This is a genomic window from Bradyrhizobium sp. McL0616 (assembly GCF_049993385.1).
GTDB lineage: Bacteria > Pseudomonadota > Alphaproteobacteria > Rhizobiales > Xanthobacteraceae > Bradyrhizobium.
In genome coordinates, this window is the sequence record NZ_CP188255.1 from 2,312,473 (window position 1) to 2,369,249 (window position 56,777).

Consider the following 56,777-nt stretch of genomic DNA (forward strand, 5'->3'; position numbering starts at 1 on the left):
CACTTAGGCGGTGCTTCTCAAGCCAGTCCCGCTGCTCTATGGTGCCGCCAGCCGAACGGAGGAAACCAATGAAGAACACGATTGCCAGGCTCGCCGGCGCGTTGCTCGCGCTGACGCTCACCACCGGTCTTGCCGCGGCGCAAAGCAAGGTGACTGTCGCGATCGGCGGCGGGGCCTGCCTGTGCTATTTGCCGACGGTGCTGGCCAAGCAGCTCGGCGAATACGACAAGGCCGGCCTCAATGTCGAACTGGTCGACCTCAAGGGCGGCTCGGACGCGCTCAAGGCCGTGCTCGGCGGCAGCGCCGATGTCGTCTCCGGCTATTTCGACCATTGCGTCAATCTGGCCGCCAAGAAGCAGGAGCTTCAAGCCTTCGTGGTCTATGACCGCTATCCCGGCCTCGTGCTGGTGGTCTCGCCCTCGCACACCAACGAAATCAAGTCGATCAAGGATCTCGCCGGCAAGAAGGTCGGCGTCAGCGCGCCCGGCTCTTCCACCGACTTCTTCCTGAAGTATCTGCTGAAGAAGAACGGAGTTGATCCCGCCAGCACCGCCGTGATCGGCGTCGGCCTCGGCGCCACCGCTGTCGCCGCGATGGAGCAGGGGCAGATCGACGCGGCCGTGATGCTCGACCCCTCCGTCACCGTGCTCCAGGGCAGCCATGCGGACCTGCGCATCCTCAGCGACACCCGCACGCAAAAGGACACGCTCGAGACGTTCGGCGGCGAATATCCGGGCGGCGCGCTGTACTCGACCGCGGCCTGGGTCAATGGCCACGAGAAGGAAGTGCAGGCGCTCACCAATGCGATCCTGGGCACGCTCGCGTGGATCCATTCGCATTCGCCCGAGGAGGTGATGGCGAAGATGCCGGAGGAGATGGTCGGCAAGAACAAGGACCTCTATCTCGCCGCGCTGAAGAACACGATCCCGATGTTCTCCGAGACCGGCAAGATGGATCCGAAGGGCGCGGACGCCGTGCTAGCGGTGTTCAGCGTCGGTTCGCCGGAGGTGGCGAGCGCCAAGATCGACGTCAGCAAGACCTTTACCAACAAATACGTCGAACAGGCGAAGAAGACCACTGGGATGAACGCCAAATAGCTGACGCGATCTCGAAGTAATCAGGCGTCATGACCTCATCGACCATTCATCGCGTCACGACGCTTGATCTTGCCGTTCGCCCGGTCGTCTGGCCGTTTGCGGAAGAGCGCCGCGCCGAGATCGAGGCGTATTTCGCCGAGAAGCAGCGCGAGCGGCCAAAGATCTGGAACGGCCGAATCCTGCTCGGGCGCGATGCCGTCTTCACGGACGGCCATCTCGCCGCGACCTATTTCGAGACCGACTTCGCAAGCTTCCTTGCCTGGCGCGACTGGGGCTTTCCCGATCCTGCCGTGTTCAACGGTTTCGGCATGGGCGCGCTACGTACCTCCGACGGAGCGTTCGTGATGGGCGAGATGGCCCACCACACCGTCAATGGGGGACGCATCTATTTCCCCTCGGGCACGCCCGACCTCGACGACGTCAGGGACGGCACGCTCGACATTCCCGGCAGCGTTGTCCGCGAGATCGAGGAGGAGACCGGCTTGATCCCTGCCGATTACGCGGCGGAGGCGGAATGGCACTGCGTCGTCACCGGCCAGGCGATTGCGATGATGCAGATTCTCAACCTGGACATGCCGGGTGAGGTGGCGCGCGCCCGGATCGAAGCCAATCTGGCTGACCAGGCCGAGCCTGAGCTGTCGGCCATCCATCTCGTGCGCGGAATGGATGATGTGACGCCGACCATGCCGCGATTTGTCACTGCCTTCATCGCGCAGCAGTTCGCTTCGAGGTGACGCGCGAGGCTTGACATCGCTTCGCTCAGCCCATGTGATGGGCGAAAAAGCAAAAGCAACAGAATTGCAATGCACAATCGTCCAGGGAGGTTTAGATGCGCCTGCGCATGGCTGCCCGCTTGGTCCATGGGCTGTTGATCGCGATTGCGGCGATGGGCTTGGCGATGTCCGCCAAGGCTCAAGAGAAGGCTCAAGACAAGAAAATCAAGATCGGCGTGATTTTCGACCTGACCGGCCCGCTCGCGGGCGGCGGCTCCGAGCTCGAATATCTCGGCACCAAGATCATCCTCGACCATTTCAGCAAGACCGGCGTCGAGGGCTACAAGGTCGAGGCGGTCTATGCCGACGCGCAGAGCAAGCCCGACATCGCCATCAACGAATCCGTCCGCCTGCTCGAGCAGGAGAAGGTCGACATGGTGCTCGGCTTCTTCTCCTCGGCGCAATGCGTGCCGGTTGCAGCGCGCGTCGAGCAGCTCAAGAAGTTCATGTGGATGACGACCTGCATCTCGTCGTCTGTGTTCGCCGACAAGAACTACAAATACGTGTTCCGCCCGCAGGCGAGCGGCGACCAGTTCGGCATGATGACGATGGATTTCATCGCCCAGAACGCCAAGGAGAAGTTCGGCAAGGAGCCGGCTGACCTGCGTGTCGCCATCATTCACGAGGACGGCGCCTATGGCGTCGACGTCTCCAAGGGCAACGAGGCCGGCGCCAGGAAGGCAGGCTTCAACGTCGTGCTGAAGGAAGGCTATTCGGCGACCGCGCCCGATCTGTCCGCACTGGTGACCAAGCTGAAGCGCGCCAAGCCGGACGTGATCTTCCACACCGGCTACAATCCCGACATCACGCTGTTGTTGCGCCAGGCCCGCGAGCAGGGCCTGAAGTTCGGCGCGCTGATGGGGCATGGCGCGGGCTACGGTGTCTACGAGAAGCTGAAGGAGGGCATGGGCGCGGACGCCACCTATCTCTTCGATACCGATCCGATCTCGATCTGGCTCGCCAACCAGAAGACCATGGATCCGAAGCTGTCGCCCGTGATCAAGATGGTTGGTGAGGAGTTCGACAAGATCAGGCCCGGCGTTGCGATCCGCTCGGCCCATGTCGGCATCGGCGCGTCCAACACCTACGTGTTCATGAATGACGTGCTGCCGCGCGCGATCAAAAAGTATGGTGGCGTCGATCCCGACGCGCTGCGCAAGGCCGCGCTCGACACCGACATCCCCGAGGGTGGCACCATGCTCGGCTTCGGCGTCAAGTTCTACGGCGAGGGCACGCCGATGGCGGGACAGAACGAGCGCTCGTTCCCGGTCGTGATCCAGTATATCGACGACAAATCCTCGGTGGTGTGGCCGAAGAGCCAGGCGCAGCGCGAGGCCGTGCTGCCGCTGCCGAAAGGCACCACCTACAGCAACCAGTAGCGGCGGAGCGGGGCAGTGCTGGAGGTCAGCGGGTTGGTGAAGCGTTTTGGCGGCTTCACCGCCGTCAACAGCGTGTCGTTCAAGGTCGAGCAGGGTGAGATCCTCGGCTTGATCGGCCCTAACGGTTCGGGCAAGAGCACGATCTTCAACATGCTCTCCGGCACGCTCTCGCCGAGCTCCGGCTCGATCCTGTTCGCAGGGACTGAGATCGCGGGCCTTGCACCGCATCGGATCATCAACAGCGGCATCGGGCGCACCTTCCAGATTCCGCGGCCGTTTCGCCGCCTGACCATTTTCGAGAACGTCGCACTCGCCGGCTTCTACGGCCAGGGGCGGCACAGCCGGGTCAAAGCGGAGGAAGCCGCCGAGCGCTCGCTTGCGATGGTCGGCCTGCCGACCGATCGTCATGCCAGCGTCGATGGCCTCGGCGCAGCCGGCCTGAAAAAGCTCGAACTTGCGAAAGCCCTCGCCACCGCGCCAAAGCTGCTGCTCGCCGACGAGAGCCTCGGCGGTCTCGACGAGGCCGAGATGGACCAGGCCGCCGACATGCTGCGCAATATCCGCGACGAGCTCGGCATCACCATCATCTGGGTCGAGCACATCATGGGCGTGCTGATGCGCGTGGTCGATCGTGTCATGGTGCTCGACCACGGTGAGAAGATCTCGGAGGGGCTGCCGAGCGCGGTTGCGGGCGATCCGCGCGTGATCGAGGTCTATCTCGGCACCGATGCCGAGACCACGCAGGCCGCGGCCGCCGAAGCGCGCCGCCGCGCGGGAGGCTAGACGATGCTGGAGCTTCGATCGGTCAGCGCCGGCTACGGCACCTTCCAGGCGCTGTTCGACGTCAATCTCGACGTGAAGGCCGGCGAAGCCGTCGGCGTCATCGGTCCGAACGGCGCCGGCAAGACCACGCTGATGCGCGTCATCTCCGGCCTGATCCGTCCCTCGCGCGGGTCGATCAGCATGGAGGCCGTCGATGTCGTGGCGACGCCGGCGCACAAGATCGTCAGCCTCGGGATCGCGCACGTGCCGGAGAACCGGCGGCTGTTTCCGCAGCTCTCGGTCGACGACAATCTCAAGATGGGCGCCTTCATGAAGGAAGCGCGCTCCCACTATGCCGAGCGGCTGGAGGTCGTGTTCGACCTGTTTCCACGGCTGAAGGAGCGTCGCCACCAGATGGCCGGCACCATGTCCGGCGGCGAGCAGCAGATGTGCGCGATCGGCCGCGCGCTGATGTCCAATCCAAAGCTGCTGCTCTTGGATGAACCTTCCGCGGGGCTGGCGCCGGTCGTGGTGCAGCAGGTGTTCGAACTGGTGAAGCGGATCCGCGCGCGCGGTCTGACGGTGCTGATTGTCGAGCAGAACGTGCAGCAGGTGCTGCGTGTGGTCGACCGCGCCTATCTGATCGAGGCCGGCACGATACGGGCATCGGGCACTTCGGCGGAGATGCTGGCGAGCGACACGGTCAAGGAAGCTTATCTCGGGGTGTGAAGGGGGCGGGCGAGGGCATGCAGGGATTCCTGGATATTTTCGACATCTATCTGCTGGAGGCCGTGATCAACGGCATCCTGCTCGGCGGCGTGCTGGCGCTGCTCGCGCTCGGGCTCAATCTGATCTTCGGCGTCATCGACGTCACCTGGATCTGCTACGCCGAGCTCGTGATGATCGGCATGTACGCCATGTATTTCCTGGTTCAGTACTACGGCATCAGCTACTTCATCGCCGCGCCGCTCACCATCCTGCTCGTCGCGATCCTCGGCGCTCTTTTGCATTACCTCGTGATCGCGCCGCTGCTGACCGCACCGCCGATCAACCAGCTGCTTGCGACCGGCGGCGTGCTGTTCGTGCTCCAGAGCTTTGCCACCGTCGCCTTCGGCATCGACTTTCGCAATCTCGGCATCCGCCTGCCGGTGCTCGCCTTCGGCGAGATGAATTTCAGTTACGCGCGACTGTTATCGTTCGCAGCCGCGCTGGTCGGCATGGTCGCGGTCTACCTCTTCATGACCCGCACCTTCACCGGCACGGCGATCCGCGCCATCTCCCAGGACCGGCAGATCATGGCGCTGATGGGTGTCGACACGAGGAAAATCTATCTCATCACGTCCGCGATCGGCGGCGGGCTGGCCGGGCTCGCCGCCTGCCTGCTTGTGCTGCAATACGACGTGCATCCCTTCGTCGGCCTTTCGTTCGGACCGATCACCTTCCTGATCTGCGTGCTCGGCGGACTCGGTAATTTCATCGGCGGCTTTATCGCCGCCTTCGTGTTCGCCGAGATCATCTCGCTCGGCGGCCTGTTCTCGGACCTCGAATGGGGCTATGTGCTCGCGTTCGCCTTCTTCATCGTCATGATGTTCATCCGGCCCGCGGGCCTGCTCGCGAGGCGCCGATGATGGGGCAGGGCCGGCTCGTGGCGTGGGCGGTGGGTCTGGCGGCGTTGATCGCGCTGCCGTTCGTCTATCGCGATCCCTATCATCTGCACATCCTGGTGCTGATCCTGATCTGGTCGTTCGCCTACACGTCCTGGTCGATGATGGGACGGTTCGGCCTGGTTTCGCTCGGCCATGGCGGCTTCATGGGGATCGGTGCCTATGTCACCGTGCTGCTCTGGAACCACCTCGGCTTGTCGCCCTGGATCGGCATTCCCGTCGGCATGGTCGCGGCCGGCGTGCTGGCGCTGATCGTCGGCTATCCCTGCTTCCGCTTCCGCATCACCGGGCACTATTTCGTGCTGGTGACGCTCGCGCTCTCCGGCATCGTGCTCCAAATCATCACCGCGACGCGCGACTACACCGGCGGCTCGCTCGGCTATACGCCGAACCGCGCTTCGGGCAGCAAGTTGCTGGCGCTGCAATTCGACGACAAGACGACCTGGTATTTGATCGCGCTCGCGGTCTGGCTCGGGGGCATCATCATCTGGCACCTGGTCGACCGCAGCATGAGCCGCTATGCGCTGGAGGCGATCTCGGAGGATGAGGACGCCGCGGCTGCGGCCGGCGTCAACGTCACCGCGGAGAAGTTGAAGATCACGCTGATCAGCGCTTTGATGACGGCCTTGGCCGGCGCGATCTACGGCCAGTACCAGATGTTCATCACGCCCGACACCGTCAGCGGCATCGCGGTGTCGCTCCAGATGGTGTTCGCGGCGATCGTCGGCGGCCTGTTCGTCTCGCTTGGCCCGACCGTCGGCGCGGTCATCACCATTCTGCTCGCGGAAACCTTGCGCATCGGCTTCGGCACCAAGGCGGTCGGCTGGGACAACCTCGTCTACGGCGTGCTGCTGGTGCTTTTCATCATATTCCTTCCCAAGGGCATCCTTGGTAGCGTGCTCGACCGATTGAAGCCGCAACGCAAGGTGCCCCGCGCCCATGAGCAAGAAGCCGTCCAAATCGCTCGCCCAGGAACTTGACCGCTACATCACGCCATTCCGGCACGACGGTTCCGGCGAGTTCCATCTGAAAGCGTACAAGACCGACGAGAAGGGCGGCCTCGACAAGGAGAAGGCGCAGGAGATCCTCGACGCCAACAAGAAACGGCTGATCGCGTTCCAGGAGAAGCTCTATGCCCAGGACCGCTGGTCGGTCCTGATCGTGCTGCAGGGCATGGATGCCGGCGGCAAGGATTCCGCGATCAAGGCGATCTTCGAGGGCATCAACCCGCAGGGCTGCGAGGTCCATGCCTTCAAGCAGCCCAGCACCAAGGAGCTCGATCACGACTTTCTCTGGCGTCACGTGATCGCGCTGCCGGAGCGCGGCCATATCGGCATCTTCAACCGCTCCCATTACGAGGAATGCCTGGTGACACGGGTGCACCCGGAGATCCTCGCCAAGGAGAAGCTGCCGCAAAAGCTCGTCACCAAGAACATCTGGAAGGAGCGGTTCGAGGACATCTGCTCATTCGAGCGCTATCTCTGCCGCAACGGCACCGTCGTGCTGAAGTTCTTCCTCAACCTCTCCAGAGAGGAGCAGCGCGAGCGCTTCCTCGACCGGCTGGAGGATCCGGCCAAGCAGTGGAAATTCTCCATGGACGACATCAAGGAGCGTGCGCTGTGGCCGCGCTATCAGGCGGTCTATCAGGACATCGTGCGCCACACGGCGACGTCCCATGCGCCGTGGCATGTCGTGCCGGCCGACCACAAATGGTTCGCACGCGTCGTGATCGGCTCGGTGATCGTCGCCGAACTCGAAAAGCTGGATCTGCGTTTCCCCCGCGCCGACAAGGCCTCGCTGGCGGAGTTCGGGAACGTGCGCGAGGCGCTGGAGCGCGAAGGGAAGGGGAGCAAGAAGCGAGCGAAGTGACAATCAACAGGCGGCAGAGCCCGCGCGCCGGCTGTCACCGACAAGAATCGCGAAAACAACCCCATGCACAGTAGCCGACGATAGCGGAATCAAGCACTTGACGGCCGGCGCGATATCATTCGGATTTGAAGAATCCGTTTGATCCGTCGGGCAAAACAGGGGCATGATGTCACCATCGCGAAAGTCGACCCTCAATAGCCGCGGCCCCACCAGTAGCAGAAGCGCTCGACATTGGCGGGAAGGCCGGCTTCGTAGTTGGCCCACTTCTCGTATTTCGGCAGCTTCACGTCCTTCATCGCGGTGTCGAAGCATTTGCCGGCATCGGCCGCCTTCTTCACCTCGGCGGACAGATCCTCCATGTAGGCGATGTCGTCCTCGACATCCTTCTTGGTGCCGAGCCGGCCGCCGGCGTTGGGGTGACCCGGGATCATCCGCTCCCAATCGAGGGAGGCGAGCTTCTTCAGCGAGGCGATGTATTCCAGCGGCGAGGCATTGTCCGGGATGTTGCGGAACTGCACCGACTCGATCGGCGCGAAGTCGACGACGAAGACCAGTTTTTCCTTCGGCAGCCGCATCACCAGCGAATTGTCGGAATGGTTGCGGCCGACATAATCGAGCTCCAGCGTGGTGCCGCCGAGGGTGATGGTCTTCTTCTCGTCGACCACCTGGTCGGGCATCACAATGTCGGCCAAGAGCGAATTCTGTTTCTTCAGCTCGAGCAGCCGCTCCCTGGTCCGTCGGTGGGCGATGAAGGTGGCGCCAAGATCCTTGAACGGCTGGCCGCCGGCGATGTGATCGTAGTGGTGATGGCTGTAGATGACGTATTTGATCGGCTTGTCGGTGACGGCCTTGATCGCGTCGATATAGGGCTTTGCCGGACGCAAGTAAGAGATCGGATCGGTCGCGATCACGCCCTGCGGCGTCACCACGAACATCGACTGATGCCCGCCATAGCGGAAGATGTAGACGTTCTCGGTGCCGTCGACCTTCCTGGTCGAGGTCTGCGGCGGAGATTGCGCGAACGCTGATCCGGTCACGAGGGCCGCGAGAACGGCGATGCAAAATGATGCTTTCATCTCTCTGGCTTTCTGGAAAAGGACGGAGTGCGGGAGAGGCGAATACTCCCTTCGACACAAACGCTGTGGAGAGGGATTTATTCCGCTGTCTCACGCAGCCAATCTGTCGCGGAACCGAGTCGAGCGCGTCCGCAAATGTGATCCTCAGGCCTTTGATCCCGCTTGACAGTTTTATGTCACGGGAGGACCATCCAAACGGTCGCAAACAAGCGACGCGTATCGTCCACATCGAGAGCAAGGGGAGGTCTATGACACCACCTCCGCAGAGCCAGCCGCGTTGAGTGCGATGGAGCTCATTCGGACTATCGCATAGCGGCAAAACCGCGAACGGCACGCCGGGTCAAGGTCTAGAGGGCTGCATCAGTGTGGCATAGCCCCTACCTGCCCGGCGCTGTGCGTTTTGCGCCGCCCACGCAAACTACGCTTTCTTCTGCACGCCGAAGAGATCATCGAGCCATCGATAGTAGACCGGCTGCTTGTCGTGCAGCGTGGCGCGGTCGTTGGGCGGCCGGTCGACGTTGCCCCGGAGATAGAGACTTCCCGTTACGGCAAAGAACTCCTGCACGTTCTTCAGCACACAGGCGTCCGGCGGATAAAGCTCGTTCTGCCTGGCGATGTCGTAGAAGTGCAGCAAATCCGGATTCTGCATCGCGCCGGGCAGGATGCGGAAGTGATAGGCGTGCAACTGCTCGTGCAGCAGCACCGGCTTCCCCGGCGCAACGACCGCAGCGTCAACCGTGACGCCATCGACCTTGGACGAGAAATGTCCGCCGCCATCGCCCTGTCCGGGCTTGACCGAGACGGGCTGGCTTTTGAAGAAGGTCATGATCTCGGGCTTGGCGCCGCAGTCGACGACGATGTCGATCTGATGCTTCAGCGAGGCCACGATCTCCTTGAGGTTCGGCAGCCCCTGCGCGGCGCTGGTGTCGACGGCGATGCCGCGATAACTGAAGGTCGCTCCGCTCTGCGCGGCCGCGGACGGTGTGCCAAGCAAAGCGGCGGCTCCCGTGAGCACAAGCCGGCGCCGGTCGAACAGTGTCATGCGAAGTCCCCAAAATCCCGCGGTTATGTCGCATGCTTTTGCGACATTGGCCATGGCGCGGTTCCATCATGCCTGTGTTGCAGCAAATGCCAAAGGAAATGCCAAGAGATGGTCGCCTCATCGGCAAACTTCCGACACAGGACGCGGGCGAATAACACCATCCGACATGACGCATGCGCTTTGCACGCTCACGATTTCAATTCCGCCAGGGCGCATCTGTTTTTTCCAAGGAATCCTCGTGTCGCATAAGCTTGCCCCCGCGCTTCTCGCTGCTCTCTTCCTCGCAATCTCATCCTTCTCCGGCGCCCGCGCCGAGCCGCCGCCGCAGGCGGCGAACAATGCCGCCGCACTGTCGCCGGATGAAGCGAAGCGCGCGCTGGAAACGCTGCAGGATGATCAGAAGCGCGTACAGATGATCAATACCCTGCGCGCGATCGCGACAGCGTCGGGTCAGCAGCAGCCCGCGCCACAGACCCTCGAGCCGAAATCGCCGATTCCGCTCTCGGCCGACGGCCTCGGCGAGCAGCTTCTGCTCACAGTGTCGGAGCAGATCGGCGATATCTCGCGGGAGGTCGCCGACGCGGCGCGGACGCTCACGCATTTTCCGGCGTTCTATTACTGGATCGTGCGGACCGCGAATGATCCCGACGCCTATAATCTGCTCATCGAGATCGCCTGGAAGCTCACGCTGGTGTTCGGCTGCGCCCTTTCGGCGGAGTGGGTGATCTTCCGCCTGATCCGCGGTCCCGTTGCGTTCCTCGAAGGACGGGTGCCGCAGACTGCGCGCCTGCCGGCGGGGGTGCTGCCCATTGCCGATCCGCCGTCATCGGTGGCTGATGTCACCCCTTCGCCGGAACTGCACAAGCGCCGCCACAGCCTCGCTCGTGTCTGGCAATTGTTGCTGCGGCTGCCCTTCGTGCTCGGGCGTTTGGTGCTCGAATTGCTGCCGGTGCTCGTCTTCGTTGGTGCCGCAACCGCATTGCTCGGTACAGAGATCGGCGATCCCGCCACCGTCCGCCTCGTGATCCTCGCCGTCGTCAACGCCTATGTCTTCTCCCGCGGGCTCATCTGTTTCGTGCGTGCGCTGGCCGGGCCGTTCGGCCTGTTTCCGGTTCGTGCCGAGACCGCGGCCTATATCGAAATCTGGGCGCGCCGCATCGTCGGCGTCGGCGTGTCCGGCATTGCCTTTGCCAATGTCGCGCTGCTGCTCGGCCTGCATCGCGCCGGCTATGCCGCGCTGCTGCGCATGGTGATGCTGATCGTGCATCTCTTCGTCGTCGTCATTATCCTGCAATGCCGCCGCCAAGTCGCGGACGCCATTCGTGCGCCTGCAGACCGGCAGGGGATTGCGGCGCGCCTGCGCGGCCGCATCGCCGGTGGCTGGCATTATCTCGCCATCGCGCTCGATCTCGCACTGTGGGCGGTCTGGGCGCTGAACATTCGCAACGGCTATTCGCTGCTGCTGCAATATTTCGTCGGCACCATCGCAGTCGTGTTGATCACGCGCGTCACCACCATGGTGGCGCTGAGCCTGATCGACCGCGGCTTCCGCATCAATCCGGAGATCCTCCAGCGCTTTCCGGGATTGGAGATCCGCGCCAATCGTTATCTGCCGCTGCTGCGCAAAATTGTCTCGGGCGTGATCGGCTTCATCGGCTTCGTGGCTGTGCTCGAGGTCTGGGGCGTCGACGCCCTCGTCTGGTTCTATGGAGGTCAGATCGGCAGCCGGCTGATCTCGGCGGCGGCGACGATCGGCCTCGCCGTGTTCATTGCCGCAGCGGTCTGGGAAGCCAGCAATGCGCTGCTGGATCGCCAGATCAACACGCTGTCGCGGGACGGACATTACGCCCGCGCCGCGCGCCTGCGCACCTTCCAGCCGATGCTGCGGACCGCGCTGCTCTGCGTGATTGCGACCGTCGTCGGCCTCACGGCGCTGAGCGAGATCGGCGTCAATGTCGCGCCGCTGCTGGCAGGTGCCGGCATCGTCGGCATTGCCATCGGCTTCGGCTCGCAGAAGCTGGTGCAGGATCTCATCACCGGCCTGTTCCTGCTGCTTGAGAACACGGTCCAGGTTGGCGATACCGTCAGCGTGTCCGGTCTCACCGGTGTGGTCGAGAACGTCTCGATCCGCACCATCCGCTTGCGCGCCGGCGACGGCGCCGTGCACATCGTGCCGTTCAGCGCGGTGACGACCATCACCAATGCCAGCCGCGGCGCCGGCAACGCCTCCGTCAGCGTCAACGTCGCCTACAAGGAAGACACCGACCGCGCGGGGCAGATCCTCAAGGACATCGTCGACGACATGCGCCGCGAGCCGGAGCTCCGTGGGCTGATCCGCGGCGATCTCGAGCTCTGGGGCATCGACAAGGTCGACGGCGCGATGGTGTCGATCGTCGGCCAGATCCGCTGCACCGAGGCCGGCCGCTGGCCCGTCCAGCGCGAGTTCAACCGCCGCATGAAACAGCGTTTCCAGCAGAACGGCATCGAGGTCGCATCTGCCACCCAGACCATCCTGATGCATGTCGCGCCGCCGGCCGATGTGGCCACCAACCTCACGCCGCGGCGGGCGGCCGGGTAGCGACCCTACAAACTTCCAGCTTGCCTCCGCTCACCCGACAGCGTTCACTCCGGCTCCAGTCCGCTGATGACATGCGGGCGACAAAAACGGTGGGAAGAGAATGATGCGGGGGCTGTGGGCCGGATTGCGCGGTCATGTAATCGTCATTTGTGCGTTGATCGTATCCGCGGTGTGGACCGCTCCGGCCGGAGCACAGTCCTTTCCGTCGCGTCCCATCACCCTGGTGGTTCCGTTCGCGGCGGGCGGGCCGACTGATACGCTGGCGCGAATCCTGTCGGAACGGATCGCAGCCGAACTGCATGCGACGGTCGTGGTCGAGAACGTCGCAGGCGCCTCCGGCAGCATCGCCGGTGCCCGCGTCGCGCGGGCGGCCGCGGACGGCACGACCATCACCATCGGCCATTGGGGCACGCATGTGCTCAACGGCGCCATCTTCAAGCTTCCTTACGACGTGATCGCCGATTTCGAGCCGGTTGCCTTGGTCGCGATGGGGACGCAGCTCATCGTCGGCCGGAAATCGCTCGAGGCCAATAATCTGAAGGAGCTGATCGCGTGGCTGAAGGCCAATCCCGGCAAGACGACTGCGGGGACCGCCGGGGCCGGCACCGGCGCGCATGTCGCCGGCGTCTTCTTCAAGGAGAAGACCGGCACCGATTTCCAGTTCGTGCCCTATCGCGGCGCGGGGCCTGCGATGATCGATCTCGTGGCCGGCCAGATCGACATCATGTTCGACCAGGCCTCGAACTCGCTGGCGCAATACAAGAACGGGGCGATCAAGGCCTTCGCGGTGACGTCGCCGACGCGGCTCGCCTCCGCGCCCGACGTCCCGACCGTCGACGAGGCGGGCCTGCCTGGTCTCTACATCTCCTACTGGCACGGCATCTGGGCACCGAAGAACACGCCGAAGGAGATTGTCGCAAAGCTCAACGCGGCCATCGTTGCCGCGCTTGCCGATCCGTCCGTGAAGCAGCGCTTTGCCGAACTGGGGCAGGAGATACCCTCGCCGGACCAGCAATCGCCCGCAGCGCTCGCGGCCTTCCAGAAGGCCGAGACCGAGAAATGGTGGCCGATCGTGAAGGCCGCCGACATCAAGGCGGAATAGCGTCGCGGCGTTAACTTTTGCGTCGCGTAGGTTGCAGCGTCTCGCGAAAATCTCGCTGCGGTGCGAGATCACAATCGCTGCGCCAGGGGCAACGTCCTTGATCTCAGGTGAGCGCTGACCGACAATGTTTGCCCTTCAATAAGAAACTCCCTGGGGGAATTCGTGAATAGACCTGCTCGGGTCAGCGCCCAACCGACATCGTCCGATCCCGCTCACGGCATGACGCTGCTGCGCGATCCCTTGCTCAACAAGGGCACTGCCTTCACGGAAGCGGAGCGCGCCGCGCTCGGCTTGCGCGGCCTGTTGCCGCCTTGCGTGCTGACGATGGAGACGCAGGTCGAGCGCGTGCTCACCAATCTGCGCACGTTGCCGACCGATCTGGAAAAATTCATCGCGCTGAACGCGCTGCACGACCGCAACGAAGCGCTGTTCTTCCGCGTCGTCGTCGACAATATCGACGAGATCCAGCCGATCATCTACACGCCGACGGTCGGGCTCGCCTGCCAGAAATACGGCCTGATCTACCAGCGGCCGCGCGGCATGTTCATCTCCTCGCGCGACCGCGGCCAGATCGCGGACATTCTGAAGAACTGGCCCAATCCCGCAAAACTCATCGTCGTGACCGACGGCGAGCGCATCCTTGGTCTCGGCGATCTCGGCGCCAACGGCATGGGCATTCCGGTCGGAAAGCTCTCGCTCTATTCGGCCTGTGCCGGTGTTCATCCCGAGCATTGCCTGCCGATCGTGCTCGACGTCGGCACCAACAACGAAGAGCTGTTGAACGATCCCTATTATCTCGGCCTGCGCGAGCGCCGCCTCACGGGCGAGGCTTACGACAGCTTCGTCGACGAATTCATGGTCGCCGCGCGCAAGACGTTTCCGGGCGTGCTGATCCAGTTCGAGGATTTCGCCAACCATTCGGCGTTCAAGCTGCTGCACAAATATCGCGACGAGGCCTGCGTCTTCAACGACGACATCCAGGGCACCGCGGCGGTGGCGCTCGCCGGCCTGTTCTCGGCGCTGCGTGTCTCTGGCGGCAAGCTCAGGGATCAGAGGATCCTGTTCCTGGGCGCGGGCGAGGCAGCAACCGGTATCGCGGATCTCGTGGTCTCCGCCATGATGGCGGAGGGCGCCACCGAGGCCGAGGCGCTTCGGCGCAACTGGCTGGTGGATTCCCGCGGCCTCGTGGTCAGCGGCCGGGATAGCCTGTCCGGCCACAAGCTTCGCTATGCGCATACCGACCAGGCGCCGATTGCCGAGTTCCTCACCGCGATCAAGACGCTGAAGCCGACGGCAATCATCGGCGTCGCTGCCGTCGGCGGCGCCTTCACGCCCGAGGTGCTCAAGGCGATGGCCGGGCTGAACGAACATCCGATCGTGTTTGCGCTGTCCAACCCGACCTCGAAGGCCGAGTGCTCGGCGGAGGATGCCTATCGCTATACCGAGGGCCGCGCGCTGTTCGCCTGCGGCAGCCCCTATGACCCGGTGACGCTGAACGGCCGCACCTTCGTGCCGCGGCAGGGCAACAACTCCTACATCTTCCCCGGCGTCGGCCTCGGCGTCATCGCCAGCGGATCGCGGCTGGTCACGGACGAGATGTTCATGGCCGCCGCCCACTCGCTCGCCAATTGCGTCGGCAAGGAGGATCTCGCACAGGGCAGCCTCTATCCGGCGTTGCCGCGAATCCGCGAGGTCTCTGTCGGGATTGCCACTGCTGTCGCAGACGTCGCCTATCAGCGCGGGCTCGCCGACGGACCCGCGCCCAACGACGTGAAGGGCCTGGTCCAGTCGCAGATGTACGAGCCGAGGTACTGAACCTGCGGGCCCGGCCACCCACGCCTGGCCCAGCGGTACCAAGCACGTGGATGCCCGGGACAAGCCCGGGCATGACGACCGCATGAAGCAAGACGACCGTTGGGTCAGCACGGCGATACCATTTCAGGTGGAATCGCCGTTGCGCGGCGGGGTCGTATATGCGACGATCTGTAGCGTTACAAGAAAACTCAAGCCGCTAGGTAGGCCACCATGGACGATCGTTTGCCCGACCTGGGCGACCTCGAGCACGAGGTCATGCAACTGGTTTGGGCCCATGGTCCGGTGACGGCCGAGGTCGTGCGCGAGCGGCTGTCGCGCCGTCTGAAGGAGTCCACCGTCCGCACGGTGCTGCGCCGACTGGAGGAAAAGGGCTATGCTCACCACACCGTAGACGGACGCACCTACGTCTACCATGCCGCCGAAGAGCGCGCGCGGGTGGCAGCCAAGGCGGTGCAGCGTATCGTCGATTGGTTCTGCAACGGCTCGATCGAGGAGGTCCTCGTCGGCATGGTGGACAACGCGATGCTCGATCAGCAGCAATTGCGCACGCTGGCCGACCAGGTGGCCAAGGCGAAGAAGGCAAGGGGAGTGAAGAAAGAATGATCGCAACTCTGGCTGAGGCGGCGCTACGCTCCTTCGTGCTGGGAGGCGTCGTCTGGTTCGGTCTCAATTTGTTTCGCGTGCGCAATCCGCACGTCCACATGACGGCGTGGATCGTCGTGCTGCTGGCGTCGATGGCGATGCCCTTCGTGATGCATTGGCCGACGCTCACCATCGACCGGCTGCCCTTGTCGGTGCCGGTGCCGGACGAATTGTGGCCGGCCGATATCTCGCTGCTCGAGACGCCGCCGCATGCGCTGCCAATCGCGCCCGGTGCAGCCATTGCGCCGACGATGAAGACTGCCATCTCGATCGACTGGCGGCTGGTGGTCAGCATCGTCTATGCCAGTGTCGCCGGCCTGTTGCTGTTGCGGCTCGCTATCGGCCTCTGCCTGACCTGGCGCCTGGCGCGGGCGGCTAAGCCGATGAAAGGCCCGCAGATGATCGATGCCGACGTGCGCGTCAGCGGCGACGTCGGCGGTCCCGTCACCTTCGGCTCGACCATTCTGGTGCCGCCGCAATTTTTCGGCTGGGACGCCAAGAAGCGCCTCGCGGTGCTCGCGCATGAGGGCGCGCATGTCGCCAATCGTGACTTCTATATCCTGCTGCTTGCCTCGCTCAACCGCGCGGTGTTCTGGTTCAGCCCGTTCTCGTGGTGGCAGCTCGCGCGTCTCGCCGAGCTTGCCGAGATCATCAGCGATGCGCAGGCGATCGAGGTGATCGACGACAGGCTGTCCTATGCCGAAATCCTGCTCGACGTTGCGACGTCGGTGAAGCCGCGGCCGGTGGAGCTCGCGATGGCGCGGGCCTCGACCGTGCGTGCGCGCGTCGAGCGCATCATCGCGGCCGCCGCCTTGCCCGTGGCGGTCGGCTGGCGCAAACGGCTGTGGATTGCGGCTGCGATCGTGCCGGCCGTGGTCGTCTCCGCCGGGATGATCGCCTATCGCACGCCGGATCCGGCGCCGCTCGCGGCAGATTTCGGCGAGGCGCCGGCTCAGCACTATCGTCCCTTCGTCAATTTCTACGCCATGGGCCCGGCTTCGGTGTTTGCCATCTTCCGCGAGGGCGACGAACTCTATGGGCAGCTCACCGGGCAGCGCAGACTGCGCGTGACGGTCGGCCATGACGGCACTGCATCCTACGCGGCCTCGTTCGGCGAGATCACGTTCCCGATCGATGCGGAGCGCCGGACGTCCGAGCTGACGCTTCACATGAATGGCCGCGACGTGCGCGCGGTGCGCGTCGCCGAGATGCCGACCGCGGCCGCGGACCCGGCGTCGCTCGACCAATATGTCGGCTGGTACAGGATCGCGCCGAACCGCGTGCTGACCGTGCGGCGCGACGGCGATCGTCTGCTAGTGCAGGAAACCGTGCAGGGTCCGGCCGCGCTTCTCGCCGAAGGGGCCGACGCATTCTCCATCCATGGTGACAATCTGCTGATCTTTCTGCGCGACCAGCAAGCCAAGGTGGCGCGCGTGCTGGTCCAGAACGGGGTCTTCGGCGCCCGCCTCGCGCCGCGGATCGACGCTGCGGCGGCGCAGGCGATCGAGGCGGACTTCGCGCGCCGTGTCGCTGAAGTTCCGGATCGCTTCCGCGAGCAGGTCCCGGTCGACGGCGGCAAGGAGATGATCCTGCGCGGGGTCGAGGATCTGCGCAGCGGCACGCCGAATTACGACCGCATGAGCGCGCCGCTCGCCGCCAAGGTCCACCGCCAAGTGGATGAATTGCACGCGGCGTTCGTGGCGCTCGGTCCGGTCGAATCGATCTTCTTCCGCGGTGTCGGCCCCGGCGGCTACGACATCTATGGCGCAAAGTTCGAGAACGGCACGGCGGAATTCCGCGTGCTGCTCGAGCCCGACGGCAAGGCTGGCGACGTGATCTTCCGTCCCGACGGCAACGACGAACTCGGCGGCATCGTACCTTGCTCCGAGGAAGCGAGCGTGCGCGGCCGCGCCGCCACTTCGCCGATCAGGATCATGGTCTACAACGAGATGGGCGACGACATCCAGGTCTTCAATCTCGACGCTGACGGCAATCGCAAGACGCAGAGCGTCGTCAGGGCCAACGCGTCCTGGGCCGCCTGGACCACTGTGAACAATCCGTGGGTGATTGCCGACAAGTCGGGGCGGTGCATGGAGATCCTGGTGCCGGGACGGCAGACGCGCTTTCACAATGTCGAGGCTTCGAATTTCGGCGCACGGCCGGGGCGCGTGGCGCGCCGTGCCGTTCCGATCGCCAATGGCGAGGAGATGCTGCGCAGCTACATCGACGGCGTCGGCAAGGGGCAGCCGGACTACGAGCACATGACGTCGGAAGTGGCCGATATCACGCGCCAGCAGCTTCCGTTCGACCAGGCGATTCTGACGCGGCTCGGCGCGCTGCGGGCGGTGTCGTTCCGAGGCGTCACCGCGCTCGACAGCGACATCTACGTCGCCCAGTTCGCCAACGGCTCGGCGGAATGGCGCATCGGCGTCAGGAACGGCACGATCACCAAGATCGCGCTCGGGCCGAATTTCTAGGCAACTCCGGCGCATCCGCTGGCTTGCGGATGCGCGCTCGCTTCGTTGGGGCAGCCGGGACCGGCTTTCAATCTCGGCTTGCGCAAGCTTCGCTCTAATGTTACGATCTGTAGCATTACGGTTCGTCGCCTGACGCAGCAACAACGCGCTGCCGTCGGGGTAGCTTGGAGAATTGGGCGTTCGCCATGAGCAATTCTGCAAAGTCCGAAGCTGTGCTGGCGCTTCATCGGTTCGGGATGGGGCCGCGACCGGGTTCGATTTCTGCCGTCGGGACCGACCCGCGCGGCGCGCTGATCGCCGAGCTTGACCGGCCGCTGGTGCTCACCGCAGCCGCCGGCCTTCCCACCAGCGCAAAGGCCTACCGCACGGTGGCCGACGCCAATGCGCGGCGCGCGGCGCGCGCCAAGCAGGCACAGCTGCAGGCAAAGAAGCAGCAGGCGGCTGCGACGCCCGTCATGTCGGAAGACCAGATGCAGGGACAGGCGCAAGCCTCGGGCGCCGAGAAGGACGCTGCTGAAATGGCAGCCAAGCAGGCGGCCGAAGCCGTTCCCGATCCCGGACGGCCGATCTATTTGCAGGAAGCCAAGCTGCGCACGGAAGCCGCGCTCGGCGCCGACATCGGTTTTGCCGAGCGGCTGGTGTGGTTCTGGTCCAACCATTTCTGCATCTCGGCCTACAAGATCCAGAGCATGTCGGGCGCTTACGAGCGCGAGGCCATTCGTGCCAATGCGCTCGGCCACTTCGTCGATCTTCTGCTGGCGGTCGAAGGCCACCCGGCGATGCTGTTCTATCTCGACAATCTCGGCTCGATGGGCGCGAACTCGATCGCCGGCATCAACCGCAGCCGCGGCCTCAACGAAAACATTGCGCGCGAGATCATGGAATTGCACACGCTGGGTGTGCGGACCGGCTACACCCAGGACGACGTGATCAGCTTTGCCAATGTGTTGACGGGATGGACGCTTGTTCCGCCCGGAGACAATCCCGAGCACGGCGGCGAATTCACCTTCAACCCGCGGCTCCACGAGCCCGGCGGGCAGACCGTGCTCGGCAAGCGCTACGAGCAGGAGGATGCCGAGCAGGGCCGCGCCGTGCTGCGCGATCTCGCCGCACAGCCGCAGACCGCGACCCATGTCGCAACCAAGCTCGCACGGCATTTCGTCGCCGACGAGCCGCCTCCGGCACTCGTCGAGCAAATGGCGAAGACGTTCCGCGACACCGAGGGCGATCTCAAGCAGGTCGCGATCACGATGGTCTCGTCCGACGAGGCGTGGCGCGGGCCGCCGTCAAAGCTCAAGCGTCCGGGTGAATGGGGCGTCGGCATGGTGCGTGCGACCGGGATCACGGTCGTCGACCCCGCGCGTTTCACCGGGGGCCAGGAGTTGCTCGGCGAAGGGCTGTGGCGCCCGTCGGCGCCGAAGGGCTATCCGGATGACGAGGCAAGCTGGATCGACGGCGTCGGCCGGCGGCTCGACATCGCCAATAATTTTGCCGAGCGCGTGGCGGCCACTGCGGACCCGCAGGTGATCATCGAGGATGTCTTCGCCTCCGAGATCGCACCAGAGGTGAAGCAGGCTGTCGGCCGCGCCGAAAGCCGGCAGCAGGCGCTGGCGTTGTTGTTCATGTCGGCGGATTTTCAGAGGAGGTGAGCATGGGCTTGGACAATCATTTGCCCACGCGGCGCGAGCTTCTGGTTGGCTCGGGCGCGTTGTTCGCATGGAGCCAGATGCCGCGGATCGCGCGCGCCGAAGGGCGCGATCCGCGCCTGCTCGTCATCGTCCTGCGCGGCGCGCTCGACGGCCTTGGCGCGGTCGCGCCGGTCGGCGATCCCGACTGGATCTCGCTCCGCGGCGATCGCGCGCTGGCGCTGGACGGCAAGCCCCCGGTGCTGCCGCTCGATGCGTTCTTTGCGCTCAATCCGGCGATGCCGAACCTGCACCGGCTCTACAAGAGCGGCAAAGCCTCGATCGTTCATGCCACCGCGACGCCCTATCGCGAGCGCTCGCATTTCGACGGCCAGGACGTGCTGGAGAGCGGCTTCACCAAGCCCGGCGTCACCGGATCGGGATGGCTCAACCGCGCGCTGCTCGCGCTGGAGTCGGGCGGGCGCGTCGACCCGCGCGGCAGCCGCGCGCTCGGCATCGGCTCGGTGACGCCGCTGGTGGTGCGCGGCGCGGCACCGGTGATGACATGGGTGCCGCAAAAACTCCTGCCGGCCAGCGAGGACACGCAGAACCGCCTGCTCGATCTCTACCAGCACACCGACCCGAAGCTCGCGAGCGTGCTGCAGGCGCGCATGAAGCTCGCCTCGCTCGGCGGCGCGCCCGGCGTGGGCGATCCGATGTCGGACGATCCGACATTGATGCCGCCCGGCATCGCGCGTGTGCGCGCCTATTTCGCCGAAGCCGCCGGCACAGCCGCGCGCTATCTCGCCAAACCTGACGGCCCGCGCGTCGGCGCCATGGGCTTCGTCGGCTGGGACACGCACATCGCCGAGGGGGCCGCTTCGGGCCAGCTCTACAATCTGCTCGGGGCGCTCGACGGCGCCTTTGCGGCGATCGAAAGCAACATGGGTGGGGCTTGGCATGAGACGGTCGTCGCCGTCGTCACCGAGTTCGGCCGCACCGCGCGCATCAACGGCACGCAAGGCACCGACCACGGCACCGGCACGGTCGCCTTCCTCATCGGCGGCGGCCTCGCGGGCGGCCGGGTGATCGCGGACTGGCCGGGCTTGAAGCCTGCGCAGCTGTTCGAGGACCGCGACCTCAAGCCGACTACGGATCTGCGCGCCGTGCTGAAGGGCCTGCTGAGGGATCATCTGCGCGTCGAGGAGAAGGTGCTGGCTGAAACGGTCTTCCCCGGCAGCGCGGACGTCAAAGCGATGGGGGGCCTCGTCGGCTGACGACGCGGCCTTCGCAACTTGATCGGGTTCGGGATGTGCACACTGACACAACGGGAGCTCGACTTTCTCGCCAGCCTGAAAACCGGCTGGCGGCTGCTCTATCGGCGTGAACTCATGCGGCTCCTGAGGGGCGACGCCGAGGCCGGTGAGGCTCGGCCGGAGACGCCCCCGATCATCTGGCGCGCCGTATCTAGCTGATTTTTCGCGAGTTTTTGCCGATTCAGGACATCGACTGTGGTGGAATCGTCACAGCCGACGCGAAACGGCCGTGGCCGCAAGGCCGCTTTTCTTCAGCCAAGGTTCTGCCCTCATTGCCTACCGAAACTCAGGGTTGTTCGGAGGGCGTATCATGTCTCGCTTTGCACGTACCGAAAGTGCCCGGATTTCACTCGCATCCCCGTGCCGGTGGCTGCTCGTCATCATCGGCGCCGCATCGCTTGCGGCATGCGCGCAATCGCCGGCCGGCCGCCAGAAGGCCGAATTTTCCAGCGCAAGCCGGCAAGCGGCGATCGTGCATCCGCACAGGGTGGCGATGCTGCATCCGCGGCCAATCTACAGGCCGCGTCCGTCTCATGACACAGCGAGCGCCAGGTCGACGGCGTCGCAGGGCGTTGCGAGCTTCTACTCGGACACCGAGACCGCGAGCGGCGAGAAGTTCGACAAGAACGAGTTGACCGCGGCCCATCCCACTTTGCCGTTCGGCACCAAGCTGCGCGTGACCGATGTGTCCTCCGGTCGCTTCGTGACCGTCAGGGTCAACGATCGCGGGCCCTTTGTTCGCGGGCGCGTGGTCGATATCTCTCCGTCCGCGGCCGAGGCGCTCGGCATGGTCGACAAGGGCCTCGCCAATGTCAGGCTCGACGTTGTGCAATAAGGCGCGGTTCGTCGATGCCAACGCGCTGTGCTTAACCGGCTGTTAGCTGCTCTGTCGCACCATGGCCGCCTAGACAAATCGCGGCTCGAATTCGGAGCCATCGGGGAGGCGGCGCTTGACCACGATCCAGCATCTCGAAGATCAGGCCGCGCGCGCCGAGCGGCTCGCCAAACGGATCACGGATACGCTGACGATCGAAAAGCTCCTGACCTTCGCCGGCGAACGCCGCCAGGAGATCGAGGTCATTGCCAGCAGGCGGCGCGCCTAACTCCCGCAACCCATGCACTGAACGCATTCGCCCTCGCGTCAAAGCTCGGAACTTCTTCTCGTCCCCTGCGTCATGTCAGTCTTGAACATGGAGGAGGACATCATGGGTTTTGGAAAAGGTGCTTTGCTTTGGTTGCTTGGCGTGCCGCTGCCGATCATTCTGCTGCTGGCATTGTTCTGGCATCACTAGAGCATGATCCGGAAAAGTGCGAAGCGGTTTTCCGATAAGATCATGCTCAGACAATAGCGCTGCCACACGAAAAGCGCCGCGGAAGCGGCGCTTTTTTGTTGCGTGTGAGTTGCCGCGCGTCGACGGGGGCGATGCGCGATCAGATGTGGCTCTCGACGAAGTCGCTGAGATAATCGGGAAGCCGGATGCCGTCGATATCGCATCGCGCACGAATTTCGCCGGCGATCTCGGTCGAGATGTCCTTTGTCCAGTGTTCAAGCGTGTTGAACGAGATCACCCTGATGGGATCGTTGAAGCAACCGGCGACAAGATCGCCGATCGTGGCTTCGAGGTCGCTTCGCTCGACACGGATTTCAGTCCCCTTGTCGCGGCGATCGATCACCACGAACAGGGTTTGATCTGCTCCATAGGGCACGCTGGCTTCAAGCATCTCAGGCACTCACGCCTTGGCTTCCGATCTCCGATAACGGGAAAAACCAGAAGAAGGTTCCTGCCCAAGTGACACGAAGCAGGAAAGAAGCCTGCCGCGCTGACGCGCCTCAGAGAAACTCCCTGAGCCGCGACAGCTCGGTAACGTGCTCGGCCGAGAGAATGTCGGTCACCAGCGGCGGCTGCGGCGCTGTGTGGATCTCATAGAGGTGCCGGGTTGCGGCTGGCTTCTCCATGAAGGCCGAGATGCATTCGTCGAGCGTGCCTTGGCTTACCTGATAGGGCTCCCGGTCCGGCCTTCGCTGGTTTGCAAGCGACGGCCATTTATGCAGCGCGGCTAGCGCGCCGAAGTCGACCTTTTTTGAATCCGCAGCCGACACGTCCCCGATCGTCCTCTCCTCACGCAAAAAAGAACCCCAGCACACAACCTAGCGTGCCGGGGCCCACACCAATCGCTGCATCTCAATGCCACATCAATGAACGCAGCGGCCGGGAAATGGTTCCCCGGCCGATGTGCGGCTCAACTCGCGGCCGCTGCGATTTTGTGTCCCGGGCTGGCGTGGCCATGGCTGTTCTCGTCGCCATGCCGAACCTCTGGCGGAAGCCCGGCAAAGCGGCGCAAGGCTTCGGCCATCTGCACCCGGCCCTGGGAGCCCGTGATCACCACGTCGACCATCGCGAAAGACGAGTGGAAATGGCCGCGCGCCTTGAGCTGCTCGACCGGGACGCCGGCACCCGCCATTGCCTCGGCATAGGCGATGCCCTCGTCGCGCAGGGGATCGAACTCGCAGGTCACCACGAAGGCCGGCGGCAACCCTGAGACCTTGCCGCGCAGCGGCGAGACGCGCGGATCGGTGCGGTCGGCCGGCGAGCAGTAGAGGTCCCAGAACCAGTACATCAGCGAGCGCGTCAGGAAGTAGCCGGTCGCATTGTCGTTGTAGGAGGGACGGTCGAAGGTGCAGTCGGTCACGGGGCACACCAGGAGCTGGCCGGCGATCTCCGGCCCGCCGCGATCGCGCGCGAGCTGACAGGTGACGGCGGCGATGTTGCCGCCCGCGCTCCAGCCCGCCACCAGAACCGGGCCCGGCTTACCGCCAAGCTCCACGGCATGCTCGGCGATCCAGCGCGTCGCCGCATAGCCGTCCTCCGCTGCAGTCGGGAAACGATGCTCCGGCGCGTGGCGATAGCCGACGCTGACGAACATCATGCCGGTCCGCCGTACCATATCGCGGCAGAACGGCTCGTCGGACTGCTCGTCGCCGAGAACCCAGCCACCGCCGTGGAAATAGACCACGACCGGGTGCGGCCCCGGCGTTGCGGGCTTGTAGACACGATAGGGAAGCGGACCGTCGGTGCTCGGCAGCGTGCCGTCGACGATGTCGCCGATCGGTCGTCCGGCGGGACGACCCTTGTTGAACTCGTTGATGAAGGCGCACGCGCCCTGTGCACCCATCGACTCGATCGGCGGCAGGTTGAGCGTTGCCAGAAAGTTCAGCACCAGCCGCACATCGGGTTGCAGCCGCACCACTTCGCCGTCATTGCATTGCGCGGCTCCGTCGGGGCCGGTGAGCTTGAAGCCGAGCATGCCGCGGCTCGCGACCTCGTCGCAGATGCTGCGATAGGGGCCGACGCCGCCGGTATAGGGCATCAGGCCCTGCACCTTGCCGGGCACGTTGGCGCCCGTGTACCAAGTGTTGGCGAGCCGGTGCAGCGTCACCATCGAGCAGTCGGTCATGTGCCGGCCCCAGCCGGCCTGCGCCGTCTCAGTCGGCTCGATCGTGGTGAAGCCGGCGTCGCGCAGCGCTTTGAGCCGATCGACGACCCAGTCGACATGCTGCTCGATCGACACCGCCATGTTCGACAGCACCGACGGGCTGCCGGGTCCCGTGATCATGAAGAAGTTCGGGAAGCCCTCAACCGTGAGCCCGAGATAGGTCTGCGGCCCCTGCGCCCAGACGTCGGTCAGCGACTTGCCGCCGCGCCCGGTGATCGGGTGCACAGCGCGGATCGCGCCGGTCATGGCGTCGAAGCCGGTCGCGAACACGATGACGTCGACATCGACGCTGCGCTTTCCGGTCGTGATGCCGCTTGCGGTGATCGCCTTGATCGGCTCCTGGCGCAGATTGACCAGCGTGACGTTCGGCCGGTTGTAGGTGGCGTAGTAATTGGTGTCGAGGCAGGGGCGTTTTGCGCCGAACGGATGGTCGTGCGGCATCAACGCCGCCGCCGTCTCCGGATCCTTCACGGCAGCGCCGATCTTCTCGCGGATCAGCTCGCCGATCAGCGCATTGCCGTCGAAATCGACGCCCTGGTCGGCCCAGAGCTGGGTCAGGATGTGGACGAGGTCGCCGGCGGCCCAGGCGCGTTCGAAGCGTTCGCGGCGCTCGGCATCGTTCAATTGCCAGCTTACGACTGTCTGCTGCGGATACGGTACGCCGGTCATCGACTGGCGTGCCTGCTCGCGGTATGCGGCGCGGTCGCCCTCGAAGAAGGTTTTGCGATCCTCCGGTGCCGGACCGTTGCCCGCCGGCAGGGCGAAATTCGGCGTGCGCTGGAACACGGTGAGATGCGCGGCCTGTTCGGCGATCAGCGGGATTGACTGAATGGCCGACGAGCCCGTGCCGATCACGGCAACGCGTTTTCCCGCGAGATTGACGCCGTCATGGGGCCAGCGTCCGGTGAAATAGACCTTACCTGCAAAATCCTTGACGCCGTCGATCTCCGGCGGCTTTGGCGCGGAGAGGCAGCCGGTCGCCATGATGTAGTGACGGCAGGAAACGGGCGCGCCGTTGTCGGTGCTGATCTGCCAACGCTCAGTCGCTTCGTCCCATTTGGCTTCAGTCACCTTGGTCTTGAAGCGGATGTCGCGCCGCAGATCATAGCGGTCGGCGACGAAGCCGAGATAGCGCAGGATCTCGGGCTGGGTGGCGTATTTCTCGGACCAGGTCCAGGCCGTATCGAGCTCGGGGTCGAAGGTGTAGCTGTAGTCGATGGTCTGGATGTCGCAGCGCGCGCCGGGATAGCGGTTCCAGTACCAGGTGCCGCCGACATCGCCGGCCTCGTCGAGGCCGACCGCCGTGAGGCCGGCCTTGCGCAGGCGATGGAGAAGATAGAGGCCGGAAAATCCGGCGCCGACCACGGCGACATCGACCTGTTGGGCTGTTCCACTCGCCGCTTTGGACTCACGTGCGGCGACCATTGCGTCAGGCATGGCATTCCTCCCGTGCTTTTGTTTTGCCGGCAGGCTATCGCCGCCGGTTCGGCTTGTCATCAGGACCAGTGCAATCTTCGGTAGTCGTTTGCGGCGTCATCGTGGCCGCGCGAAGGTTGCCTCAATGCACGCATTGCGATGCACAATGGCCGTGATTGCCCGGGCTAATCATGTACGATCCGTCTGTGTATGCTTGCGCCTACAAGCCACGCGTACCGACCGGGCGTCATGACAGAGTTGAGTGAACGGACCAAAGCCAACATGGACGTCGTCCTGGAGGAGACGTGTCGCCAATTGCCGCATGGCGGCGATCACGACAGCCGCCGGCTCATCGCCGAGCGCCTGATCGAGGCGGCACAATCCGGCCATTCCACACTCGGCGAGCTCGGCATCATCGCGCGGCGCGCGCTGGCGGAGATTATCGCCAAAGGCGGCTAGTTGCAGTCGCGAAGCTTGCTTCGCCGCGGGCCGCGGACGTAACCTCCCGGGGAATCTTACCGCGCATCGAGATCCCCTGAAGATGCGGTCCCTGCTTGCGCTCGTTGCGGCTTCCGTCGTCCTCTGCTGCGCAGGGTGGGCCGTGGCCCAGCCGGTTGGACAATTTTCATTTGCCTTGACGCGTGAAGGCCAGATGCTTGGCGCCGTCGAAGGCGAGGTGGCCTCCTTCAGGGGGCTCGCCTATGCGATGCCGCCGGTCGGCGCGTTGCGCTGGCGTTCCCCGCAGGCAACGCCCGAGAGTTCGGAGATGCGCACCGTCTACGATTACGGCGCGCCCTGTCTCCAACCTCTGATGACGGGCGCGAGCGAGGATTGCCTCACACTCAACGTGTTTCGGCCCTTTGGTGTCGACGGCCCGTTGCCGGTCATGGTGTTCATTCATGGCGGTGATTTCGTCACCGGCACCGCGAATGATCCGCTGTTTGATGGTGCCAGGCTCGCGCAGGCCGGCCTCATCGTGGTGACCGTGAATTATCGCCTGGGCGCGCTCGGCTGGCTTACGCATCCCGCGTTGTCGGAAGGCGGCTCCGGCAATTACGGCCTGATGGACCAGATCGCGGCGCTGCGTTGGGTGCACGACAACATTGCGGCTTTCGGCGGCGATTCGAGCAACGTCACCCTGTTCGGCAACGGCGCTGGCGCGACATCGATTGCGCTCCTGATGCTGTGCGCGCAATCGCGCGATCTGTTTCAGAAAGCCATTCTGCAATCGGTCCCCGGCCGTGCGCGCTTGCACGCGCCGCAGGAGGCCGAGGCTGTGGGCCGGCAGTTCGTCGCCGCGCTCGGGCAGGGGGCGGATGTCCGCGCAGCTACGCCAGCGCGGCTGCTTGCCGCTGAAAATACGCTGCAGGAAAAATCGCCACGCAGTTTTGCGCCGGCGGTGGATGGAAGCCTGGTGACGGAAGACATCGCCGCGGGATTTTCGGCAGGACATGAGAGCCGCATTCCCATGATCATCGGCTCGAATGATGACGAGACGCGCTTTGACGGTGAGCTGGAGATCAAGGAAGCGTTCTCTTCCTCGGGCACGAGCATCGACGAGTTGCGCAAGCTCTACCCGGACATCGCCAGGCCGTCAGACCTCGCGGCCAGTGTCTACACCGACAAGGTCTTCTCCGAGCCGGTGCGATTGCTGGCCCGGCTTCATGCCGCAACCGGCGCGCCGACCTTTCGCTATCGTCTTGCTTACGTGCCGGAGGCCCGTCGCGGGAATTCCGACGAAGGGCACGGGCGGGAATTGCAGTTCATCTTCGGCGTGGAGGGCGTGCCAGGCGCGGGCATCTTCTCGCGACGGGATCGCGAGGTCGCAAACCGCATCCGCGCTTACTGGATCAATTTTGCAACGAGCGGCGATCCCAACGGCGCCGAGCTGCCGCATTGGGACGCGGCCGCAGACCGCGATCGCATGCTGCTGATCGCGAACGATCGCATCGCGAGCGGCGACGACCCTTGGGTAGGGCGCCTGGACCGGCTCGCGCGCGAGAGCAAAAAATGAGTTGGACTTAGGCCGCGAGTTCGACGCGGGGGGCCGGGCTCAGCCGAGCTTCCTCCAGATAGTCCATCGCGCCGTCCTTCTCGACGGCATAGAACTGCTGGCCTTCTTTCGACCTGTAGGCGGCGCGAACGACGCCGCGGCGGCCCTTGTCACTGTTGACGACGTCCCCCAGCGCAAACTTCTTCATCTCGTACTCGCATGTCTTCCGGCCGATTCCTTCGGCCACGCCTGGGATTGTGGGAGGCAAATCATTAACGACTTGCTAACCATACGGGTTTGCCTATGCTCGCCGACGATTGCGCGGCTGCTACACGCGCATGTTACGAAATAGGCGAGCCGACATCCATGACGCGATTACCGACCTTCTTCCTGTCTCACGGCGGCGGCCCCTGGCCGTTCATGGAGGACAGGCGGGTGCAATATGCCAAGACCGCCGCGGAGTTTGGCCGACTGCCGCAGCTTTTGCCGGCGCCGCCGAAGGCCGTGCTCGTCATCACCGGCCATTGGGAGGCCGATGCATTCACCGTGTCGACCTCAGCGCATCCGCCGATGGTGTACGACTATTACGGTTTCCCCGAGCATACCTATCACCTCAAATATCCGGCACCGGGCAAGCCCGAGCTCGCCGCGGAAGTAAAGTCGCTGCTTGCGCGCGCGGGCGTCGAATGCCGAGAGGATGCCAATCAGGGTTTTGACCATGGCACCTTCGTGCCGCTCGGACTGATGTATCCGAACGCCGACATGCCGATCGTGCTGTTGTCGCTGAAATCGACTTACGACGCGGCCGAGCACGTCAAGGTCGGGCAGGCGATCGCCTCGCTGCGCGACGAGGGCATACTGATCGTCGGCAGCGGCCTCACCTATCACAACATGCGCGGTTTCGGGCGCGCGGAGTCAAAGCCCGTCTCCTACGATTTCGAGGCCTATCTGAACGAGGCGATCAGCGCGAGCGATGCGGCGCGTCGCAACGCGATGCTGGTCGATTGGCACAATGCGCCGAGTGCGCGTCTCGCCCATCCGCGCGAGGATCATCTGCTGCCGCTGATGGTGGCGGCCGGTGCCGCGGGCAGCGACGTGGGCAGGCGCGTTTTCGTCGACGAGGTCGCGAACGTCGCGATGGCGTCTTATGTTTTCGGCGGCTGATCTTCTCCCTCTCCCCGCAAGCGGGGAGAGGGAGAAGAAAATCTCAGCCGTATTTCAGCTTCATCACCAGAATGCCGCCGGCGAGCAGCATGGTGATGGCGTTGGCCGCGACCAGCGGGGCGTCGCCGGAGAGCAGGCCGTAGACGAGCCAGAGCGCCAGGCCCAGCACCATGATCAGGAACATGCCGAGTGAAATGTCGCGCGCCGAGCGGGTCTTCCAGACCTTGATGACTTGCGGCGCGTAGGCGACGGTGGTGCAGGTGGCGGCGGCAAAGCCGATCAGCTTGATCGCGAGGGGTTCCATGCCGGCTCTATAGCATGGATTCGACGGTGGTCACGCCGTGCGGCGGGATGCCATCAGGCCGCGATAGAGCGCGGCGTACTCGCCCGCCCGGTTGCGCCAGGAGACGTCGGTCGCAAGGCCCGTGAGCTGCAATTGTCGCCATGCCGGCTTGTCATGGAAGGCGAAGCTCGCGCGTCCCAGCGCGGCCGAGAGGTTTTGGGATGTGACCGGTCCGAATGTGAAGCCCGTCGCCGCGTCGCTGACGGTATCCGCGAGACCCCCGACGCGCGACACGATCGGTACGGCGCCGTAGCGCAGCGCGCAGAGCTGGGTCAGGCCGCACGGCTCGAACCGCGACGGCACCACAAGCGCATCGGAGCCGGCCTGGATGAGATGCGCGAGCGCCTCGTCATAGCCGATCACGGCCGCGATTCGGCCCGGATGCCCACGTGCGGTTCCCTGGTAGCGGTCCTGTAGTTCGGCATCACCGCTGCCGAGCAGGGCCAATTGCATTCCATCGCCCAGAATCGTGGGCATGGCCTCGAGCAGGAGATCGAGCCCCTTCTGCCACGACAGGCGGCTGATGACACCGAGCAGCAGCGCGTCCGGCCGCGGATCGAGGCCAAGCCGCTGTTGCAGCGCCGCCTTGTTGGCCGAACGAAACGATAGCTCCTCGGCGCTGAAGCGATAGGCGATGTGCGGATCAGTGTGCGGATTCCACACCGAGATGTCGATGCCGTTGAGGATGCCGCTCAGCACGCCTGCGCGCTCACGCAAGAGGCCGCCGAGCCCCATGCCGCCTTCGTCGCTCTGGATCTCCTGCGCGTAAGTCGGCGACACCGTGGTGATGCGGTCGGCGAGTTGCAGTCCGGCTTTCAGGAAGCTGATGCCGCCGAAATATTCGAGCCCGTGGACGTCGAACGTCGCCTCCCGGGGCAGGCCGATCGTACCGGCCAGCTCGCGCGAAAATTTGCCCTGATAGGCCATGTTGTGAATGGTCATCACGGTGCCGGGCCGCGGACGATTGTCATAGTGCAGGTAGGCCGGCGCGAGCCCCGCCTGCCAGTCATGGGCGTGCACGACATCGGGCACGAAAGCCGGAACGAGACCGCGGCCGATATCGGCCGCCACGCGCGACAATGCGGCGAAGCGCACGCCGTTGTCCGGCCAGTCGGTACCCTCTGCGGTCACATAGGGATTGCCCGGCCGGTCATAGAGATGCGGCACGTCGAGTACGAACAGATCGAGCCCGTCGTGTGAGCTTGCGAGTAGCCGGCCCGGGCCGCCGAAATAATCCGGCCAGCGCCGGATTTCCTCCACGCCCGAGAGCAACCGCATCACGTCGGGATAGCCCGGCATCAGTGTGCGCATCTCGACGCCATGCGCCTTCAGCGCAATCGGCAGCGCGCCGGCGACATCCGCGAGGCCGCCGGTCTTGATGATGGGATAGACTTCGGATGCGACCGCGAGGACGCGAACAGCCGTCATGTATTGAGCCTGTCGATCATCGTCTGGGTGATGAGCGAGATGCCCTGCTCGGTGGTGCGGAAGCGTTTTGCATCGAGCTCGGGATCCTCGCCGACGACAAGTCCTTCGGGAATCTCCACGCCGCGGTCGATCACGACGTTCTTCAACTGTGCGCCGCGCCCGACATTGACGTAAGGCATGATCACCGCGTTCTCGACATTGGCGTATGAGTTGATGCGCACACCGGTGAAGAGCAGCGAGCGGCGCAGCGAGGCACCGGAGATGATGCAGCCGCCCGAGACCAGCGAGCTTACAGCGTGGCCACGCCGGCTCTCCTCGTCATGCACGAATTTGGCGGGCGGCGTAATCTCGGAATAAGACCAGATCGGCCAGGCGCGATCGAACAAATCGAGCTCCGGTACCACGTCGGTGAGATCGATATTAGCCGCCCAGTACGCATCGACCGTTCCGACGTCGCGCCAGTACGAGCGCGGTTCGGTGCCGGTCCGCACGCAGGAGGTGGAGAATTGATGTGCGATGGCGCGGCCGTTCTTGACGATATAGGGGATGATATCCCTGCCGAAATCGTGGTTCGACTTCGGATCCTCGGCGTCGCGCTTCAACTCGTCGTAGAGGAATTTCGCGTCGAACACGTAGATGCCCATGCTGGCAAGCGAAACATCCGGCTTGCCCGGCATCGGCGGCGGATCGGCGGGCTTTTCCAGGAATGATTTGACGAGACCATCCTCGTCGATATGCATGATGCCGAAGCCGGAGGATTCCGCACGCGGCATCTCAAGGCAGCCGATCGTGACGTCGGCGCCGCTGTCGACATGCTGCCGCAGCATCACCTCGTAGTCCATCTTGTAGATGTGGTCTCCGGCGAGCACCACGATGAAGCGGCAGGCGTGCGCCTCGATAATGTCGATGTTCTGGTAGATCGCATCAGCCGTGCCGACATACCACATGTTCTCCGACACGCGCTGGCTCGCGGGCAGGATGTCGAAGCTCTCGTTGCGCTCGGGGCGGAAGAAGTTCCAGCCCATCTGGAGATGCCGGATCAGGCTGTGCGCCTTGTACTGGGTCGCCACCGCGATGCGGCGGATGCCGGAGTTCACGGCGTTCGACAACGCAAAGTCGATGATGCGGGATTTGCCGCCGAAATAGACCGCGGGCTTGGCGCGCCGGTCGGTCAGCTCCAGCAGCCGGCTGCCGCGACCGCCGGCCAGGACGAACGCCAGCGCCTGGCGGGCAAGCGGCTCATTTCCGGCTGCACTCATGTCATCCTCCCCTAACTCAGGCGCAAGCCAAGGCCTTCGCGAGAAGCCTCTTGGCCGCGCATCACTGGAACCGATAATAGCGGTACCAATGGTAAATCAGGAAGGTGCTTGTTGGTTGCGAACGCGCGGGAAGCTTAACGCTTTGCCGCCGCTCTCATCGCTCCTGCGGCGCCGTACCGGCGTCACATCGGTGCGGCGGTGTTCTGATCATAATTGAGGCATGCTCCGGCATCTTGTGCGGTGCACTCAAATTCGAGACTTTGACTTAACGCAAAGATACCCGATCACCCCGCCGCGATCCTTCTCCAAGCGAAACGTCAGACAGGGAGAAAGGCGATGAGGTTCTGGAAAACGGCAATTGCCTGTTCGCTGACGGCTGCAGTGATCGTCGGCCAAATCGAGCTGGCGGCAGCGGCCCCAATGCCGACCCATGTTGCGACCATGAAGGCCGCGGCCGGCGACAATGTCACGCAGGTGTATTGGCGCGGCCGCGGCTGGGGATGGGGTTTCGGCGGCCTTGCGGCGGGCGCGATCATCGGCGGCGCCATCGCCAGCAGCACGCCCTACGGCTACTACGGCGGCGGCCCCTACTATGGTGGCGGCTATGAATATGCGGGACCGGGCTATGGCTATGCGCCGGCGTATTATGGTTACGGAGCGGGCTACGCTTATCCCGGCTATGGCTACCGCCGGTCCTATCGGCCCTACCGTCCATATTACGGCTACTATCAGCCGTATGACGGCGGCTATTGGTGATCGCTCCGCGTTAGAGCGAAAACCAGACGATCAGACTCATGCAGGCGAAATGCGCGAGCACGATCGCGGCGAGATGCAGCGGCCCGGCTTTGAGACGAAGCCCGCGCATCACGCCGCCCTCGTTTAGTTTGATCCCGCGGCCGCGGCGGTGAAGCTGCGGTCGACGGCTTTGCTTACGTCGAGCGTCTTCGGCAGGATGCCGTAGCGCGTCGAGCGGTCCGAGGCCTCCTGGACTTCCTTCACCACGTTCTCGTCGATCGGAATCGGGCTGGTGCGCTGCGCGGTGTAGGCTGAGAGCAGAACGTCCTCAGGCAACTTGGTCAGCTCGGCCGTGCTCTTGGCATATTCACCGAGGTGATCCAGCGACCACAGCCGCGCCTTGTTCAGCCGCTGCAACAGGTCCTGCACTGCCGCGCGCTTGGTCGCGATGGCGTTGTCGGTGGCGACGATGAAAGTGATGGTCGGCGTCAGGCCTTCGCCGTCGGCGATGACGCGGGCCTTGTCCTTCAGGGTCGCGAATGAGATGTAGGGCTCCCACACCGCCCAGGCGTCGATCGAGCCCGCGACCAGCGCCACCTTGGCATCGACCGGGCCGAGCGGTGCGAAGGTCGCATCCTCGAGCTTGATCTGCGCCTTCTCCAGCGTCGCATCGATCAGGAATTGGCCCCAGCCGCCGCGAGTGCCAGCGAGGCGCTTGCCCTTGAGATCCGCAGCGGACTTGATCGGCGAATCCTGGCGCACCAGGATCGCCTGCGTCTTCGCATCCGATTTGGTGCCGCCGATCGCCTTGATCGGCGCGCCGGCAGCAAAGACAGAGAGGAACGAGAGATCGCCGGTATAGCCGACGTCGAGCGCACCGGCATTGAGCGCTTCCAGGATCGGCGCTGCGGCAGGGAATTCCGACCATTCGATCTTGTAGGGCAGGTCCTTCGCAAAACCGGAGATTTCGAGCAGCGAGCGATTGCCGCCCTTCTGGTCGCCGACGCGCAGCACGATTTGGTCGGCCGCGAACGATGCGGCGGCCGTCGACAAGGTGACAGCTGCGGCGAAGAGGGATGCCGCGAGCCGGCGCGTGATGGGATGGTCGTAAGAGTTGATGCTCATGTAGCCTGTCTTGTTGCTTTGCTCACGGCGCGTGAGCGAACGATGCAGCCGGACGATCAAGTCTATGAGGGCGCGATGCGCAGTCAATGAAATGGCCAACCGTATTGCACGCGCGTCGGGCAAGGACGTTTCCACGAACGCTCGTTTCCGAGAACGTGCGGTGCGCGCGCGCGAAATTGCGCGAAAATGATGCAGGTGACGGAGTCGTGATCCGGAGTGCGAACCGGTGCTTCAGCGAAAATCGTTTCGTCGTTATCGTTCGCGCCAAAGCAGAGAATGACTTCGCTTCGCGCAACATTCGAAATTCCATTTCATTGACGATGCTGCGCGTGCGCCGCATGATTTGGGCATCACATCAACGCGGCGCGCGATCGTCGGCGGAAAGATTTTCTCTTAACGCAACTCCGTGCGGAATATGCGCAGTGCGAAGCACTGTGCGTACGGCGGAGCTGTGCCAGCGCAGGGGCTGACGACATGAAGAACGACGACAAGCGTGGATCGAGCCTCGACCGGCGGCACTTGCTCCAGGCGGGTTTGGCGGCTGCCTTTGCCGCGCCGCTCGGCGCGCTAGGTGCGCAGGCCTTTGCACCGCAGGCGATCGGGTCCGGCGTCGATCTCACGGAATTCCCGCTGTGCCGCACAGCGTCGGATGCCCCCGCGCTGACCGGCGCCCCGCGCAAGCTGAAACTGTCGTGGAACGCCGGCGCGGTCTGTCTCGCCCCGGTGCCGGTCGCCATCGAGCACGGCTTCTTCCAGAAGCAAAATCTCGACGTCGAGCTCGTCAACTATTCCGGCTCGACCGATCAGCTGCTCGAGGCGATCGCGACGGGAAAAAGCGACGCCGGCCTCGGCATGGCGCTGCGCTGGCTGAAGCCGCTGGAGCAGGGCTTTGATGTCAAGATTGCCGCGGGCACCCATGGCGGCTGCATGCGCGTCTTGACCCGTACCAATTCCGGCGTCGAGAAGCTCGCCGATCTCAAGGGCAAGATCGTCGCGGTCGGCGATCTCGGCGGCCCCGACAAGAATTTCTTCTCGATCCAGCTCGCAAAGCTCGGCATCGATCCGAACAAGGACGTCGACTGGCGCGCCTATCCGGGCAATTTGCTCGATGTCGCGGTCCAGAAGGGCGAAGTGCAGGCCTTCCTGTCGTCCGATCCGCTGGGCTATCTCTGGCTCAAGGACACGCAGTACAAGGAAGTGGCTTCCAATCTCGACGGCGAATATCGCGACAAGAGCTGCTGTATCCTGGGTCTGCGCGGCAGCCTGGTGCGCGAGGAGCCACAGGTCGCGCGCGCCATCACGCAGGCGCTGCTCGATGCCGCAATGTTCACCTCGCAAAATCCGTCCGTAACGGCAAAGTCATTCCAGCCTTACGCGCCGAAGGCGGCGTCGCTCGCCGATATCGAGGGCATGGTGCGCTACCACACCCATCATCACCATCCCACAGGCGAAGTGCTGAAGCGCGAGCTGAAAGCCTATGCCGACGATCTGAAGAGCGTTCAGGTCTTCAAGCAGAGCACCGACACCGCCAAATTTGCGGAGCGCATCTATGTCGACGTATTCGCTGTCTGACGGCCTCGCCTCTGGCGCGCCGAGAACCTCGCGCGCGCCATGGCTTGCGACCTGGGTGCGGGAATCCGGTGCGGGCGTTGCCGCCAGCGCCATCTGGATCGCCTTCGGCCTGTCCTGCCTGTGGTGGGAAGACCTCGGCGACTGGTCGCGCACGCATTCGCTTGGCATCGCGGCCTTTATCATAGCGGCCGTTGCCCTGTTTGGAACCGTCGGCGCCGACTATCTCGGCTCGGCGGGCCGTGCCTTGCGTCAACGCGCGCCCTGGCTGATTGCGCTCGGCGCTTTCCTGACCTTGTGGGAGGTCGCGACCGCAAAGTTCGCCTGGCTACCGCTGCCGTTCTTCCCGCCGCCGCAGTCGATCATCGAAGTCTACACCGATGATCTGCCAAAGCTGCTCGACAGCGTCTTTGCCTCGGTCAAGCTTCAGCTCGGCGGCTATCTCATCGGCGCGGCGGTCGGCTTCCTGACCGGCGTCTCGATCGGCTGGTCACGCGCGGTCGGCTATTGGGTGCATCCGGTGCTCCGCTTCATCGGCCCGCTGCCGGCAACTGCCTGGCTGCCGATCGCGTTCTTCACCTTTCCGTCGAGCTGGAGCGCGTCGACCTTCCTGATCGCGCTCGCGACCGGCTTCCCCGTCACCGTCTTGACCTGGTCGGGCGTCGCCAGCGTCAGCACCGCCTATTACGACGTCGCGCGCACGCTGGGGGCAAAGCCGTCCTTCCTGGTGCTGAAGGTCGCGATCCCTGCGGCCTTGCCGCACGTCTTCGTCGGCCTGTTCATGGGCCTCGGCTCGTCCTTCGCCGTGCTGGTCGTCGCCGAAATGATCGGCGTCAAGGCCGGGCTCGGCTGGTACCTGCAATGGGCGCAGGGCTGGGCCGCCTACGCCAACATGTATGCAGCGCTGATCGTGATGTCGCTGCTCTGCTCCGGAGCGATCACGCTGCTGTTTGCGATCCGCGATCGCCTGCTGGTCTGGCAGAAGGGGACCGTCAAATGGTAGCCGCAGCTCTCGCCGAGGCCATCGCGCATCCGGTTGCTGCCGGCGCCGCGCTCGACATCGAGCAGGTCAGCCACGCCTTCGACATCGACGGTGCCGAACTCCCCGTGCTCTACGATGTCAGCATCTCGGTCGAACCGGGTGAGTTCGTAGCTCTTCTCGGGCCCTCCGGCTGCGGCAAGTCGACCCTGCTTCGCCTCGTCGCGGGCCTCGACAAGCCCAAGGCGGGAAGCTTGCGTGAGGACGAGGTCCGCATCAGAAGCCCGCATCCCTCGCGCGTCGTCGTGTTCCAGGATCCGACGCTGTTTCCCTGGCGAACCGTCTGGGACAATGTCGCACTGGGGCTGGAAGCCCAGGGCATTTTGAAGAGCCAGCGCCACCGCGTCGATGCCGCGCTCGATCTCGTCGGGCTATCGGACTTCCGCACCGCCTATCCGCATCAGCTTTCCGGCGGCATGGCGCAGCGCGTTGCGCTGGCGCGGGCGCTGGTCAACGATCCCAAAATCCTGATCCTCGACGAGCCACTCGGCAAGCTCGACTCGCTCACGCGCATCACCATGCAGGCCGAGCTGGTCTCGCTCTGGCAGCGCAAGGGCTTTACCACGCTCTTGGTGACGCATGACGCCGAGGAGGCGCTGGTGCTTGCCAACCGCGTCATCGTCTTCAGCGATCGCCCCGCACGCGTGAAAGCCGACATCCGCGTCGACCGTCCATATCCTCGCCATCGCGGCGATCCGTATCTTGCCGATCTGCGCCGCCAGATCCTCGGCCTCCTGGGATTAGACGCCACATGGTGACTTCCGTAGCTCAGGGACGGGCGGCCCATAGCGAGCCCGACTACATCGCGCGCGCCGAAGCGCTGGCCGAGTCCTTTGCCGCGCGGGCGGCCGAACACGACCACACCGGCAGCTTCCCTTTCGAGAATTTTCGCGAGCTTTCCGAGGCAGGCCTGCTGTCGCTGACCGTGCCCGCGGTCCATGGCGGTGCGGGCGCGGGTGCAAGATATACCGCGCGTGTCATCGGCATCCTCGGCAAGGCCGATCCGTCGACGGCGCTGGTGTTGTCGATGCATTACATCAATCATCTGGTGATGGGGCGGAGCGCGACCTGGCCGCTACGGCTGGCGCGCAAGCTCGCGCGCGAGACGGTCGAGGGCCTTGCGCTCGTCAACGCACTGCGCGTCGAGCCCGATCTCGGCTCGCCCGCGCGCGGAGGCCTGCCGGCGACGATCGTGCGCCGGACCGAGACCGGCTGGCGCCTGACCGGCCACAAGATCTATTCGACGGGCTCGCCGATCCTGAAATGGTACCTGGTCTGGGCGCGGACCGACGAGGCCGAGCCGCGCGTCGGGCAATTCCTGGTGCCGGCAGGCCTGCCGGGCACGCGCATCGTCGAGACCTGGGACCATCACGGGCTTCGCGCCAGCGGCAGCCATGACGTCATCTTCGACGACGTCGTGATTCCCTTCGAGGCCGAGGTCGATGTTCGCAAGCCTGCGGAGTGGAGTGCCCGCGACATTACGCAGGCGACCGTCCACACCGTGTTCGTTGCGGCGATCTATGACGGTGTCGCGCGAGCTGCACGCGACTGGCTGATCACCTTCCTGAAGCAACGTGTCCCTGCCAGTCTCGGCGCGCCGCTCGCGACGTTGCCGCGCGCGCAGGAGATCCTCGGCGCCATCGAGGTCCGGCTCGCAGTCAATGCGCGGTTGCTCGATTCCTTCGCCGGCGATTTCGACGACGGCGTCGAATTGTTCACGGGCGAATCCAACGCCATCAAGCTGACGGTGACCAACAATGCCGTTGCCGTGGTCGAGGATGCGCTGTCGCTCACCGGCAATCACGGTCTCAGCCGGACCAATCCGCTGGAGCGGCACTATCGCGACGTCCTGTGCGGTCGCGTACACACGCCGCAGGATGATTCCACGCGCACCGGCCTCGGCCGTGCCGCATTGGGCCTTTAGATTTCCGCCAAACAATCAGGGAGATGATCATGTCGGTCGAGTTCATCGGCTTTATCGCTAACAGCAATGTGTCCGAGACCATCGTGCGCAAGGGTCCCGTGCTCGATCCGTCCTATATCGAGACGGTCGCGAAGGCGCACGAGCTTGCCGGTTTCGACCGTGCGCTGCTGGCGTTCCATTCGACCACGCCGGATGCGCTCCAGATCGCCCAGCATGTGCTGACCATCACCAGGAAGCTCAAGGTGATGATCGCGCAGCGGCCGGGCTTTACCGCGCCGACGCTCCTGGCGCGCCAGCTTGCGACGCTTGACCAACTCTATGGCGGCCGTGTCTCGCTGCACGTCATCACCGGTGGCAATGCGATCGAGCTGCGCCAGGACGGCAACACGCTCGACGACAAGGACGAGCGCTACGCCCGCACCAGCGAATTCCTCGATGTGGTGCGGCTGGAATGGACCAGCGAGAAGCCGTTCAACTACAGCGGTAAGTACTACACCGTCGAGAACGGCTTTTCGCAGGTGAAGCCGCAGCAGAAGGGGGGCATCTACACCTTCGTCGGCGGCGGATCCGATGCCGCGATCGAGGTCTCGGGCAAGCATGCGGACACCTTTGCGCTGTGGGGCGAATCCTACGCGCAGGTGCGCGATGTCACTGCGCGGGTGCGCGCGGCGGCCGCAAAGCACGGGCGGCCAAGTCCGCGCTTCAGCCTGTCGGTGCGGCCGATCCTCGCCGACACCGAGGAGAAGGCCTGGAAGAAGGCCGAGACGATTCTGGAACGTGCTACCGCGCTGCAGGACCAGACCGGCTATCGCCGGCCCAATCACGCGACCGAGGGCGCCAAGCGGCTCCTGGCGGCGGCCGACCAGGGCGCGCGCATCGACAAGCGGCTGTGGACCGAGATCGCAAAGCTCACCGGCGCCAACAGCAACACCACCGCGCTGGTCGGCACGCCTGAGCAGGTCGCCGACGTCTTCGCCGACTATTACGACCTTGGCGTCAGCCACTTCCTGATCCGTGGCTTCGATCCGCTTCCCGACGCCATCGACTATGGCCGTGAGCTGATCCCGCTGACGCGCGAGCTCATTGCCAAGCGCCAGGCCGTCCGCGGCGAGGCGGCGGAATGATCCGCCTGATGCTGGCCGGTGCGCTGCTGTTCGGCTCGTTCGAGCTGGCGGCGGCGCAAACGACGTTGCGCGTCGGCGATCAGAAAGGCAATTCGCAGGCCGTGATGGAAGCGGCAGGCGTACTGAAGGACGTTCCCTACAAGATCGAGTGGAAGGAGTTTCCGGCGGCCGCGCCGCTACTGGAAGCGCTGAGCGCCGGTGCGATCGAGACCGGGCTCGTCGGCGATGCGCCGTTTACGTTCGCGGCGGCCTCCGGCGCGCCGGTGAAGGCGATTGCCGCGATCCGGCAGACGCGGGAGGGGCTCGCGATCCTCGTCCCGGAGAATTCACCGATCAAGAGCTTCGCCGATCTGCGCGGCAAGAAGATCGCAACCGGCCGTGGTTCGATCGGCCATCAGCTGATCCTCGCCGCGCTCGAGAAGAACAGCTGGAGTGCGAGCGACGTGCAGATCGCGTTCCTGGCGCCGTCGGATGCCAAGATCGCCTACACCCAAGGCTCGGTCGATGCGTGGTCGACCTGGGAGCCCTATGTGAGCCAGGAGGAGGTTCTGTTCAAGTCGCGCCGTATCATCACCTCCGAAGGCTTGACGCCGGGCCTGAGCTTCCAGGTGGCGCGACCTGACGCCATCCGCGACAAGCGCGCGGAGCTGACCGACTTCATTCGCCGCCTCACCGTGGCACGCGCATGGTCGCTGAACAACATCAACGGCTACGCCGAGACCTGGGGCAAGCTGATGAACATCCCCACCGCCGTGCCGCTCAACTGGCTGTCGCGCGCACAGATCCGGATCGCGCCGATCGACGACAGCGTGGTCGCGGACGAGCAGAGCACGATCGATCTCTATTTCCGCTGGGGCCTGATCAAGCAGAAGCTCAATGCCGCGGAGGTCGTCGACCGCTCGTTTGCGGACGCGATCGCGAAAGCGGGATTGTAACGCTCGTGTCCCGGACGCGGCGCAGCGTGCAACGGTAGGCTGGCGTCATTTCGGGGCGCGACGAAGTCGCGAGCCCGGAATCCATTTATCTACAAACATTGCAGCCAAATGGATTCCGGGCTCGCCCTCCGGGCGCCCCGGAATGACGATGGTGGGTATAAACGCTCACGGGTCTCTCATGCATTCGTGAAGCGAGAAGAACATCATCAAAGCGATCGCTGTTGTCGACACGTTCGTTCTGCATTCCCCTCGTCCGACAACACCCCCATTGCTATTTGCACCACCACCCTTGCACCGCGCCTCATTCCGTCAAAAATCTATCCGACGACCACATCGGGAGACCGGCCATGGGCCTGCAACAAACAAAAATCGAATCGCTTCCCTTCGTCACTGCTGAACTCAACTATCTCGCGCCGGTTTCCGGCAAACCGCGCACCTACGCCTTCGATCCGCCGCCGGGCGAACCGAAAAGCACGTCGCTGCCGGAGCCGCATCAGGTCCCGATCTTCGATGCGCGGCTGATCGCGAATAACATCTCGCTCGATCGCGAGGGTTTTGCACTGGTGCGCCATCCGAACCAGGTCAAGGACTTCTACAACGACGAGGAGATCAGGGCGGTCTACTATCCCGCCGTCGAGGCCTTTCTCCGCGCGACGTTGAAGGCTGATCGCGTCTTCATCTTTGATCACACCGTGCGCAGGCGCGTCGAGGGCGCCGCCGACATTCGTGATGGTGGCCCGCGCCAGCCGGCGACGCGCGTCCATGTCGACCAGACCGCCGTCTCCGGTGCCAACCGGGTTCGCGAGCACCTGCCTGACGAAGCCGAGGAGCTGCTCAAGGGCCGCGTCCAGGTGATCAATCTCTGGCGGCCGATCCGCGGCCCCTTGCGCGATTCACCGCTCGCAATGGTCGACGGCACGACGGTCGCGCCCGAGGATCTGGTCGCCTCCGATTTGATCTATCCCAACCGCCGCGGCGAAACCTATTCGGTGAAACACAGTCCGAACCACCGCTGGTTCTATTTCCCCGAGATGACGGCGGACGAGGCGCTGCTGCTCAAATGCTATGATTCCGCAACGGACGGCCGCACCCGCTTCGGGCCGCACACAGCGTTCGTCGATCCGACCACGCCGGCCGATGCGGCGCCACGCGAAAGCATCGAGGTGCGCACGCTCGTGTTCCACAAGCAGTAACAATGTGTGATGGCACTGCCGGGCATAGCCCGGCGGTGCAGGGGAACTTCGGGGAACAAGGACGTTTGTAGCAGCGGGCAGGGCCAACCGGGAGCGGTGCCGTGCGAGCGCTGACGAAGCTATTGTTCTGTTTTGCTGCTTTTTCGCTTTCTGCCTTTTCTGTTGCACGTGCTGAGAGCGGGCTAGCCTCATATTACGGATACGGGAAAGCCGCTAAAAACGGCGAGTTGACCTGTGCCCACCGTACGCGCCCATTTGGCAGCGTGCTGAGGGTGTCCTATGGCGGCCACTCGATTCAATGCCGCGTCAATGATCGCGGCCCTTTCATCCGCGGCCGGATCGTCGATCTCTCGGTGCCCGCCGCCCGCGCGCTCGGCATGATGAGCGCCGGCGTGGTGCGGGTCTCGGTGGAATAGGCCCGCAAGCGCGCTATAGTGCCGCCCAAATCAGGGGGGCGCGATGGCTGGGATCAGGGTGGGGCTCGTCGGCTGCGGCTTCGCGTCGGAGCTGCATATGTATGCGTTCCGGCGCGTCTATGGCGTGGATGTCGAGGTCGCGGCCGTGGCCGCGCGCGGCGATCACGTCATCGAGTTCGCTCAGCGCCACCAGATCCCGCGCGTCTATCGCAGCTTTGCCGAGCTGATCGCGAACGCTGATATCGATGTCGTCGACATTTGTACGCCGCCCAATCTCCATGCCGGAATGATTGTTGCGGCCATGCAGGCCGGCAAGCACGTCATCTGCGAAAAGCCTTTTGCCGGCTATTTCGGCCGCGACGGTGACCAGCAGCCAATTGGCAAGCATGTGCCGAAAGCATTGATGTATGAACGCGTGCTGGAGGAGATGGACGCGACGCGTGCCGCGATCGAGCGCACCGGCAAGCTTTTCATGTATGCGGAAGACTGGATCTACGCGCCCGCGGTGACGAAAACCGCGGAGATCATCAAGGCGACCAAAGACAAGATCCTGTTCATGAAAGGCGAGGAGAGCCATTCCGGCTCTCACGCGGCGCACGCCGCGCAATGGGCAATGACCGGCGGCGGCTCGCTGATCCGCATGGGCTGCCATCCGCTCTCGGCGGTGCTCTATCTCAAGCAGGTCGAGGCCAAGGCGCGCGGCGAGACCATCCGAGTCGCCAGCGTCACCGGCGATGTCGGCAACGTCACAGCTAGCCTCAAGCCCGAGGAACGGACCTACATCAAAGCCAATCCGGTCGATGTCGAGGATTGGGGCACGCTGACCGCGACGTTCTCCGACGGCACCAAGGCCACCGTGTTCTCCGGTGACATGATCATGGGCGGCGTGCGCAATCTGATCGAGACCTACACCAGCGGTGGCTCGCTGTTTGCCAACATTACCCCGAACACGCATCTGATGAGCTACCAGACCTCTGAGGAGAAGCTCGCCAGCGTCTACATCACCGAGAAAGTCGATCGCAAGACCGGCTGGCAATATGTCTGCCTCGAGGAGGAATGGACGCGCGGCTACCTCCAGGAGATCCAGGATTTCATGGAATGCGTGGCGACGGGGAGGCAGCCGCTGTCGGATTTGGCGCTGGCGTACGAGACGATCAAGGTGAACTACGCTGGCTATTGGGCGGCGGAAGAGGGACGGCGGGTGCTGTTGTAGGGCGAGATGAATTCGCCGCAGGCACACTGCAACCCTTCTCCCCTTGTTGCGGGAGAAGGTGGCGCGAAGCGCCGGATGAGCGGTCTCGCTCCGCGAATTCAGATGTGAGAGGCTCACTCGCCGAGACAACCCCTCACCCGTCTCGCCGCTTCGCGGCGAGCCACCCTCTTCCACAAGGGCGAGGGTGCACCGTCCGCGCGGCTCTATACCCCGTAAGTCGAACCCTTCGGCAGCGGAAACACCGGATCCTGCGTGCGAATATTCGTCGGCCACACCACGGAAATATGCTCACCGGCATTCTGCATCACGACCGGGGTCGAGCGTTCGTTCTGGCCGGAGAGCGGCGTGCCCGGCGGAAAGAACTTTACACCATAGCCCTGGATGGTGCCGCCGGGAGGGATGTCGACGTCGAGCGCGGCTTTGCGGATGGCCTCGGGCTCGAAGCTGCCGTATTTTTCCTTCGCGACAGGCAGCACGTTGTTGAGCAGCACCCAGGTCTGGTTGAAACCCATCGAGCAGTGCGGCGGCACGTCGGTGGCGCCGGTCTTGGCCTGATAGCGCGTGACCATGGTCTTGATCAGGTCGCCGATGCCGGGGGCGAGCTTTGACGGATCAAGCAGCTGTGCGGGCACCGGATCGATGTTGCAGAAATTGTCGATGTCGGGGCCGAAGGTCGCTCGCAGCTTGTCGAGCTGGCTGTAGCCGGCGCCGGCGCCGAACAGCATCTTGAAGCGCAGCCCGCTCTCGCGCGCCTGGCGCAGGAACAGCGTGATGTCGGGGTTGTAGCCGGCATGCGAGATCACGTCGACCTTGGCGCGCTTGAGCTTGGTGACGAGCACCGACAGATCGGGCGCGGAGGCCGAATAGCCCTCGCGCAGCACCACCTGGATGCCGGCTTGTTTTGCATAGGCCTCGTCGGCCGCGGCGACACCGACGCCATAAGGGCCGTCCTCGTGGATCAGCGCGACCCTGACTTCGCCCGGCTCCATGCCGAGTTTTGTCTTCGCGTGCTCGGCGATGAAGCCGGCAAAGGCCTGGCCGTACTGGTCGGAGTGGATCTGCGCGCGAAACACGTATTGCAGGTTCTTGTCCTTGAATACGGCAGTCGAGACCGCGGTCGTGATCCAGAGGATCTTCTTCTGCTGCTCGACCTTGGCGGCCATGGGCACCGCATGCGCGCTGGAGAAGACACCTTCGATGATGTCGACCTTCTCCTGGCTGATCAGGCGTTCGGCCTCGTTGATTGCGACGTCGGCCTTGCTCTGGGAATCCGCGGCGACGGGCACGATCTTGGTCTTGCCGCCGATACCGCCCTTCTCGTTGACGAGATCAATCGCGATCTGCGTTCCGACGGATGAGGCGACCGAGCCGCCCGCGGCAAACGGGCCGGTGAGATCGTAGATCACGCCTATGCGCAATGTTTCGGCTTGCGCCTGCGCCCGGGTCCAATCGAGGCTGAGTGTGGCGGCGGCAGCCGCCGAACCCTTCAGCAGCTGCCTGCGTGAAGTCGGCATTCTATCCTCCCTCAAAACCGTCTTCTGATTGGTTGTTATTTTTTTTCGAAGTATTGGGAGGGGCGTGCGGAATGTCAACATCGCCCAAGGTCGATACGCGGTACGCCGCAGGTCACAACGCATCTGCGAAAGGCAAAGAAAAGGCCCACCGCTCGCAAGCGAGCGATGGGCCTGATGTCAGGTGAAGCGCGATTACTGCGACAGCTTCACGAAGTTCGGAAACTTCAGCTTGCCTTCCGCGATCTTCTCGGGCCAGACCACGACCTGCTTATTGTCCTGCCACTGGAAGACGAGGCCGGTCACGGCGCCGGGACCGTACTTGATGCCGTGGGTGAACTCGTCGTCCTTGCCGTAGAACTGGATCTGGCCGATCGTGCCCTCGAAATTGGTCTTCTCCATCTCGGCGACCATCTTGTCGGGATCGGTCGATCCGGCGCGCTTGATCGCGTCGGTGATGATGTAGACCTCGTCATAGGCGGTGTAGCCGGTATAGGCCGGCGGCGTGCCGAACTTGGCCGCGAAAGCCGCCGCGAACGGCTTCGTCTTCGAGGTCACGGCGACGTCGGCCGTCGACACCGCGAACGAGGGCACGCCGTCGGCAGCGCCATTGGTGTCCTTCCAGAAGGTCGGGCTCAGCGCCTGCGCGCTGATGCCGAACATCGGGATCGGCACCTGCTGGTTCTTCCACTGCACCGTCGGTTGCACGCCGACATGGGAGATGCCAGTGACGATCACGTCCGGCTTCTTGGCTTCGATGTTGTTGAAGATCGGCGTGAAGTCGGTGGTATCCGGCGAGAAGCGCACGTGCTCGACGACCGTCAGCCCGGCCTTGGGCAGGCAGGCCTCGTAGCCGATGTCGAGCGGCTTGGTCCAGGCTGCGTCCTCGCTCATGATTGCGACGGTCTTGAACTTGAGCTTGTCGACCAGCAGGTCCTTGGCGGCGTCGCAGACGATCTGGGCCTGTGCCGCCGAGGTCAGATAGCCATGGAAGCTGTACTTGTTCTTCTCGTAATCGTTGTGGATCGCCTTGGTAATCTCGTTCGAGGCAGCGCCAGGCGTGATCATCGGCATTTTCAGCCGCGCCGCCCAGGGCTCGAGCGCCAGCACGACCTCGCTGATATAGCTCGCGATCACGGCGGAGACCCTGTCCTCGCTCACCGCGCGCTGGAACGCGCGCACCGAGTCGGCCGACGAGCTCTTGTTGTCATAGCTCACGATCTCGACTTTGCGCCCGAGGATGCCGCCCTTGGCGTTGATCTCGTCGGCGGCGATCTGCGCGCCGCCCGGCGTCGCCGCACCCGCGATCGACTGCACTTCGGCGATGACGCCGATCTTGATCGGATCGTTCGACTGCGCGTAGGCGGGGGCGGCGAAGCACAGCGCCAGCGCGGAGGCGAGGAAGCTGCTGCTCAAAATGGTTTGTGGTCGCATGGTCGTTTCCCTTTGCTTGTTTTGTTGTTGATACGCGCGAACTAGAGAAAGTCGGCGCCAGCCTCGGCGGCGAAGCGGCCGGGATCGCCCTCCCAGACGATCCGGGCGTGTTCGAGCACATAGACGCGGTCGGCATGTGGCAGCGCGAAGGTGACGTTCTGCTCGCCGAGCAGCACCGTGATCGAGGTGGTCTGCCGCAGCCTCGTGAGCGCCTTCGACAACAGTTCGAGGATAACCGGCGCAAGACCCAGCGTCGGCTCGTCCAGGATCAGGATCTGCGGCTGCATCATCAGCGCGCGGCCGATCGCCAGCATCTGCTGCTCGCCGCCGGAGAGCGTCTGTGCCATCTGGCCCTGTCGCTCTTTCAGGATCGGGAACAATTCGAACAGCCAGGCCAGTTGCGCCGCGCGCTTGTCGTCCGCGAGGTGCTGGCCGCCGAGATCGAGGTTTTCCCGCACGCTCATCTCGCCGAACAGCTCGCGCGATTCCGGGCACTGCACGATGCCGCTGCGGGCGATCTTGGCGGGGCTGGTGCCGCGCAGTCTGTCGCCGCCGCGCATGATCTCGCCGCTGTAGGGCAGGAAGCCGGAGATGGTGTTGAACAGCGTGGTCTTGCCGGCGCCGTTGAGGCCGACGATGGAGACGAACTCACCCTCGTGGATGTGGATCGACACGTTCTCCAGCGCCTGCGCCTTGCCATAATGGACGCTGACATTCTCTACTTGCAGCAGAGGCACCTTGTCCTTGAAGCTGGTCTCGGGCCGCGCGTGGGTTTCGATCGCTCCGCCGAGATAGACCTTGCGCACCGTCTCGTTCTTCATGACGTCTTCGGCCTTGCCGGTGACGATCTCCTCGCCGAGATACATCGCGAGCACGCGGTCGACCAGTGCTGCCACGCTCTTGACGTTGTGGTCGACCAGCATCACCGCGCGGCCGTCATCGCGAAAACTGCGGATCAGGTCGGAGAAGACGTCGACCTCGGCGCGCGTCAGGCCGGCGAAGGGTTCATCCACCAGCACCACCTTGGGATCGCGCGCGATCGCTTTTGCAAGCTCGAGCCGGCGCAGATCGGCGAAGGGCAGCGTCGGCGGGCGGCGGTTCATCACGGAGCCCAAGCCGACGCGGTCGGCGATCCATTTGGCGCGCTCGACCAGTGCCTTGTCCGGAAACAGCATGAAGAGGCTGTCCGGCAGCAGTGCGACCATGATGTTTTCCAGCACGGTCTGCCGGTTCAGCGGCCGCGAGTGCTGGAACACCATGCCAAAGCCCTTGCGCGCGATCTTGTGCGCGGGCAGGCCGGCGACGTTCTCGCCCTCGAAAATCACTTCGCCGGCGGTCGGGCGCTCGATGCCCATCACGCTCTTCATCGCAGTGGATTTGCCCGAGCCGTTCGGCCCGATCAGGCCAAAGATCTCGCCGCCATTGACCTCGAAGCCGAGATTTTTGACCGCCGTCAATCCGCCGAAGCGTTTGGTCAGGCCGCGGACTTCGAGCACGGGCCGGTTTGCAATCATATCCATCACGAGCGGGCCTCACGCGAGAGGGCCGCTCCGAGGAAGCCGCCGGGGAAGAACAGCACGACGAGAAGCGCGACCGCTGAAACGATGAAGGTCGCAAGCTCGCCGGTGGGGCGCAGGAATTCGCCGGCGACGATCAGGAAGATCGCGCCGAGAGCAGCCCCAAGCACGGTGCGCCGGCCGCCGAGGACGGCCGAGACGATCACGTTCACGCCGACCGCGACGTCGACCACGGTGCCGACCGAGGCGGTGCCGAAATAGAACACCAGCAGTGCACCCGACAGCCCCGAGAAGAACGCGCTGACGATGAAGGCGGCGAGCTTGTGCTTGACGATGTTGAAGCCGAGCGCGCCGGCCTGCACCGGGTCCTGGCCGCTGGCCTGCAGCACGAGCCCGATCGGCGATTGCGACAGGCCATAGAGGATGGCCGCCGAGATCGTCATGAAGCCGAGCGCGATCCAGTAATTGGCGCCGGCGTTGATGGTGATGACGTCGGGGATGGTCAGGCCGATCTCGCCGCCGGTGAGATCGGCGAACACCACGATGAAGTTCTGCAGCATCAACACCGCAACTAGCGTGGTCAGGCCGAAATACGGCCCGCGCACCCGCAGCGCCGGCAGCGCCAGCACGAGGCCTGCGATGACGGAGGCGAACGCACCGAGCACGATACAGAGATAGACCGACCAGCCGAACTGGGCATTCAGGATGCCGGCGGTGTAGGCGCCGACGCCGATCAGGAAGGTGGGGCCGAAATTGACTTCGCCCGCGAAGCCGAACAACAGGTCCCAAGCCATCGCGAACACGCCGAAATAGAATGCGACGGTCAGAAGGCCGAGTACGTAGCCGGAGACATAGAGCGGCAGCGTCGCGGCGATCACGACCAGCGCGAGCGAGACAAAGAACAGCCGAGAAGTAAAAAAGCCGGCCATCTCAGCGCCTCCCCAGAAGGCCCTGGGGCCGGATATACATCACGAACACGAGCAGCAGCAGCGCCGGAATGGTGCGGTAGGCCGGTGAAATCAAATAGGCCGTCAGCGTTTCGAGATAACCGACCACGAAGGCCGCGATCAGCGAACCGGAGACGCTGCCGAGGCCGCCGAGCACCACGATCGAGAACGCACTCGCCGTCAGCGGTCCGACGCTGTAGGAGCTGACGCCCAGAAACATCCCGAGCAAAACGCCGGCGATGCCGGCGAGGACGCCGTAGATCCCCCACACCACGATATAGATGTTGGTGAGCTCGAGGCCGAGCAGCGTCACGCCGCGCGGGTTCATCGAGGCCGCCAGCACCGCCTTGCCGGTGCGGGTGCGGTTCACGAGGAGCCACAGCAACGCGATGACGAGGCAGCACACGATCGCGGTGAAGATCTCGTTCTTCGGCGTGCGGACGCCGAGCACGTCGACGACGCCCTCGACGATCGGCAGCACGGTCTTGGCGTTGTTGGTGAAGAAATAGGCGATCACTTCCTGGATCATGATGCCCCACAGCAGCGTGCCGGTGAGGACGAAGATCTCCTTCTCCTCATTGGGGATGCGCCGGGAGTCCTGAATGGGCTTTACCACCGCGAAGTAGGTCGCAAACGCGGCAACAAGAGCGACCGCGACGCCGATCAGCGCACCGGCATAGGTGCCGACGTTGAAGACACTGGCGGCGGCCCAGGCCGCCACCGCTGCCGCCACCATGATGGCACCGTGGGAGAGGTTGAGGACGCCGGAGACACCGAAGATCAGCGTGAAGCCGGTAGCACCGAGGGCGTAGAGGGCGCTGATGGCAAAGCCATCAATCAGAATCTGGAAAGCTCGCATCTATGATTGGCCAGACGATCTTGCTGGAGGAACGTGCTGCGTACGACGCAGGTGGAAGCTCCCGGGAGGTGGTCCCGGGAGCGTGTCCTGCTAGTTCGAGAGCTTGATGAAGCTCGGGAACTTGATGTCGACCTTGGCGACATCCTTGGGCCAGACCGCGCTCTGCTTGCCGTCCTGCCATTGCAGCATCAGTCCGGTGATCAGGCCCTTGCCGTATTTGATCGAGTGGGTGAACGGATCGTCCTTGCCGTAGAACTGGACGCGGCCAATCGTGCCTTCCCAGTCGGTCTTCTCCAGCGCATCGACCAGCTTGTCGGCATCGGTCGAGCCGGCGCGCTTCACCGCGTCGGCGATGTAATAGACCTCGTCATAGGCGGTGTAGCCGGCATAGGACGGATAATTGCCGAACTTCTTCTTGAAATTTTCTGCGAACGGCACCGATTTCGGCGTCACCGCGACGCCGGGGCCGGAGACGCCCTGGTAGAGCACGCCTTCGGCGGCCTGGTTGCTGTCCTTGCCGAAGGTTTCGTTGGTGGCCTGCGAGGAGATGCCGAACATCGGGATCGGCACCTGCTGGTTTTTCCACTGCACCGTCGGCTGCACGCCGACATGGGAGATGCCGGTGATGATCACGTCGGGCTTGGAGCCCTCGATCTTGTTGAAGATCGGCGTGAAGTCTGTGGTATCGGGCGAGAAGCGGATGTGGTCGAGCACCTTCAGCCCGATCTTGGGCAGGCATTCCTCGTAGCCGATGTCGAGCGGCTTGGTCCAGGCGGCGTCCTCGCTCATGATGACCGCCGTCTTCATGTGCAATCTGTCGACGAGCAGATCCTTGGCGCCGTCGCAAACCGAGAGCGCCAACGCCGCCGACGTCAGATAGCCGTGGAACGTGTACTTGTTCTTCTCGTAATCGGCGTGGACGCTCTTGCTGATCTCGTTGGAGGCGGCGCCTGGCGTCACGAACGGTGTCTTCAGCCGCGCGGCCCAGGGTTCCAGCGCCAGCACGACCTCGCTGATGTAGCTCGCAATGACCGCATTGACCTTGTCCTCGTTCACCGCGCGCTGGAACGCGCGCACCGAATCCGCCGAGGAGGAGTGGTTGTCGTAGCCGATGATCTCGATCTTGCGGCCGTCGACGCCGCCATTGGCGTTGATCTCGTCGGCGGCAAGCTGCGCCGCCTGCGGGATAGAGGCACCGGCGATCGCCTGCGCCTCCGCGATCACGCCGATCCTGATCGGATCCGCCGCAAATGCCGCGCCTGACGCCGTCATCAGCGCGCCGACTGCGGCCGTTCGCAGCGCAATTCGCACTGCAACAGAGAGTCCGCTTCTCATGTTGTTTCTCTCCCTTGAACAGGCCTCTTGTGAGCCATTATGTCGCGACTATAACGGCGAGGGCATTCTCGGCAAGTGAAACTGCATTCAGGATTGTGAGAGGGGAACTAAAGTCTAGCGCTTGCGCAAATCGTGGGCAGCGCCGCGCGCCGCTTTGCCAGCCAGCTTGCTCTCCTCCCGCAACATATCGACGAAGGCGCGAAGCCCCGCCGCCATATGCCGGTGTCCGGGATAATAAAGGCGCAAGCCAGGGAATGGCGGCGTCCAGTCTTCCAGCACGGCCCGCAATGTGCCGTCGGCGAGATGTTTCGCGACCCAGAAATCGCTGACGAACGCCAGCCCCAGTCCTTCAAGTGCGGCTTCCACCATCAGGCTGTCATTGTCGAGCGTGAGCCGGCCAGGCACATCCAGCGCCATTTCCTCGCCGCGCTTCTCGAACTCCCATCGATAAAGCGTCCCGCCCGGCATGCGCCTGCGAATGCATTCATGCTTGAGCAGATCCGACGGCGACTTCGGCAATGAAACGTGTGCGAAATAATCGGGTGCGCCGACGACAATGAAGCGGGACGCCGGACCGCAAGGGACGGAGACCATGTCTTGCGGCACGGCTTCGGCCAGCCGAATTCCGGCATCAAAGCCCTCCGCAACGATATCGATGGTGCGGCCCTCTAAAGTGAGCTCGACATTCATATCGGGATAGAGCCGCAGGAATTTCGCAACGACGGGGCGGAGGATCTGGTGCGCGGCGCGCTCCTTCAGATTGATGCGAAGTGTTCCCGTCGGCGTATCGCGAAACTCGTTCACGTCCTCCATCGCGCCGGCGATCTCGCGCAACGCGGGGCTGACCCGCGCGAGAAAGCGCTCGCCCGCTTCCGACAACGACACGCTGCGTGTGGTGCGATTGATGAGACGCACGCCAAGGCGTTTTTCGAGCCCGGCAATCGCATGGCTCAATGCGGAGGGTGAGATGCCGAGCTCGGTCGCAGCCGCGCGAAAGCTGCGATGCGCCGAAATCGCGGCAACGGCGTTCAGCTCGAAAAGACCAGTGTGAAGCATTGTGCGATATCTTGCATCAGGTCATGCCATTCTATGCCGATTGTTGCATTAATCAACCGGCCTATATGGAGCTGACAATCGAGCCCGGAAAGGCATCTCACATGGCAAAGACATTTCTCGTCACTGGCGTTTCCTCCGGCTTCGGCCGAGCATTGGCGGAAGCTGCGTTGAGCGACGGCCATGCCGTCGCGGGCACCGTGCGCAACGACGCCGACAGGCAAAGCTTCGAAGCGCTTGGTCGGAGCGCGCATGCGGTGGTTCTTGATGTCACCGACACCACGGCCATCGCGCCTGCGGTTGCTGACATTGAAAGCAGGATCGGCGCGGTCGAAATCCTCGTGAACAATGCCGGCTACGGCCACGAAGGCATTTTGGAGGAATCGTCCATCGACGATCTGCGACGCCAGTTCGAGGTCAACGTGTTCGGTGCCGTGGCGATGATCCAGGCCGTGCTGCCCTCCATGCGCAGGCGACGTGCCGGACATATTCTCAACATCACGTCGATGGGCGGCATCATCACGCTGCCGGGCTTGAGCTACTACCACGGCAGCAAGTTCGCCCTCGAAGGGATCTCCGAATCCCTTGGCAAGGAGGTCAAGGAGCTCGGCATCAAGGTCACCGCGGTTGAGCCGGGCGGTTTCCGCACCGACTGGGCCGGACGATCGATGGTCCGGGCAGCCCGGTCGATCGGCGATTACGACCCGATCATCGAGCCGATCCGCAAGCGGCGCATGGAATTGAGTGGCTGGCAGGTCGGCGATCCCAAGAAGGCCGCGCTGGCGATGCTGAAAGTGGCCCTGTCGGCCGATCCGCCAGCGCATCTGCTGCTCGGCAGCGACGCCGTTCGGCTGGTGGACGAGAAAATGAAATCGTTGCAAGCGGAGTTCGATGCCTGGAAAAGCGTCTCGCTCTCCACGGATGTTGCATAACGCAATCGACGTGATCGGATTGGTTTCGAAGGGCGTCAGCAGATCACGCTGACTCCCTTGCGTTGCGCGGCCTCAGCCCGTTCCTGCACCCTGCGTCGCCGTGTAAACGGCATAGAGCGACTGGCTCGCGGCCATGAACAGGCGGTTGCGCTTGGGGCCGCCGAAGCAGATGTTGCCGCAGACTTCGGGCAGACGAATGCGGCCGAGCAGCTTGCCCTCCGGCGACCATGTCGTCACGCCGTTATAGCCGACCGCGCGGCCGGCATTGCTGGAAGCCCAGACATTGCCGTTGACGTCGCAGCGCACGCCGTCCGGCCCGCACTTCACGCCGTCGATCACGCAATCGGAAAAACGCTTCTTGTTGGAGAGCTTGTTGTCGCTGCCGACGTCGAACACGAAGATCTCACCATTGCCGCCAGGGCCGGTGTCGCCCGGTCCCTTGCCGGTCGAGACGACGTAGAGCTTCTTGAAGTCGGGCGAGAAGCACAGGCCGTTCGGGTCGGGCACTTGCTCTTCGGTGACGACGAGGTCGATGCGGCCGGAGGGGTCGATGCGGTAGCAGTTGGTCGGCAGCTCGCGCTTGCCCGGTGCGAAGCCGGCCGGCTGCCCGATCCGCGGATTGAGCTTGCCGCCCGAATTACTCGGGCCGCCCGCCGCATCGGGCTCACCTTCATAGAGCTGGCCGCCATAGGGCGGATCGGTGAACCAGTAGCTGCCGTCGGGATGCGCGACGACGTCGTTCGGCGAGTTCAACTTCTTGCCGTTGTAATTGTCGCACAGCACGGTGGCGGTGCCGTCATGCTCGTAGCGCGTCACCCGCCGGGTCAGATGCTCGCAGGAGAGCTGGCGGCCCTGGAAGTCGAACGAGTTGCCGTTGGAATTGTTGGAGGGCGAACGAAACACGCTGACGCGGCCGTCGTCCTCGCTCCAGCGCATCTGCCGGTTGTTGGGAATGTCGCTCCACAACAGATATCTTCCTTGCGCGCTCCACGCCGGACCTTCGGCCCAGAGCACGCCGGTGTAGAGCCGCTTGATCGCGGTGTTGGGCTGCGCGAGATCGTTGAAGGACGGATCGACCGCGAGGATGTCGGGGTCCCAGAAATAAGTGGTCGGCGCGCCGTTGGGGCCGAAATCGCGCGGTGGCGTGGTGATCGTGGTCGGCGGCGCCGCAGGTCCGGTCTGGGCCAGCGCGGTGCCGGCTCCGGCCATCGTCGCCGCGGCCCCGAGCGCAAGCCCCTGGACCAGAGTTCGTCGTGAAAGCGCAGCGTCCTGGTCACGCTGCAATTGGCGTGTCATCGCGTCCTCCCGGTTATTTTCAGCTAGCCGGTTGATCCGGCCGAGCAACCTTAAGGTTAGTCCCATTCATTCCCGGTTGCGAGGGCGGCTGGGCTGATTTCGAGCGCAACTAAAGCGTGCAGCAGTGAAGCCACCGTCTTTCCTCGCACTGCGTTTTGGTCCAGCATTCGAAACAGGCATGCGAGGAGGAAAGCGATATGGCCGATCCTGCTCCAAATGATGGTTCGCCGAAAACTGAAGACGAGATCAAGGCGGACGAGCTGCGCGTGCGGCGGCTCGAGGCGGAGAAGGCGCTCGCATCCGCGAACGCTCCCTGGTGGCGGCGGGCTGATCCGTTGACGCTCGCGATCCTCGCAGCGGCAGGCTCGGTGTTCGGGAATATCTGGCTGGAGCACAGCAAGGCCAAGGACGATCAGGCGCTGGAGCAGGCTAAGGCGCGATACAATCTGGTGCTACAGGCAATGGCCACGAACGACGCGGCCGTCGCCAAGCGCAACATTCACTTCTTCATCGATGCTGGCCTGCTCACTGATGCCGATTGCCGGATCCGCAATGCCATCGATAGCGACAATCCCGTGCTGCCGTCCTTGTCGGGCACTGCGCCGGCAGGTCCGTCGAATGTTCTTTCGGCGCCCTTGGTCGCCTCGCTCTACAACTTCCCGCCGGGCGTGGATGGCAGGGGGCAGACCATCGGACTGATCGAATTCGGTGGTGGCTTCGACCGGAAGGACCTCGAACAATATTTCTCCAAGTTGAATCTCCCGGTGCCGGAGGTCATCGTCGTGCCCGTCAACGGTGGCGCAAACCGTCCGTCCATCACCGACGGGACTGAAATGCAGACCGCGATGGACATAGAGATCGCCGCCGGCATCGCGCCGCGTGCACGCCTCAAGGTCTATTTTGCTCCACCTTCGTTCAAGGCCGCGGATTTCGCTCAGGCGGTTCGGCAGGCGACGGCCGACCAGGTCTCGGTGCTGTTGATCGGCTACGGCATGACCGAGAGCCAGTGGAAGGACGAGGACATCATCCTGGTTGAAGGTGCGCTGGAGCAGGCCGCCAGGCAGGGGGTCACTGTGATCGTCAGCTCCGGAGACAATGGCGTGACAGATGGTGTGAAAGACGGGCGCCGTCACGTCAGCTATCCGGGATCGAGCGCCTGGGTTCTCTCGGTCGGAGCTACGTCGGTTCAGATCGAGAACGGCAAAATCAGATCGGAGAAGGTTTGGCGCGGCTCCCCCGGTGAGTTCGCAACCGGCGGCGGTGTGAGTGAGAAAGTTGCACGGCCGGACTGGCAGAAAGGCGTCGAGGTGCCGCCCCGGGGCGACGGTAGCGCGGGACGCGGGCTGCCGGATGCCGTCGCCACCGCCGACCCCGCGCTTGGCTACGCAATCGTGGTTCACGGCAAGACGATGCCCGTCGGAGGTACAGGAGCGGTTGTTTCGCTTTGGGGCGGCCTCATTGCGCTTCTCAATCAGGCCAATGGCCGCAATCTCGGCTACGTGACACCGCGCTTCTATCGCGAGTTCGGACCTGCCGGTTTGCTTCGTCCGGTGACCGAGGGGGACAACGGCGTGTCTGGTGTCGCCGGCTTCAAAGCCGGTCCCAGCTGGACCCCGGTGGCCGGCTGGGGCAGTCCAGACGGTGCAAAGCTGATCAATTGGCTGCGCACCCATCCTGACGGGACCACTGCGATCGCGAACACCAATGCGTGCCAAAGCACGGCAAGTCAGTAGGCCACCTCGTCATTGAGTTCGTCACACGCCCGAACAACGGAACCTCGCCGGTTCACCGAGAATTTGTTTGAACCGCTGTTTCGCAAGGCGTGAAGCGACAATTCATCCGCCCTCGCGAGATTAACCGGGGCCACCTTTGGGCCCCATCAAGCCTTGACCTCGCCCCTATTGCTGCTCAAAAACCCTTGAGAGAAAGGCCGGAGCCAATGATGGAAGGTGCCGTCGTATTGATCGCGTTGCTCGGGATCGCGTATGCGGCCGGCTATTTCACGCGTGATTTCAAGTCCCGCAAACGGCGTGCCGACGCCCGCCGCTGGCGCGGCTACACGGAGCCGGAGTGGCTCCGCCCCAGCGTTCCCGCCAACACCAACGAAACTCCGGTCCCCGTCGTCGGCGAACTCGGACAGATGCTGGATCGCTGGGAGACCAGGGCCCGTTCACGCCGCACGGGGTAGTGCAACCGCGAAGCTATTGTCGCTGGGGGGGGGGGGCGCGCTCTTGCGCGCCTTGAACGATGAAGGGGCTGACGGTCCGCCACCAGGTCAGTCCCCCTGACCATCTTTTGGCGTTGC

General features: G+C 64.1%; 51 protein-coding genes. 33 read left to right on the top strand and 18 right to left on the bottom strand.

Translation table 11 applies throughout. The features are described from left to right. The first annotated feature begins 68 nt into the window (after window positions 1-68). From ACPPVR_RS11190 to ACPPVR_RS11225, 8 genes are all read left to right on the top strand, one after another. Window positions 69-1,097 (top strand): ABC transporter substrate-binding protein, encoded by a 1,029-nt coding sequence (locus ACPPVR_RS11190; RefSeq protein ID WP_426614276.1) that lies wholly within the window; start codon window positions 69-71, stop codon window positions 1,095-1,097. A gap of 29 nt (window positions 1,098-1,126) precedes the next feature. Further along, window positions 1,127-1,831 (top strand): NUDIX hydrolase, encoded by a 705-nt coding sequence (locus ACPPVR_RS11195; protein WP_426614277.1) that lies wholly within the window; start codon window positions 1,127-1,129, stop codon window positions 1,829-1,831. A 95-nt stretch (window positions 1,832-1,926) separates the two neighbouring features. Continuing rightward, window positions 1,927-3,249 carry an ABC transporter substrate-binding protein gene (locus ACPPVR_RS11200; protein ID WP_426614278.1) on the top strand — a complete coding sequence of 441 codons (1,323 nt, stop codon included), beginning with the start codon at window positions 1,927-1,929 and terminating at the stop codon, window positions 3,247-3,249. 15 nt (window positions 3,250-3,264) lie between these two features. Beyond that, the gene (locus ACPPVR_RS11205; RefSeq protein WP_426614279.1) at window positions 3,265-4,032 is read left to right on the top strand and encodes an ABC transporter ATP-binding protein; all 768 of its coding nucleotides are present in this window, start codon (window positions 3,265-3,267) and stop codon (window positions 4,030-4,032) included. A gap of 3 nt (window positions 4,033-4,035) precedes the next feature. Next, window positions 4,036-4,740, top strand: a complete 705-nt coding sequence (locus ACPPVR_RS11210; protein WP_426614280.1) for an ABC transporter ATP-binding protein — start codon at window positions 4,036-4,038, stop codon at window positions 4,738-4,740. 17 nt (window positions 4,741-4,757) lie between these two features. Then, on the top strand, window positions 4,758-5,639 hold the full coding sequence (locus tag ACPPVR_RS11215) for a branched-chain amino acid ABC transporter permease (protein WP_426614281.1): 882 nt from the start codon (window positions 4,758-4,760) through the stop codon (window positions 5,637-5,639). Then, window positions 5,636-6,655: a branched-chain amino acid ABC transporter permease gene (locus ACPPVR_RS11220; RefSeq protein ID WP_426614282.1), complete on the top strand. Its 1,020-nt coding sequence runs from the start codon at window positions 5,636-5,638 to the stop codon at window positions 6,653-6,655. Before ACPPVR_RS11215 ends, ACPPVR_RS11220 begins: the two co-directional genes overlap by 4 nt. Continuing rightward, entirely contained in the window at window positions 6,615-7,544 is a 930-nt protein-coding gene (locus ACPPVR_RS11225) for a polyphosphate kinase 2 family protein (protein ID WP_426614283.1), read from the top strand. The genes ACPPVR_RS11220 and ACPPVR_RS11225 overlap by 41 nt, the downstream gene beginning before the upstream one ends. A gap of 191 nt (window positions 7,545-7,735) precedes the next feature. Here ACPPVR_RS11225 and ACPPVR_RS11230 read toward each other — a convergent pair whose 3' ends face one another. Beyond that, on the bottom strand, window positions 7,736-8,620 hold the full coding sequence (locus ACPPVR_RS11230; RefSeq protein ID WP_426614284.1) for an MBL fold metallo-hydrolase: 885 nt from the start codon (window positions 8,618-8,620) through the stop codon (window positions 7,736-7,738). 418 nt (window positions 8,621-9,038) lie between these two features. Continuing rightward, complete coding sequence (locus ACPPVR_RS11235; protein WP_426614285.1) at window positions 9,039-9,662, bottom strand: hypothetical protein; 624 nt, start codon at window positions 9,660-9,662, stop codon at window positions 9,039-9,041. Between the two features lie 238 nt (window positions 9,663-9,900). On the opposite strand from ACPPVR_RS11235, the gene ACPPVR_RS11240 reads away from it, so the two are divergent. The 9 genes from ACPPVR_RS11240 (at window position 9,901) to ACPPVR_RS11280 (ending at window position 22,320) form a co-directional block, all read left to right on the top strand. Continuing rightward, on the top strand, window positions 9,901-12,240 hold the full coding sequence (locus tag ACPPVR_RS11240) for a mechanosensitive ion channel domain-containing protein (protein WP_426614286.1): 2,340 nt from the start codon (window positions 9,901-9,903) through the stop codon (window positions 12,238-12,240). 103 nt (window positions 12,241-12,343) lie between these two features. Beyond that, entirely contained in the window at window positions 12,344-13,342 is a 999-nt protein-coding gene (locus tag ACPPVR_RS11245) for a tripartite tricarboxylate transporter substrate-binding protein (RefSeq protein WP_426614287.1), read from the top strand. A gap of 219 nt (window positions 13,343-13,561) precedes the next feature. After that, window positions 13,562-15,157, top strand: a complete 1,596-nt coding sequence (locus ACPPVR_RS11250; protein ID WP_426616073.1) for an NAD-dependent malic enzyme — start codon at window positions 13,562-13,564, stop codon at window positions 15,155-15,157. 210 nt (window positions 15,158-15,367) lie between these two features. Continuing rightward, on the top strand, window positions 15,368-15,760 hold the full coding sequence (locus ACPPVR_RS11255) for a BlaI/MecI/CopY family transcriptional regulator (protein WP_426614288.1): 393 nt from the start codon (window positions 15,368-15,370) through the stop codon (window positions 15,758-15,760). Then, window positions 15,757-18,276 (top strand): M56 family metallopeptidase, encoded by a 2,520-nt coding sequence (locus ACPPVR_RS11260; RefSeq protein WP_426614289.1) that lies wholly within the window; start codon window positions 15,757-15,759, stop codon window positions 18,274-18,276. The genes ACPPVR_RS11255 and ACPPVR_RS11260 overlap by 4 nt, the downstream gene beginning before the upstream one ends. Window positions 18,277-18,461: 185 nt before the next feature. Further along, window positions 18,462-19,925 carry a DUF1800 domain-containing protein gene (locus ACPPVR_RS11265; protein WP_426614290.1) on the top strand — a complete coding sequence of 488 codons (1,464 nt, stop codon included), beginning with the start codon at window positions 18,462-18,464 and terminating at the stop codon, window positions 19,923-19,925. Window positions 19,926-19,927: 2 nt separating this feature from the next. Beyond that, window positions 19,928-21,178: a DUF1501 domain-containing protein gene (locus tag ACPPVR_RS11270; protein ID WP_426614291.1), complete on the top strand. Its 1,251-nt coding sequence runs from the start codon at window positions 19,928-19,930 to the stop codon at window positions 21,176-21,178. Window positions 21,179-21,527: 349 nt separating this feature from the next. After that, complete coding sequence (locus ACPPVR_RS11275) at window positions 21,528-22,052, top strand: septal ring lytic transglycosylase RlpA family protein (RefSeq protein ID WP_426614292.1); 525 nt, start codon at window positions 21,528-21,530, stop codon at window positions 22,050-22,052. A 115-nt stretch (window positions 22,053-22,167) separates the two neighbouring features. After that, a complete protein-coding gene (locus ACPPVR_RS11280; RefSeq protein WP_426614293.1) occupies window positions 22,168-22,320 on the top strand; it encodes a hypothetical protein in 153 nt (50 codons plus the stop codon). 328 nt (window positions 22,321-22,648) lie between these two features. Here ACPPVR_RS11280 and ACPPVR_RS11285 read toward each other — a convergent pair whose 3' ends face one another. The 3 genes from ACPPVR_RS11285 to ACPPVR_RS11295 form a co-directional block, all read right to left on the bottom strand. Further along, window positions 22,649-22,939 (bottom strand): hypothetical protein, encoded by a 291-nt coding sequence (locus ACPPVR_RS11285; protein WP_426614294.1) that lies wholly within the window; start codon window positions 22,937-22,939, stop codon window positions 22,649-22,651. A gap of 109 nt (window positions 22,940-23,048) precedes the next feature. Continuing rightward, window positions 23,049-23,327 (bottom strand): hypothetical protein, encoded by a 279-nt coding sequence (locus tag ACPPVR_RS11290; protein WP_426616074.1) that lies wholly within the window; start codon window positions 23,325-23,327, stop codon window positions 23,049-23,051. 131 nt (window positions 23,328-23,458) lie between these two features. Further along, complete coding sequence (locus tag ACPPVR_RS11295) at window positions 23,459-26,149, bottom strand: flavin-containing monooxygenase (protein WP_426614295.1); 2,691 nt, start codon at window positions 26,147-26,149, stop codon at window positions 23,459-23,461. 189 nt (window positions 26,150-26,338) lie between these two features. Between ACPPVR_RS11295 and ACPPVR_RS11300 the strand changes: the two genes are divergently transcribed. Together ACPPVR_RS11300 and ACPPVR_RS11305 are read left to right on the top strand one after the other, a co-directional pair. After that, window positions 26,339-26,587 carry a hypothetical protein gene (locus tag ACPPVR_RS11300; protein ID WP_426614296.1) on the top strand — a complete coding sequence of 83 codons (249 nt, stop codon included), beginning with the start codon at window positions 26,339-26,341 and terminating at the stop codon, window positions 26,585-26,587. 82 nt (window positions 26,588-26,669) lie between these two features. Beyond that, window positions 26,670-28,142: a carboxylesterase/lipase family protein gene (locus ACPPVR_RS11305; RefSeq protein ID WP_426614297.1), complete on the top strand. Its 1,473-nt coding sequence runs from the start codon at window positions 26,670-26,672 to the stop codon at window positions 28,140-28,142. Window positions 28,143-28,149: 7 nt separating this feature from the next. Here the strand turns inward: ACPPVR_RS11305 and ACPPVR_RS11310 are convergent, their stop codons facing one another. Further along, a complete protein-coding gene (locus ACPPVR_RS11310; RefSeq protein ID WP_426614298.1) occupies window positions 28,150-28,329 on the bottom strand; it encodes a hypothetical protein in 180 nt (59 codons plus the stop codon). 158 nt (window positions 28,330-28,487) lie between these two features. On the opposite strand from ACPPVR_RS11310, the gene ACPPVR_RS11315 reads away from it, so the two are divergent. Then, window positions 28,488-29,285, top strand: a complete 798-nt coding sequence (locus tag ACPPVR_RS11315; protein ID WP_426614299.1) for a DODA-type extradiol aromatic ring-opening family dioxygenase — start codon at window positions 28,488-28,490, stop codon at window positions 29,283-29,285. Window positions 29,286-29,328: 43 nt separating this feature from the next. On the opposite strand, the gene ACPPVR_RS11320 is transcribed toward ACPPVR_RS11315, so the two are convergent. The 3 genes from ACPPVR_RS11320 to glgC are packed head-to-tail and all read right to left on the bottom strand — an operon-like array spanning window position 29,329 to window position 32,315. Continuing rightward, window positions 29,329-29,589, bottom strand: a complete 261-nt coding sequence (locus tag ACPPVR_RS11320; protein ID WP_426614300.1) for a SemiSWEET transporter — start codon at window positions 29,587-29,589, stop codon at window positions 29,329-29,331. Window positions 29,590-29,619: 30 nt separating this feature from the next. Beyond that, window positions 29,620-31,056, bottom strand: a complete 1,437-nt coding sequence (gene glgA, locus ACPPVR_RS11325) for a glycogen synthase GlgA (protein ID WP_426614301.1) — start codon at window positions 31,054-31,056, stop codon at window positions 29,620-29,622. Beyond that, window positions 31,053-32,315 (bottom strand): glucose-1-phosphate adenylyltransferase, encoded by a 1,263-nt coding sequence (gene glgC / locus ACPPVR_RS11330; protein WP_426614302.1) that lies wholly within the window; start codon window positions 32,313-32,315, stop codon window positions 31,053-31,055. The genes glgA and glgC overlap by 4 nt, the downstream gene beginning before the upstream one ends. 336 nt (window positions 32,316-32,651) lie before the next feature. Here glgC and ACPPVR_RS11335 point away from each other — a divergent pair, with 336 nt between their 5' ends. After that, on the top strand, window positions 32,652-33,071 hold the full coding sequence (locus ACPPVR_RS11335; RefSeq protein ID WP_426614303.1) for a hypothetical protein: 420 nt from the start codon (window positions 32,652-32,654) through the stop codon (window positions 33,069-33,071). Window positions 33,072-33,194: 123 nt separating this feature from the next. On the opposite strand, the gene ACPPVR_RS11340 is transcribed toward ACPPVR_RS11335, so the two are convergent. After that, window positions 33,195-34,175: an ABC transporter substrate-binding protein gene (locus tag ACPPVR_RS11340; protein WP_426614304.1), complete on the bottom strand. Its 981-nt coding sequence runs from the start codon at window positions 34,173-34,175 to the stop codon at window positions 33,195-33,197. A 474-nt stretch (window positions 34,176-34,649) separates the two neighbouring features. Here ACPPVR_RS11340 and ACPPVR_RS11345 point away from each other — a divergent pair, with 474 nt between their 5' ends. From ACPPVR_RS11345 to ACPPVR_RS11385, 9 genes are all read left to right on the top strand, one after another. Further along, entirely contained in the window at window positions 34,650-35,747 is a 1,098-nt protein-coding gene (locus ACPPVR_RS11345; RefSeq protein WP_426614305.1) for an ABC transporter substrate-binding protein, read from the top strand. After that, window positions 35,725-36,747: an ABC transporter permease gene (locus ACPPVR_RS11350; RefSeq protein ID WP_426614306.1), complete on the top strand. Its 1,023-nt coding sequence runs from the start codon at window positions 35,725-35,727 to the stop codon at window positions 36,745-36,747. Before ACPPVR_RS11345 ends, ACPPVR_RS11350 begins: the two co-directional genes overlap by 23 nt. After that, window positions 36,741-37,541, top strand: coding sequence for an ABC transporter ATP-binding protein (locus tag ACPPVR_RS11355; protein WP_426614307.1), 801 nt, complete (start codon window positions 36,741-36,743; stop codon window positions 37,539-37,541). Before ACPPVR_RS11350 ends, ACPPVR_RS11355 begins: the two co-directional genes overlap by 7 nt. Beyond that, window positions 37,535-38,707, top strand: a complete 1,173-nt coding sequence (locus ACPPVR_RS11360) for an acyl-CoA dehydrogenase family protein (RefSeq protein WP_426614308.1) — start codon at window positions 37,535-37,537, stop codon at window positions 38,705-38,707. Before ACPPVR_RS11355 ends, ACPPVR_RS11360 begins: the two co-directional genes overlap by 7 nt. 29 nt (window positions 38,708-38,736) lie before the next feature. After that, on the top strand, window positions 38,737-39,831 hold the full coding sequence (locus ACPPVR_RS11365) for an LLM class flavin-dependent oxidoreductase (protein WP_426614309.1): 1,095 nt from the start codon (window positions 38,737-38,739) through the stop codon (window positions 39,829-39,831). Beyond that, the gene (locus ACPPVR_RS11370; protein WP_426614310.1) at window positions 39,828-40,766 is read left to right on the top strand and encodes an ABC transporter substrate-binding protein; all 939 of its coding nucleotides are present in this window, start codon (window positions 39,828-39,830) and stop codon (window positions 40,764-40,766) included. Before ACPPVR_RS11365 ends, ACPPVR_RS11370 begins: the two co-directional genes overlap by 4 nt. A 347-nt stretch (window positions 40,767-41,113) precedes the next feature. Beyond that, window positions 41,114-41,959 (top strand): CmcJ/NvfI family oxidoreductase, encoded by an 846-nt coding sequence (locus ACPPVR_RS11375; RefSeq protein ID WP_426614311.1) that lies wholly within the window; start codon window positions 41,114-41,116, stop codon window positions 41,957-41,959. 101 nt (window positions 41,960-42,060) lie between these two features. Next, window positions 42,061-42,375: a septal ring lytic transglycosylase RlpA family protein gene (locus tag ACPPVR_RS11380; RefSeq protein ID WP_426614312.1), complete on the top strand. Its 315-nt coding sequence runs from the start codon at window positions 42,061-42,063 to the stop codon at window positions 42,373-42,375. 43 nt (window positions 42,376-42,418) lie between these two features. After that, the gene (locus ACPPVR_RS11385) at window positions 42,419-43,588 is read left to right on the top strand and encodes a Gfo/Idh/MocA family protein (RefSeq protein WP_426614313.1); all 1,170 of its coding nucleotides are present in this window, start codon (window positions 42,419-42,421) and stop codon (window positions 43,586-43,588) included. 203 nt (window positions 43,589-43,791) lie between these two features. Here ACPPVR_RS11385 and ACPPVR_RS11390 read toward each other — a convergent pair whose 3' ends face one another. The 7 genes from ACPPVR_RS11390 to ACPPVR_RS11420 form a co-directional block, all read right to left on the bottom strand. Next, complete coding sequence (locus ACPPVR_RS11390; protein ID WP_426614314.1) at window positions 43,792-45,102, bottom strand: ABC transporter substrate-binding protein; 1,311 nt, start codon at window positions 45,100-45,102, stop codon at window positions 43,792-43,794. Window positions 45,103-45,294: 192 nt separating this feature from the next. Beyond that, window positions 45,295-46,533, bottom strand: coding sequence for an ABC transporter substrate-binding protein (locus ACPPVR_RS11395; protein WP_426614315.1), 1,239 nt, complete (start codon window positions 46,531-46,533; stop codon window positions 45,295-45,297). 41 nt (window positions 46,534-46,574) lie between these two features. Then, window positions 46,575-48,053 carry an ATP-binding cassette domain-containing protein gene (locus tag ACPPVR_RS11400; RefSeq protein ID WP_426614316.1) on the bottom strand — a complete coding sequence of 493 codons (1,479 nt, stop codon included), beginning with the start codon at window positions 48,051-48,053 and terminating at the stop codon, window positions 46,575-46,577. Next, window positions 48,053-48,979 carry a branched-chain amino acid ABC transporter permease gene (locus ACPPVR_RS11405; RefSeq protein ID WP_426614317.1) on the bottom strand — a complete coding sequence of 309 codons (927 nt, stop codon included), beginning with the start codon at window positions 48,977-48,979 and terminating at the stop codon, window positions 48,053-48,055. Before ACPPVR_RS11405 ends, ACPPVR_RS11400 begins: the two co-directional genes overlap by 1 nt. 1 nt (window position 48,980) lies before the next feature. Beyond that, window positions 48,981-49,856 (bottom strand): branched-chain amino acid ABC transporter permease, encoded by an 876-nt coding sequence (locus ACPPVR_RS11410; protein ID WP_426614318.1) that lies wholly within the window; start codon window positions 49,854-49,856, stop codon window positions 48,981-48,983. Window positions 49,857-49,946: 90 nt separating this feature from the next. After that, entirely contained in the window at window positions 49,947-51,191 is a 1,245-nt protein-coding gene (locus tag ACPPVR_RS11415; protein ID WP_426614319.1) for an ABC transporter substrate-binding protein, read from the bottom strand. Window positions 51,192-51,305: 114 nt separating this feature from the next. Continuing rightward, window positions 51,306-52,247 carry a LysR family transcriptional regulator gene (locus tag ACPPVR_RS11420; protein ID WP_426614320.1) on the bottom strand — a complete coding sequence of 314 codons (942 nt, stop codon included), beginning with the start codon at window positions 52,245-52,247 and terminating at the stop codon, window positions 51,306-51,308. A gap of 101 nt (window positions 52,248-52,348) precedes the next feature. Between ACPPVR_RS11420 and ACPPVR_RS11425 the strand changes: the two genes are divergently transcribed. Then, on the top strand, window positions 52,349-53,176 hold the full coding sequence (locus tag ACPPVR_RS11425) for an oxidoreductase (RefSeq protein WP_426614321.1): 828 nt from the start codon (window positions 52,349-52,351) through the stop codon (window positions 53,174-53,176). 72 nt (window positions 53,177-53,248) lie between these two features. Here the strand turns inward: ACPPVR_RS11425 and ACPPVR_RS11430 are convergent, their stop codons facing one another. Beyond that, window positions 53,249-54,472: an SMP-30/gluconolactonase/LRE family protein gene (locus ACPPVR_RS11430; RefSeq protein ID WP_426614322.1), complete on the bottom strand. Its 1,224-nt coding sequence runs from the start codon at window positions 54,470-54,472 to the stop codon at window positions 53,249-53,251. Between the two features lie 197 nt (window positions 54,473-54,669). Here ACPPVR_RS11430 and ACPPVR_RS11435 point away from each other — a divergent pair, with 197 nt between their 5' ends. Together ACPPVR_RS11435 and ACPPVR_RS11440 are read left to right on the top strand one after the other, a co-directional pair. Then, window positions 54,670-56,205 (top strand): S53 family peptidase, encoded by a 1,536-nt coding sequence (locus tag ACPPVR_RS11435; protein ID WP_426614323.1) that lies wholly within the window; start codon window positions 54,670-54,672, stop codon window positions 56,203-56,205. 209 nt (window positions 56,206-56,414) lie between these two features. Beyond that, window positions 56,415-56,660, top strand: a complete 246-nt coding sequence (locus ACPPVR_RS11440) for a hypothetical protein (RefSeq protein WP_426614324.1) — start codon at window positions 56,415-56,417, stop codon at window positions 56,658-56,660. The last annotated feature ends 117 nt before the right edge of the window (window positions 56,661-56,777 follow it).

Bases quoted from the DNA above. Each gene is read 5' to 3' on its own strand.
- ACPPVR_RS11390 (WP_426614314.1), bottom strand. From the start codon at position 45,102: ATGCCGACTTCACGCAGGCAGCTGCTGAAGGGTTCGGCGGCTGCCGCC.
- ACPPVR_RS11405 (WP_426614317.1), bottom strand. From the start codon at position 48,979: ATGGCCGGCTTTTTTACTTCTCGGCTGTTCTTTGTCTCGCTCGCGCTG.
- ACPPVR_RS11335 (WP_426614303.1), top strand. From the start codon at position 32,652: ATGAGGTTCTGGAAAACGGCAATTGCCTGTTCGCTGACGGCTGCAGTG.
- ACPPVR_RS11415 (WP_426614319.1), bottom strand. From the start codon at position 51,191: ATGAGAAGCGGACTCTCTGTTGCAGTGCGAATTGCGCTGCGAACGGCC.
- ACPPVR_RS11195 (WP_426614277.1), top strand. From the start codon at position 1,127: ATGACCTCATCGACCATTCATCGCGTCACGACGCTTGATCTTGCCGTT.
- ACPPVR_RS11200 (WP_426614278.1), top strand. From the start codon at position 1,927: ATGCGCCTGCGCATGGCTGCCCGCTTGGTCCATGGGCTGTTGATCGCG.
- ACPPVR_RS11410 (WP_426614318.1), bottom strand. From the start codon at position 49,856: ATGCGAGCTTTCCAGATTCTGATTGATGGCTTTGCCATCAGCGCCCTC.
- ACPPVR_RS11190 (WP_426614276.1), top strand. From the start codon at position 69: ATGAAGAACACGATTGCCAGGCTCGCCGGCGCGTTGCTCGCGCTGACG.
- ACPPVR_RS11360 (WP_426614308.1), top strand. From the start codon at position 37,535: ATGGTGACTTCCGTAGCTCAGGGACGGGCGGCCCATAGCGAGCCCGAC.
- ACPPVR_RS11420 (WP_426614320.1), bottom strand. From the start codon at position 52,247: ATGCTTCACACTGGTCTTTTCGAGCTGAACGCCGTTGCCGCGATTTCG.
- ACPPVR_RS11270 (WP_426614291.1), top strand. From the start codon at position 19,928: ATGGGCTTGGACAATCATTTGCCCACGCGGCGCGAGCTTCTGGTTGGC.
- ACPPVR_RS11385 (WP_426614313.1), top strand. From the start codon at position 42,419: ATGGCTGGGATCAGGGTGGGGCTCGTCGGCTGCGGCTTCGCGTCGGAG.
- glgC (WP_426614302.1), bottom strand. From the start codon at position 32,315: ATGAGTGCAGCCGGAAATGAGCCGCTTGCCCGCCAGGCGCTGGCGTTC.
- ACPPVR_RS11255 (WP_426614288.1), top strand. From the start codon at position 15,368: ATGGACGATCGTTTGCCCGACCTGGGCGACCTCGAGCACGAGGTCATG.
- ACPPVR_RS11320 (WP_426614300.1), bottom strand. From the start codon at position 29,589: ATGGAACCCCTCGCGATCAAGCTGATCGGCTTTGCCGCCGCCACCTGC.
- ACPPVR_RS11225 (WP_426614283.1), top strand. From the start codon at position 6,615: ATGAGCAAGAAGCCGTCCAAATCGCTCGCCCAGGAACTTGACCGCTAC.
- ACPPVR_RS11370 (WP_426614310.1), top strand. From the start codon at position 39,828: ATGATCCGCCTGATGCTGGCCGGTGCGCTGCTGTTCGGCTCGTTCGAG.
- glgA (WP_426614301.1), bottom strand. From the start codon at position 31,056: ATGACGGCTGTTCGCGTCCTCGCGGTCGCATCCGAAGTCTATCCCATC.
- ACPPVR_RS11355 (WP_426614307.1), top strand. From the start codon at position 36,741: ATGGTAGCCGCAGCTCTCGCCGAGGCCATCGCGCATCCGGTTGCTGCC.
- ACPPVR_RS11260 (WP_426614289.1), top strand. From the start codon at position 15,757: ATGATCGCAACTCTGGCTGAGGCGGCGCTACGCTCCTTCGTGCTGGGA.
- ACPPVR_RS11365 (WP_426614309.1), top strand. From the start codon at position 38,737: ATGTCGGTCGAGTTCATCGGCTTTATCGCTAACAGCAATGTGTCCGAG.
- ACPPVR_RS11215 (WP_426614281.1), top strand. From the start codon at position 4,758: ATGCAGGGATTCCTGGATATTTTCGACATCTATCTGCTGGAGGCCGTG.
- ACPPVR_RS11435 (WP_426614323.1), top strand. From the start codon at position 54,670: ATGGCCGATCCTGCTCCAAATGATGGTTCGCCGAAAACTGAAGACGAG.
- ACPPVR_RS11250 (WP_426616073.1), top strand. From the start codon at position 13,562: ATGACGCTGCTGCGCGATCCCTTGCTCAACAAGGGCACTGCCTTCACG.
- ACPPVR_RS11395 (WP_426614315.1), bottom strand. From the start codon at position 46,533: ATGCGACCACAAACCATTTTGAGCAGCAGCTTCCTCGCCTCCGCGCTG.
- ACPPVR_RS11440 (WP_426614324.1), top strand. From the start codon at position 56,415: ATGGAAGGTGCCGTCGTATTGATCGCGTTGCTCGGGATCGCGTATGCG.
- ACPPVR_RS11285 (WP_426614294.1), bottom strand. From the start codon at position 22,939: ATGCTTGAAGCCAGCGTGCCCTATGGAGCAGATCAAACCCTGTTCGTG.
- ACPPVR_RS11300 (WP_426614296.1), top strand. From the start codon at position 26,339: ATGCTTGCGCCTACAAGCCACGCGTACCGACCGGGCGTCATGACAGAG.
- ACPPVR_RS11425 (WP_426614321.1), top strand. From the start codon at position 52,349: ATGGCAAAGACATTTCTCGTCACTGGCGTTTCCTCCGGCTTCGGCCGA.
- ACPPVR_RS11345 (WP_426614305.1), top strand. From the start codon at position 34,650: ATGAAGAACGACGACAAGCGTGGATCGAGCCTCGACCGGCGGCACTTG.
- ACPPVR_RS11400 (WP_426614316.1), bottom strand. From the start codon at position 48,053: ATGGATATGATTGCAAACCGGCCCGTGCTCGAAGTCCGCGGCCTGACC.
- ACPPVR_RS11310 (WP_426614298.1), bottom strand. From the start codon at position 28,329: ATGAAGAAGTTTGCGCTGGGGGACGTCGTCAACAGTGACAAGGGCCGC.
- ACPPVR_RS11430 (WP_426614322.1), bottom strand. From the start codon at position 54,472: ATGACACGCCAATTGCAGCGTGACCAGGACGCTGCGCTTTCACGACGA.
- ACPPVR_RS11235 (WP_426614285.1), bottom strand. From the start codon at position 9,662: ATGACACTGTTCGACCGGCGCCGGCTTGTGCTCACGGGAGCCGCCGCT.
- ACPPVR_RS11220 (WP_426614282.1), top strand. From the start codon at position 5,636: ATGATGGGGCAGGGCCGGCTCGTGGCGTGGGCGGTGGGTCTGGCGGCG.
- ACPPVR_RS11375 (WP_426614311.1), top strand. From the start codon at position 41,114: ATGGGCCTGCAACAAACAAAAATCGAATCGCTTCCCTTCGTCACTGCT.
- ACPPVR_RS11245 (WP_426614287.1), top strand. From the start codon at position 12,344: ATGCGGGGGCTGTGGGCCGGATTGCGCGGTCATGTAATCGTCATTTGT.
- ACPPVR_RS11230 (WP_426614284.1), bottom strand. From the start codon at position 8,620: ATGAAAGCATCATTTTGCATCGCCGTTCTCGCGGCCCTCGTGACCGGA.
- ACPPVR_RS11265 (WP_426614290.1), top strand. From the start codon at position 18,462: ATGAGCAATTCTGCAAAGTCCGAAGCTGTGCTGGCGCTTCATCGGTTC.
- ACPPVR_RS11340 (WP_426614304.1), bottom strand. From the start codon at position 34,175: ATGAGCATCAACTCTTACGACCATCCCATCACGCGCCGGCTCGCGGCA.
- ACPPVR_RS11315 (WP_426614299.1), top strand. From the start codon at position 28,488: ATGACGCGATTACCGACCTTCTTCCTGTCTCACGGCGGCGGCCCCTGG.
- ACPPVR_RS11350 (WP_426614306.1), top strand. From the start codon at position 35,725: ATGTCGACGTATTCGCTGTCTGACGGCCTCGCCTCTGGCGCGCCGAGA.
- ACPPVR_RS11275 (WP_426614292.1), top strand. From the start codon at position 21,528: ATGTCTCGCTTTGCACGTACCGAAAGTGCCCGGATTTCACTCGCATCC.
- ACPPVR_RS11305 (WP_426614297.1), top strand. From the start codon at position 26,670: ATGCGGTCCCTGCTTGCGCTCGTTGCGGCTTCCGTCGTCCTCTGCTGC.
- ACPPVR_RS11210 (WP_426614280.1), top strand. From the start codon at position 4,036: ATGCTGGAGCTTCGATCGGTCAGCGCCGGCTACGGCACCTTCCAGGCG.
- ACPPVR_RS11295 (WP_426614295.1), bottom strand. From the start codon at position 26,149: ATGCCTGACGCAATGGTCGCCGCACGTGAGTCCAAAGCGGCGAGTGGA.